We start from the raw sequence: 41,194 nt of genomic DNA, 5'->3' as shown, positions 1-41,194 counted from the left end.
TTTTGCCTGTTGCAACGCTTCTTTGACCTGCGGACTCCATCATTCCAATGACCTTTCCTCGTCAAGACAAGACAACTTTCCATCTGGCACGTTCAAGATCAAGCAAGAACCGAGCCAATCTGGCGACAGCCGCTCGCAAAGGCTTGGTGAGGCCGGGCTTGCGGGGCATCGACCGTGGACTTATTCGCGTGAGCCAAGGGTCGAAGAGCCCCCGCGTTTGCCCAGGCGCGGCGCAATGCCCGGCAAGCCTGGCGAGCTTGGCAATGGGCCGGTAGCGGTCGTTGCCGGGCGTGCTTTTTCAAATCCGCTCAACACGTTGGCGCCCTACCCTCACTATCCGGTTCAGCCGTAATGCTTGTCCGGCACCACAACCAGTTTGCCGACGAAAGCCTTGGCCATGAAGTCGGATTGGGCTTTGTGAAAGTCCGAAAGGCGATAGATGCCGGCAACGAGCGGCCTGATTTTGCCCTCCTCAATATAGCGTACGATCCGGCGGAAATCACCGCGCGTTCCTTGCGAGGACCCATGCAGGGCGAGCTGTTTCAGATACATCGTGCGCAAATCAAGCTTGACCACCGGGCCGGCAATCGCGCCGGCCGTGGTATAGCGCCCCTCGGCGCGCAGGATGCGCAACAGGTCGTTGAAGATCGCGCCGCCCACGAGATCGGCGACGACGTCGATCGGCTGGCCGCCCGTTGCTGCGTTGACCGCCGCGACTAGGTCCGGCACGCCGCGGGTGATCACCGCCGCAGCGCCGATGTCAAGCAGCGCCCTTTCCTTGCCCGGCCCAACCAGCGCGTAGGGGATGGCCCCGCGGGCCCGGGCAAGCTGGATGATGCCGGAACCGACACCGCCCGACGCTCCGGTTACGAGAATGCGCTCGCCGGCTTTGAGACCTGCCCTTTCCAGCATCTGTTCGCCGGTCAGGTAGGCGCAGCAGAACGTGGCAAGTTCAACGTCACGCATGTCAGTGTGAACGACGTGCGCATTTTCGGCCGGCACCGTCACATACTCCGCATAGCCGCCATCGCGGCCGTGGCCGATATAGTCGATGTCGGCAAGGCTGTCGTCGTCGCGGTTATATATGGAAAAGTCCACCATCACGCGCTGGCCGATGCGCTGAGCGGACACGCCTTCACCCACGGCGGCGATATTTCCGACAATGTCGGTTCCCTGAATACGCGGAAAGGTCAGCGTCGGCGCCTGGCGTCGCCAGGTCGATACGGCGCCCGCATCCTCCTCGGTCCCGTAGGCGCCTTCACGCACCCAGACATCCGTATTGTTCATGCCGCAGGCTGTGATCGCTATCAGCACCTCACCGCGAGCGGGAACAGGCACTGGAACATCGTTGTTGTAGACCAGCATGTCGAGGCCGCCATGGCCAATGAGCTGCACAGCGGCCATGGTCTTTGGGGGCAATCCATCCATCATCATCTTTTGCCTCAAAGCGTGCTGGCAACTGATGCGACCGCTGCGCCAGCCGCTTTGACAACGCTGTCGGCTTCACCGCGCGTCAGACATAGGGGTGGTGCAAAGCCGAGGATGTCGCCCTGCGGCATGGCCCGGCCAATGACACCACGCTCGGCCAGCGCGGCGGCGATTCGAGGCCCGACTTTCAGGGCGGGATCGAAGAATTTACGGTCGTCCTTGTCGGCGACGAATTCAACGGCGGCCAACATGCCATCGCCGCGGACCTCGCCGACGATCGGATGGTCAGAAAGTGCCTGTGTCAGCTGCGCGCGGAAATAGGCACCGGTCTCGCCGGCATTGTTGACAAGGTCGAGCTTGTCGATGAGTTCAAGGTTGGCAATACCGGCTGCAGCGCAAATCGGGTGCGCCGAATAGGTCCAGCCATGGCCAAGCGCGCCGAGCATGTCCGAGCCCTTGACCAGCACCTGCCAGATTTTTTCCGACACGATGACGCCTGACAGCGGCGCGTAGGCGGAGGTAAGCCCCTTGGCGATGGTGATGAGGTCCGGCTTGATGCCATAATGATCGGAGCCGAACATGGTGCCGAGCCGGCCGAACCCTGTGACGACTTCATCGGCAATCAGAAGAATGTCGTACTTGTTCAAGACCGCCGCGATCTTTTGCCAGTATTGCGCCGGTGGTGGAACAATGCCGCCGGTGCCAAGGATCGGCTCGCCGATGAACGCGGCAATTGTTTCGGGACCTTCGGCCAGAATCATCGCTTCAAGCTTGTCGGCGCACTCCTGGGAAAATTGCTCTTCGCTCAGCGAACGATCCTCGCGGCGAAAATAATAGGGCGCTTGCGTGTGAAGAATGGGGGCACGCGGCAGGTCGAAAGCATTGTGGAAGAGTTCAAGGCCGGTCAGGCTGCCCGTCATTACCCCTGATCCGTGATAACCGCGCCAACGCGAGATGATCTTCTTCTTCTCGGGGCGTCCGAGCACGTTGTTATAGTACCAGACGAGTTTGATATTGGTCTCGTTGGCATCAGAACCGGACAGTCCGAAATAGACGCGGCTCATGGTCTGCGGCGCGCGGTCAATGATCATCTTGGCCAGCGTGATCGAGGCTTGCGTGCTGTGTCCGACATAGGCGTGGTAGTAGGCAAGCTCCTTTGCCTGGGCAGCAATGGCGTCGGCAATCTCCTGGCGGCCATAACCGACATTGACACAATATAGGCCGGCAAAGGCATCGATGCTGGTTCGCCCGGTGCTATCGGTGATGTAAACGCCCTCGCCGCCTTTGATGATCCGCGTTGCCGATTCGCCGCGCGCATGCGTTCCCATGTGGGTTGAAGGGTGGAAAAAATGATCGCGGTCCCAGGCGCTGAGTTCGTTCGAGTGGTCAAGCATGATGATGTCCTTGTTCTCAATCGGAATTATTGCGTATCGATGCACAGATATTTGAGTTCGGTGAACGCCTCGATCCCGTGGCGCGCCCCCTCCCGGCCAAGACCGGATTGCTTGACCCCGCCGAACGGAACCGGAGCGCCTGTAATCTTGACGCGGTTGATCGCAACCATGCCGTATTCAAGTTTGCGGCCAAGGCGCAGCATGCGGCCACCATCTCTGGTGACGACATAGGCGACGAGGCCATAGTCTGTCGCATTGGCGCGCGCTATGACCTCGTCTTCGCTATCAAACGGCGTTATCGCCGCCACGGGGCCGAATGTTTCCTCGCGCATGATGAGGGCGTCATCAGCAACGTTGGTCAAAAGGGTCGGCGCATAGAACAGGCGTCCGGCCGCATGACGCGTGCCGCCGACAATAAGGCGTGCGCCGCGCGCCAGGGCGTCCTGAACCTGGTCCTCGACCTTCGCCACCGCGCGTTCATGCATCAAGGGGCCGATGTCGGCAGCAGGGCTTAGGCCCGGTCCGACATTGAGGGCTCGGATGCGTTTGGCGAAAGCCGCGGTAAAGTCGTCCTGGATGGGCCGCTCGACATAGATGCGGTTGGCAGCAAGACAATCCTGTCCCGAGGTTGCGAATTTGGCGTTGACGGCAATATCGACGGCCCGATCTATCTCTGCGTCGGCAAAGACAATCAGGGGCGCATGGCCTCCGAGCTCCATGACGAGATGTTTCATCGTCGGCGCGCACTGGGCTGCGATCAGCCGGCCGATCTCGGTCGAACCGGTAAAACTCAGCGCACGAACACGCTCGTCTTCGCAAAGGCGCCCGACAATGGACGCTGCCTCGCCGGTGGCAATGTTGAAGACGCCTGCCGGCATTCCGGCCCGATCGGCAAGCTCGGCCAGAGCGAGGGCCGAGAGCGGCGTTTGCGAGGATGGATGAGCGACTATGGTGCAGCCTGCCGCCAGGGCGGCGGCTGCCTTGCGCGTCAGCATCGCTGATGGGAAATTCCAGGGCGTGACGATACCAACAACGCCGATCGCTTCGCGCCGGACGATCATCTCGGCGTGAAGAAGATGACTTGTGATGGTTTCCGTGTTGAGCCGCTTGGCCTCATGTGCATACCATTCGACAAAGGAGGCCGCGTAGTCGATTTCTGCGCGCGATTCTGTGAGCGGTTTACCCTGTTCCAGTGTCATGATCAGGGCGAGATCTTCCCTGGCTTCGATGATCAGCTGATGCCAGTTTGACAACCGCGCCGCGCGCTCCTGCGCCAGTTGATCGCGCCATGAAGGGAAGGCTCTGGCAGCAGCGTCGATGGCAACGCCGGTCTGCCAGGCGTTGAGCTTCGACACCCATGCGAGCGCTTTACCCGATGCCGGATCATTGACCTCGAACGTCTGGCCCGCATCACCCGCGGTCCAGTGACCATCCACATAGGCAAGTTCGCGCAGCATCCGGCGGTCTTTGAGGCGGTCAAGCGCCGGGTGGCGGTCTGGTCGTGCGAAATGGGCGGACATGCGGCTCTCCCGAAAATATTCGGTTAAAGGCTCGCACGCATGCACAGGAGAAAGAGACCGTTTACCCCTGCCCTAAAAGAGAGATTGTCTTCATCCGCACGGATATCAGGAGAGATCGACTAGAACGGTCAGGCTGTCGTTACGAGGTCGCAAACCGGCAGCACCGCGTCATCCTTGACCGTTTTGGTGACGACATAGGTGAAATAGCGATCGATGCCGATTTCGCGCTGCAAAAGTCCGTCCACTAGACGCTGATAGGCGTCGACGTCGCGCGCCATCACCTTCAGCACATAGTCAACCCCGCCCCCGACCGACCAGCATGCGACGATTTCTGGGATGGTTCTGACCGCGCGTTCGAACCGGTCGAAATCCGCCTGGCGGTGGGCTCCGAGCGTGACTTGCATGAGGACGGTCGTAATCGGCGTCACCAGGCGCAGTGCGAGCCTCGCATGGTAGCCGGTAATGATGCCGGCCTTTTCCAGCCGCCTGAGGCGGGTCCAGCAGGGCGTGGGCGAAATCCCCACGCGCTCGGCGAGCGCGAGTTTGGTAATGCGACCTTCGCGCTGGATCGCGTCAAGGATACGGATATCGATCGGATCGAGCTTTGCGGATGTCATCTCATGTCCAGTCTGGTGATTCATAATCATGACGTTGTGATTTTTCGATTGTCAATTGCACTGACTTGGATCACTTATTAATCATGACATCATGGCGCCCAGATCCGACGATGCTCCGACGCCCGGCCTATCTGTCCCTGGCCGAACAGATTGCACGTGCAATCGGCGATGGCAAACTTGAAAACGGGACCCGTCTTAAGACCCACCGGCAGATGGCGGATGACCTCGGTCTTTCGGTCCAGACCGTCAGCCGCGCCTATGAGGAACTCATTCGCCGCAATCTGATTTCGGGCGAGACCGGGCGCGGTACCTTTGTGCGTTCGCTGCGACGCGAACCGGATCCGCCCTACCTGCCGGAACGGCTTGGCGAAGTCATCGACCTTTCCATCCTGAAGCCGATTTGCGAGCCCATGCACCTTGAGCGCATGAAGAAGGCGCTTTCCTGGCTTGCAGAAAACCTGCCGGCAAGTTCGGCGCTTTCCTTCCGGCCCAATGTCGTCTTCCCGCGTCATCGCGCCGTTGCAGTGGAATGGCTGCGCCATTGTGGTCTCAACGTACCTGCATCGAATATCAACCTGACCAATGGCGCGACAGCGGCAATGACGGTTGCGCTGATGAGCGTCGCCCCTCCCGGATCGAAAGTCGCAACCGAAGGGATCGGGCACCACACGCTCACACCGCTTGCCTCCTATCTCGGCCTGACACTTGAGGGACTGGCGATCGACGATGAGGGCATTGACCCACAAGCGCTCGATCAATGCTGCCGCGAGCATGCCATTCGCGCGGTCTTCGTGCAGCCATCGGTCATCAATCCGACCGCAACGCTGATGGGCCTTGAACGGCGAGCGGCGCTGGTCGAAGTCGCGCGGCGGCACGACATCGCCATTATCGAAAGCGATATCCTCGGGCCGCTGGTCGAGGATCGCCCGCCGCCGATTGCAGCGCTTGCGCCGGAACGAACCTTGTACTTCACCAGCTTCACCAAGATCGTGGTGCCGGGGCTGCGCATTGGCTATCTGGTGTCGCCGGATCGTTATGTGGCCGCGGTGGCAAATCGCCATCTCGTTTCCAACTGGATGGCAACACCGATCGTCGCCGAGATTGCCACGCGCTGGGTTTCCGACGGCACGGCACAGGAGCTCGTCAACTGGCAGCGAGATGCGCTGCGCCAAAGGCATGCGGCAGCGGCCGAGGTTCTCAGCGGCATTCCGTTTCTGTCGCATCCGCAAAGTTTGCATATCTGGCTGCCTCTGACCGGCGAGCGCAGCGAGGAAGAGTTCGTTGCCCATGCGCGTTTGCAGGGCGTTGCCATCGCGCCGGGTGCATCGTTCCGGATCTCGCAGGAACAATGGCATCCCGCGGTGCGTATTTCGCTGGGGTCGACAACCGAATCCGAATTGCGTTCGGGACTGGGCGTTGTCGCAAATCTTTTGCGCGGCGACCCGGAACATCTATTGCTCGCGATTTAGCCCGTGGGCCCGATTTTTCATCACGATAATTAATATTGTCATGATTTGATTTTTATAATTGACATGATTTGATAAGTTTCCCATCGTTGCGTACATGAGGCTGTCTCAACGAGAGGAGACACGCATGCCCGCATTGAACAGCCGACCGATCATCGAGATCAACGGCATCAGCAAGAGCTTCGGCGCGTTCAAGGTCCTGAACGATCTGTCGTTCAGCGTCGCGCCCGGCGAGAAGCTTGCACTGATCGGTCCCTCAGGATCGGGCAAGACCACGATCCTTCGCATTTTGATGACTCTTGAAGGCATTGATGGCGGCGATATCAAGGTCGAGGGCGAAAATCTTTACCAGATGCAGCGCAACGGCCAATGGCAAGCGGCAGACGAAGCCCATCTGCACAGGATGCGCGAAAAGATCGGCATGGTGTTCCAGCTGTTCAACCTTTTTCCGCACAAATGCGTGCTCGACAACATTACCCTTGCCCCGATGCTCACCAAAGGCGTTGCGCGCAAGGATGCCGAGCGCCATGCGATCGAGCTTCTCGAAATGGTCGGACTTGCCGACAAGGCGAAATCGATGCCATCGCAATTGTCCGGCGGCCAGAAGCAGCGTGTCGCCATTGCAAGGGCGCTCGCACTCAAGCCGAAAATCATGTTGTTTGACGAAGTGACCTCGGCACTTGATCCCGAACTGGTCGAGGAAGTGCTCAATGTGCTCTGGACGCTTTGCCGCGAGACGGACATGACGATGCTCCTTGTCACCCACGAAATGGGCTTTGCCCATGATTTCGCCGACCGCGTCCTGTTCTTCGATCGCGGCCGCATCGTTGAGGATGGCAAACCCGACGAAATATTCAGACATCCCAAACAGGAACGCACGCAGGCCTTCCTGAAAAAGATCATCGCCGCCGGACACCGCGTGTGACGCCGCAAGACCGCGACGATAACCACAGAAAACCAAAGGAGCTGGGAACATGATGCAACGAAAGACAATAGCCGCATTTATGGGGGCAGCGGCGCTTGCCGCATTGGTATCATCCCTGCCGGCCACGGCAGACGAAGCACTCGATAAACTGAAGGCGCAGGGCTTTGCCCGCATCGCCATCGCCAATGAACCGCCCTTCACCGCGGTCAAGCCGGACGGCACGGTTTCGGGGGCTGCACCGGACGTGGCGCGCGCTGTTTTCAAAAAGCTTGGCGTTAATGACGTGGTCGCCTCGATCTCCGAATATGGCGCAATGATCCCGGGCCTCCAGGCCGGTCGCCATGATGTGGTGACGGCAGGTCTGTTCATGAAGCCGGAACGTTGTGCGGCGGTTGCCTATTCTGAACCGATCCTGTGCGATGCCGAAGCGTTTCTGGTCAAGAAGGGCAATCCGAAAGGCTTCAAGAGCTATGCTGACATCGCCAAGGATGCCAAGGCAACGATCGGCGCGCCCGGCGGCGGCACGGAAGAACGACTGGCCCTGCAAGCGGGCGTTCCCCGCGAGCGTGTCATCGTCGTGCCCGACGGCCAGAGCGGCCTGAAGATGCTGCAGGATGGCCGTATCGACACCTACTCGCTACCGGTTCTTTCGATCAATGATCTCGTCAAGAAAGCCAACGATCCGAACCTTGACGTGGTCGCACCCGTTGCCGGCGCGCCGGTCTATTGCGACGGTGCGGCGTTCCGCAAGAGCGATACGGCGCTGCGCGACGAATTCGACAAGGTTCTCGCCGAAATGAAGAAATCGGGCGAGTTTGCCAAGATCATCGAGCCGTATGGCTTTTCGGCTCAGGCCGCCATGTCCACCACCCGTGACAAGCTCTGCGCCGCAAAATAACGGCGCAACAAGCGACCGCTCCGCTTAAAGGCGGAGCGGCCTTTGATCGCAAATGAAAGGCGCAACGTTAATGGGCCAGTGGGCCGGCTATCTTCATCTTATTCTCGAGGGCGCGCTCGTCACCATCCAGTTGACGCTGATAGGGTCGGCGCTCGCGCTGGTCATGGCCTTTCTCGCCGGCCTCGGGCGGTTGTCGCGTCTGGCTCCGCTACGGTGGCTCGCGACCGCCTATATCGAATTTTTCCGCGGCACCTCCATCTTCGTGCAGTTGTTCTGGGCCTATTTCGTCCTGCCGCTCTTCGGTCTTTCGCTGACCCCGTTGCAGGCGGGTGTCCTGGCGCTTGGCCTCAATGTGGGCGCTTATGGAGCCGAGGTCGTGCGCGGTGCGATCCAGTCGATCGGCAAGGAACAGTACGAGGCCTGCACGGCGCTCAACCTTGGCCGCTGGCAGCGGCTTTACCATGTCATCCTGCCCCAGGCGTTCGTCGTGATGCTGCCGACGTTCGGCAATAACGCGATCGAACTTTTGAAAGGATCGGCCGTGGTCTCGCTCATCTCGCTTGCCGACATGACCTTCCAGGCGCAGGTGGTTCGGGCCCAGACCGGCAGTACACTGTTTCCGTTCCTCACCATCCTCGTTATCTATTTTGCCATCGCCTGCGTCATCTCCTTTGCCATCCGCGGCCTTGAACGGCATTTGACGCGCGGCCTCGACGGCATCAGGTCATAGGAGGCGCAGATGGAATGGGACTGGGCCTTTGTCATGGAAATTCTTCCGACCCTGATCGAGGGTGCGAAGATCACAATTCTGGCGACCTTCCTTGGCTCGATCGTGGCTGCCCTGATCGGTCTCCTCATCGCCATTGTGCGGCGATCAAAAAACCGCCTGATCTCGATGCCGATGGGTTTCATCGCAGAATTCATCCGCGGTACGCCGCTGCTCGTTCAGCTTTATTTCATTTTCTATGTGCTCCCCGATTTCGGGATCACGCTTTCGCCGCTCGTGGCCGGCGTCATCGGACTTGGCCTTCACTACGGCACCTATACCGCGGAAGTTTACCGCGCCGGCATCGACAATGTCGCGCGCGGCCAATGGGAGGCCTCCAAAGCCTGCAACCTCAGTCCCGTGCAGACTTTTGCGCACGTCATCCTGCCGCAAGCCCTGCCACCCATGATCCCTGCCCTTGCCAACTACTTCATCGCGATGTTCAAGGAAACACCGCTCTTATCGGCCATCACGGTGCTTGAACTGATGAACCAGGCACGCAGCATTGCCAATTTCAACTACCGTTACATCGAGCCGATTACCCTGGTTGGCGCGTTCTTCCTGGTGATCAGCCTGATTTCAGTGGCAGGCCTGCGCTGGCTTGAGCATCGCTATGGCCGGATAGACTGAGGAGAAAGCTGATGGATAGTGTCCCGACCATCCGGCAAACCGACCTTGCTCTTGAATTTGACACGCGACCTTTAAAAAAGCGTGCCGGCCTCATCATTCTTGCGACCGACCATACGACTGAACCCGACTTTCAGCGGATGGTCGCCAGCGAGAAGATCGGCCTTTATACGGCGCGCATTGCCTTCGCCAACCCGACGACGCCTGATAATCTGCGGCGCATGCAACCCTCGCTCACTGAGGGCGCCCGCCTGATCCTTCCGGACGAGGATCTGGACGTCATCTGTTATTCGTGCACCTCCGCATCCGTCGTCATTGGCGATGACGTGGTGGCATTGGCGATCAACGAAGCCAAACCTTTTACCCCTGTGGTGACGCCGCCTCTGGCCGCGGTTCGGGGATTTGAGGCAATCGGTGCGCGCCGCATCAGCATTCTCACGCCCTATACGATTGAAACCAGCACGCCGATGGCGCACTATTTTTCCGCCCAAGGGTTCGAAATCGCCAGTTTTACCTGTCTTGGCCTTGACGATGACCGCGCGATGGCGCGCATCGCTCCACAATCGCTGATTGAAGCGGCCCGCGAGGCGACCGCGGGCGATGCGGACGCGCTGTTCATTTCCTGCACGGCTGTGCGCGCCGCGGCAGCCGCCCCGGCCATCGAGCGCGCGATTGGCAAACCGCTTGTCAGCAGCAATCTGGCAACAGCCTGGGCAACGCTGCGCATCTGTGATGACACCCGGCCTCGCCCTGAACTCGGCAGCCTGATGGCGCAGCCTATGGGTCATTGGTAAGTGATGACGAAGGCAATGATATCCCTTGCCGACATCGAGAAGGCCAATGGCATGCTCGCCGGCAAGGTCGCGCGCACGCCGACCGTCCCGTCCTATTCACTTTCGCAGCAAATGGGCGTGCCGGTATTCCTAAAGCTTGAACATCGGCAGGTCACAGGTAGCTTCAAACTGCGCGGTGCCACCAATGCGCTTGGTCATCTGAGCGCGGCGCAAAAAGAGCGCGGTGTCGTCGCAGCATCGACCGGCAATCACGGCCGCGCCCTTGCCTATGCGGCGGGCCTTGTCGGCATTCGCGCCGTTGTGTGCATGTCGTCCCTCGTTCCACGCAACAAGGTCGATGAGATCCAGCGTCTCGGCGCCGAGATTCGCATCATCGGCAAATCTCAGGATGAGGCGCAGGAGGAAGCCAATCGGCTGGTTGCCAGCGCCGGGCTCACCATGGTGCCCCCCTTCGACGATGCGGCGATCATCGCCGGCCAGGGAACGCTGGGGCTTGAGATCGTCAAGGACGTTCCCGATGTCGATACCGTGCTTGTTCCCGTCTCGGGCGGTGGGCTCGCATCGGGGGTCGCGGCGGCCGTCAAAGGCATGCGCGCGCCAGCGAAGATCATCGGTGTATCGATGGCAAAGGGCGCTGCGATGCGTGCCAGCCTTGATGCCGGAAAACCGGTCCTTGTGCCGGAATTTGCAAGCCTTGCCGATTCGCTTGGCGGTGGCATCGGGCTCGACAATCGCCTCACCTTTGCGATGGTGCGTGACCTTGTTAACGACGTCATTCTGCTTTGCGAGGCGGACATCGCATCAGGCATAGCGCATGCCTATACGAAGGAGCGGGAAGTCATCGAGGGCGCGGCGGCCGTCGGCATCGGGGCCCTGCTTGCCGGCAAGGTAAAGGCGAATGGTCCGATCGTCATCATTCTTTCCGGCCAAAATGTCGACATGGAACAACACCGCCGCATCATCTGCGCGGCAACCCCGCGTGAAAGGGCCGTGCCATGACCCGCATGACAATCCTTGGCGAAGCTGATCTGCGCAAGATCGTGCCACTTGATCTTGATGCCATTGCCTGCATCGAGGGCGCCTTTAAGGCGCTTGCGACGGGGGCGGTGGCCATGCCACCCATTTTGCGGCTCGATATTCCCGAGCATCGCGGCGAAGTCGATGTGAAGACAGCCTATGTCCCCGGAATCGACGGCTTTGCGATCAAGATCAGCCCGGGCTTTTTCGACAACCCGAAACTCGGCCTTGCAAGTGTCAACGGCATGATGGTTCTTCTCAGCAGCCATACGGGCCTTGTTGAGGCGCTCTTGCTTGACAACGGCTATCTGACCGACGTTCGCACCGCGGCTGCAGGCGCCGTCGCGGCCAGGCACCTGTCGCGTCCGGACGCATGCGTTGCCGCGATCTTCGGCGCGGGCGTGCAGGCGCGGCTGCAGCTTGAGGCCCTGACGCTGGTCCGTCCGATAAAGAGCGCCCGCCTGTGGGCCCGCGACCTCGACAAGGCGCGGACGGCCGCACGCGAACTTGAAGACAAGCTGGCCATTGCCGTCAGCGCGGTGAACGATCCGAGAGCGGCCGTGCGCGACGCGGATATCATCGTCACAACGACGCCTGCTCCGGCGCCGATCCTCGAAAAGGAATGGCTGCAATCGGGCCAGCATATTACGGCAATGGGTTCGGATGCCGAGCACAAGAACGAGCTTGATCCGGCGATCATTGTGGCGGCCGATCTCTACGTTGCCGACAGCCTAAAACAGACACGTCGTCTCGGCGAGCTTCACCACGCCATCGACGCGGGGCTGGTCGACGCTGCGGCAGCATTTCCCGAACTTGGCGCCGTCATTGCCGGATCGGCAAAGGGGCGGCCGTCAAAAGGTGCCATTACCGTTGCCGATCTTACCGGCACCGGCGTGCAGGATACCGCTATTGCCACGCTCGCCCGCGACCGCGCCGCGCGCGCAAATGCCGGGATGCAATTCGAAAGCTAGGACGGGCCTTGCGCCCAAGCATGAGGAAACCCACAATGACCGAGCCAAATCTCAAGTTCACGCCGCAGGAATTTGCCGAAAGATTGCACAAGACCCGTGCGGCCATGCAAGAGCGCGGCATCGATCTCCTCATCTGCAGCGATCCTTCCAATATGGCCTGGCTTACCGGATATGATGGCTGGTCGTTCTATGTTCATCAGGCGGTGCTCGTTCCGCCGGAGGGCGAGCCTTTATGGTATGGCCGCGGGCAGGATGCAAATGGGGCAAAACGCACCGCCTATCTGGCGTATGACAACATCATCGGCTATCCCGACCACTATGTTCAATCGACAGAGCGTCACCCCATGGACCTCTTGTCGAAGATCATTGTCGAGCGCGGCTGGGACAGGCTGACGATCGCCGTGGAGATGGATAATTACTGGTTCTCCGCGCAGGCTTACGCATCCTTGCAAAAACATCTGCCCAATGCGCGTTTCGTTGATGGCACCGCGCTCGTCAACTGGCAGCGCGCGGTGAAAAGTCCGACCGAACTGGACTACATGCGCAAGGCGGCGCGCATCGTCGAGGTCATGCACCAGCGAATTGTCGAGAAGGTTGAGCCCGGAATGCGCAAATGCGACCTCGTGGCTGAGATCTACGATGCGGGCATTCGCGGAACCGATGGCTTTGGCGGCGATTATCCAGCCATCGTCCCGCTTCTCCCATCGGGCGCGGACGCGACGGCACCGCATCTGACCTGGGATGACAGGCCGATGCAGCGCGGCGAAGGCACGTTCTTCGAGATTGCCGGCTGCTACAACCGCTATCACGTGCCACTTTCACGCACCGTGTTTCTCGGCAAACCCACCCAGGCATTTCTAGACGCCGAAAAGGCGACGCTCGAAGGGATGGAGGCTGGCCTTGCGGCTGCAAGGCCCGGCAATGCCTGCGAAGACATCGCCAATGCCTTCTTTGCGGTTTTGAAGAAGTACGGGATCATCAAGGATAACCGCACCGGCTATCCGATCGGCATTTCCTATCCGCCCGATTGGGGTGAACGCACGATGAGCCTGCGTCCGGGTGACAGGACCGAACTCAAGCCGGGCATGACCTTTCATTTCATGACCGGGCTTTGGCTCGAAACGATGGGTCTTGAGATCACGGAAAGCATCCTGATCACCGACACCGGAGTCGAATGCCTGGCCAATGTGCCGCGCAAGCTCTTTGTCAAGAACTGAGGTGATGATGCGGTCGACAACCCTTGCGCCTTCGCCGGTGACGGCGACCATTGATCTTGATAAAGACGGCGTCCAGCACGGATTCTTGCGCCTGCCCTACAGCCGCGATGATTCGGCCTGGGGTTCTGTCATGATCCCGATCACCGTCATCCGCAACGGCAAAGGGCCAACCGCGCTGCTCACCGGAGGCAATCACGGCGATGAGTATGAGGGACCGATCGCGCTTTTCGACCTTGCCCGCACACTTGACGTTGGCAGTGTCACCGGCACGGTGATCATTGTTCCGGCGATGAACTATCCGGCATTTGCCGCCGGCACGCGCACCTCGCCCATCGACAAGGGCAACATGAACCGCAGTTATCCAGGCCAGCCCGACGGCACGGTCACCCAGAAGATCGCGGACTATTTCACCCGTGCGTTGTTGCCGCGTGCCGACATTGTCCTTGATTTTCATTCTGGCGGAAAGACCCTCGACTTCGTGCCGTTTGCCGCAGCCCACATCCTCAAGGACAAGGCGCAGGAGGCCAGGGGCTTTGCCGCGGTGAAGGCATTTTCGGCACCTTGGTCAATGCGCATGCTCGAGATCGACGCGGTCGGCATGTATGACACCACGGCCGAAGACATGGGAAAGGTCTTCGTGACCACCGAACTTGGTGGCGGCGGCACGGCGAGGGCCGAAACGGTGGCCATCGCCAAACGCGGCGCGATGAATGTGCTGCGCCATGCCGGCATCGTGGGCGGTGCGATCGATGCCTTGGAAACGCGCTGGCTCGACATGCCCTCGGGAGACTGTTTTGCTTTTGCGGAAGACGCCGGGATGATCGAGACCATGGTCGATCTTGGCGAAAATGTCACGAAAGGTCAGCTGATCGCGCGCATTCATGCCATTGGTCGCACCGGGGTTGCGCCCGCCGAAGTCCGGGCAAAGCTTGGTGGTCTGCTCGCGGCCCGGCATTTTCCCGGCCTGATCAAGCCGGGAGACTGCGCGGCCGTCATCGGCGTTGAGGTCTAGAAGGCAAGGCCAGAAAATGAAGGGAATGCCCAGACCGCACGATGGCTGGCGCCTCAAGACGGGTTGAGGCCTCCTGTCGCCCCATAGCCCAACGCCATCCTAGCCTGTTGTGTCTACGTTTTCAGAAGAAAAAATCAGCGCACCCATTCCCACCGGTAGCAAAGTGAGCCTGCCATCCTTCTCTTGGTGGTCGATGCGCAAACGACGACATGCTATGAACCTTGTGAATCAGAAATCGGTTACGCTGGGTGTCATGATTTTCCACTGGAAACCTTTGGCGCGCGTGCTTGGGACGCTAACCCTTGCAGCGATGCTGGCGATGAGTGACCATTCGGCCGAGGCATGCACGCGCCTCGTCTATCTTGGTCCGGATGATAATATCATCACGGCACGCTCCATGGACTGGAAGAGTGATGTTGCGACAAACCTTTGGGTTCTGCCGCGCGGCATAGAGCGCAGCGGCCAAGCAGGATCCAATTCCATCGCGTGGACGTCAAAATTTGGCAGCGTCGTTGCCACCGGATATGATGTTTCGACGACCGACGGTGTCAACGAGGCTGGCCTCAACGCAAACCTTCTTTGGCTGGTTGAATCCGAATACCCGAAATTCGACCAGCATTCAAAACCCGGATTGACCATTGCTGCCTGGGCCCAGTATGTCCTTGATAATTTTGCGACGGTCGCCGAGGCCGTCGCGGCCCTGGAAAAAGAGCCATTCACGATTGTCACGGATAATGTCCCCGGTGAAAACCGCCTGACGACGTTGCATCTTTCCATGTCCGACGCGACCGGCGACAGCGCGATTGTCGAATACATCAACGGCAGGCAGGTCATCCATCACAGCCGCGTTTATCAGGTCATGACCAATTCTCCGGTCTTCGACCAGCAATTGGCGCTGAACACCTACTGGAAACAGATCGGTGGAACCGTCATGCTTCCGGGGACAAACCGCGCCGCCGACCGCTTCGCCCGCGCATCCTTTTATGTCAATGCCATTCCGAAGGACAAAAACCCGAACCTTGCATTGGCCAGCGTCTTCAGCGTGATCCGCAATGTCTCGGTGCCATATGGCCTGAATACGCCGCAGGAACCGAACATCTCATCCACACGCTGGCGCACGGTCTTTGATCACAAGCGCAAGCTCTACTTCTTCGAATCGGCCCTTACGCCAAATACCTTCTGGGTTGATCTCAACGCGCTCGATTTGACCAAGGAGAGCGGCAAGGTGATGAAGCTCGACCTCGGCGAAAACCAGGACCACACCTATTCGGGAGACGCCACCTTGAACTTTCGTGTCGCCAGGCCGTTTGAATTCCTCGGGCTGGCGAAGTAGGCTCTTTGCGGATGCCTAGCCGCGTTGGCGCCGCGCGGCCAGAACATGGCGAATCCGTCGCGCAAGCGTTTCCCGTTGATAGGGTTTTGACAACAATTCCACGCCGGGATCCAGTCGGCCGCCATGCACGATGGCATTTTCGGTATATCCCGAGGTAAACAGGACCGCGATCTGCGGTAGGCGCTGGCGCGCCTTGCGGGCAAGTTCGGGGCTGCCGAGGGGGCCGGGCATGACCACGTCGGTAAACAGGACGTCGATGGGCACACCGCTCTCGATGATGGAGAGCGCGCTTGCCGCGTCCTTGGCCTTGAGCACGCGATAGCCAAGATCCCCCAGCATTTCGACGACAGTGGTCCTGACTTCTTCATCGTCCTCGGCGACCAGGATCGTCTCGCTACCGCCGATCGTCGGACCGAGATCGGTCTCGATCAGGACATCCTCGTTCTGCTGGATGCGCGGAAGGTAAAGCTTGACTGTGGTGCCCTCTCCAACTTCGGAATAGATCTTCACGTGGCCGCCGGACTGCCTGACGAAGCCATAGACCATCGACAGGCCAAGACCCGTCCCTCGGCCGACCGATTTGGTGGAAAAGAATGGTTCGAAGGCCTGGGCAAGCACCGTCGGCGTCATTCCGGTTCCGGTATCGGTCACCGCCAACAGGACAAATTGACCGGCTTCAGCTTCAGGATTTTGTCGCGCATAGGCCTCATCGAGCGAGGCATTGCCAACTTCGATCGTCAGCTTGCCGCCGTCTGGCATGGCGTCGCGGGCATTTATCGCGAGATTGAGGAGCGCGTTCTCGATCTGGGTCGGATCGACCAACGTATTCCACAGACCACCGGAGCGGACGATTTCGATCTCGATTGCTTCACCGATCGTCCGTCTGAGCATGTCACCCATATTGGCGATGAACCGGCCGATGTTGACGACCTTGGGTTCGAGCGGCTGCCTGCGTCCAAATGCAAGGAGCTGACTTGCGAGTTTTGAGCCACGGCTGACGCCGGCCAGCGCATTCTCAATCCGCCGCTCGCCGCGCGCATTGCCCGCAATATCTTTGGCGAGAAGCTGAAGATTGCCGGAAATGATCTGCAGGAGATTGTTGAAATCGTGGGCGACGCCCCCGGTAAGCTGGCCGAGCGCTTCCATCTTCTGGGATTGGCGCAACTGTTCCTCGGCCTTCGATCGTTCGGCGATTTCTTCAAGCACGCGCTGCTCGAGGGTGGTGTTGAGGCGTTGCAGAGCCTCTTCTGTCTGGCGCCGCACCGACAATTCGCGCTCCGCTGCCTGGAACAGGCGGGCATTGTCGATTGCTGTCGCCGCCTGGCCGGCTATTCCGACCAGCAGTGTTTCATGATCGGGCAGGAATTTGCCCGTCTCACCATGGCCAAAGAACAGCCCGCCCAGGACCTCGCCGGAGCGCGATGTCACCGGAACCGCCAGATAGCTGCGAACAGGCAAGTGTCCTTCGGGCATTCCCCAGTATGGCCCGTTGTTTCCATAGCGGGGATCATCAAGGATATCATCGGAGCGGACGACGCCCTCGCCCTTGAACGTCGGTTCGAACACGGCCGTATTGCGCGGCATTGGAAACTTGGAAAAGGTATTACGATCAACGCCCGAGAGCGCATAGAGCATATAGCTTTCGCCCTCCTTGCTCAGAACGTTATAGAAAAAGGCACCGAATTGCGCGCCGGTGAGCGCGACGCCGGCATCGGTTACCAACTGGACCACCTTGCCGAGGTCAAGTTCGGCTGCCATGTTGGCGCCGGTGCGGTTCAAAATCTGGAGGAACCGCGTTTCGTTGCGAAGGGCTTCCTCGGCCCTGACCTTCGCAGTCGTCTCCACCACGATCGCCATGACACCGGCCGGCACCCCCATTTCGTTGATCAGGGGCGAATAGTCCAGATTCATCCAGACCCGCTCAGGCTTGCCGGTGCGATAGAGCACGAGCTCCTGATCGGTATAGGCGAGCGTTCCTCCTGCAAGACCCACTTTCATGACATTGTCGTTGAAATCGGCGACTTCCGGCCACCCTTTCCTGACCTCGGTACCGAGCAGTTGCGGGTGGCGGCCGCCTGCAAATACCGAATAGGCGTCATTATAGATCATGATGCCGCGCTCGCCCCAGAGCGTGACGATCGGCACGGGGGAATGGAGAATGAGCGATATTGTCGATTTCAGGCTTTGCGGCCAGGAGGCGATGTCGCCAAGCGGCGTTGATGACCAGTCGTGGCTCGCGATTAGCCGCGCAAGTTCGCCATCAGGACGCAAGAACGGTTGACTGATGCTTGGCGACACCCCATCTTCGGCACTCATAGTGGCTCCCGCAATATCGGGGTTGCAAACGTTTCTTGCGATGAAGAGCGCCGGAACCTTTGTGGCTTCCCTCCCGAGCGGCATAACGCGGACGGCCGAAAACTTGTTCCCGATCGCCTTTTTTTGACCGTCACTTGACGAGCGCCTTGGCGATTTGCGAGGCAAGTTCGGCTTGCGTATAGGGCTTGCCCAGCCTTGGCAGGTCAATTCCCGATCCGGCCGGTAGATCGGCATAGCCGGTGGCAACGAGGATCGGCAGTTGCGGGTGCATCGACAGTGCGCTTTCGGCAAGCTCGGCGCCGGTCATGTGCGGCATGGAATAGTCGGTGATCAAAAGGTCAATCTCCTTGCCGCTTTCAAGGAACTTGAGTGCATCGGCTCCGGAGTTCGCCTCGTAGACCTCGTGGCCAAGGTCTTCCAGCATGTCGACCGTGCTCATGGCGATCAGGGCGTCGTCGTCGACGACCAGAATGCGCGCCCTTGTCCCTGAGCTTGCGGTACGGGCCTCTTCACTGACCGTCTCTGTTGCCTTGAAAGCGCCGGTCACCGGTAGCCAGAGTTCAGCAGTCGTTCCCTTGCCAGGCCGGCTCGTCATGCGCAGCGCACCCTTGAGCTGCAAGGCAAGCCCGTGGATCATCGACAGGCCCAATCCCGTTCCCTTGCCAAGCTCCTTGGTCGAAAAGAAGGGATCAATGGCCCGTTTGAGCGTCTCTGCAGACATTCCAAGGCCGGTGTCGCTGACAGCAAGCACGACGTAGTCCCCGGCGCCCAGATCATCGGCACCCGCCGTGATGTTGGCCTGTCTAAGGCTGACGACAATCTCGCCGCCATCGGCCATGGCGTCGCGTGAGTTGACGACAAGATTGAGAAGCGCGAGCTCGATCTGGTTGGCGTCGGCCAAAACCGCGGGAAGCGCCCTGGGGACTTCGTAGGTGATATGAACGCTGTTGCCGACCGATTTGGCCAATAGGTCATTCAGGCCTCCAACGAGTGCAACAAGATCAGTCGGTTCGAGCCTAAGGTCCTGACGGCGGGCAAATGCGAGCAGGCGCTGTGTCAGGGCTGCGCCGCGTTGCGCCCCTTGGAGCGCGCCTTCAACCAGGCGCACGGCTTTCGGGTTTGTCGAAACCGATTTGCGTAACAGATCGAGATTGCCAAGCACCGCCATCAAGAGATTGTTGAAGTCATGTGCCACGCCGCCGGTCAATTGTCCGATGGCTTCCATCTTCTGCGCCTGGCGCAGCTGTTCCTCGGCCACTTCCCTCTGCCTGATCTCATCAAGCAGCGTCTTGTGCGCCTGCTCAAGTTCCCTTGTCCGCTTTATGACACGCTCTTCAAGGGTCTCATTGAGGCGCACGAGTTCGGCTTCCGCAACCTTTCTGCCGGTAATGTCAGAACACACGCCCACCAGCCGCGACGGATTGCCAAGCCGATCCGACACAATCCGCGCCCGTGCATCGGCCCAATGGGTGCTGCCGTCCGGCCATACCGTTCGATACTCGAGCTGAAGATCGCGACCAGTTGCGTGGGTGGTGGCAACGGCCATGAGGACTTTTTGCCTGTCCTCGGGATGAATGCTGGCGACGAGGTCGTCATAGGTAAGACCCTGATCGCCGGCGCGGCCGAAGATGGCCCTGAACACGTCGGACGTCACAAGTCTGTTGGTTTGAAAGTCGAGCTCCCAGGTGCCAAGGTTTCCGGCAAGAAGTGCGGTCTGAAGGCGCTCCTCGCCCTCGCGCAGCGCCTCAAGCCCGCCCAAGGCCTCGTATTGGCGTCCCCGGGCTTTGAGCGCCGTCTTGGCGACGCTGACGAAGGTGGTCGCATGAAAGGGTCGCTCGAGAAAGGTCACATTGCGCAGGATTTCCGACAATCGTGCCGCCGCGGGGTTTCGTTCGGGTCCACCGCCCCGATGCGTCAGCACAATGAATGGCAGATCCGACCAGCTCGGCTGCTTCTCGATCCACAAGGCAAGCGGCGTCAGGTCGGCGTTGCTTATGGCTTCTTCGGTCACGACCGCAAATGTCGTGCTCTCATCCAGCCAGGAGGCCAGCACCTCAAGGCCGGGGCATACGACAGAACCGATGGCGGCTTCCTTGAGAATGGAGGCCGCGACCGGCGCATCGCGGCCGATGGGCGCGTAGATCAGCGCCCTGGTCTTGCCCTGTTCGCTAATGGGTGTCATCCACGACGCCCAACCCAAGCAGCGGTTCCGCCTTGCCGACGAATGTGGGAACCCCGCGCAAGACACCCTGGAATTCATCGAGAGGCTGGCCAAGGGAGAGGCCCTGCTTCGTGATGCGGAATTCGCGAATGGTGTCCTCGTGATTTCCAGTCCGTTTCTTGATCACCGACACAGCACGGCGCACCTTGCCGCGCGCTTCAAAGTAGCGCAAAAGCACGACCGTATCGGCGAGGTAGGTCACGTCGACCGGCGCTTTCATATCCCCGACCAGACCATGTTGCGCCACGGTCAGAACAGTGGTGGCGCCCTGGCGGTTCAGATATTGCAAAAGCTCGTGCATATGCAGGACGAGAGCGTTCTCCTCGGGCATGGATGCCTGGTAGCCGTTGAGGCTGTCAATGACCACGGTCCGGGCATTGGCTCTGTCGACGCAATCGCGCACGCGATGTGCGAACTCGCCGGGTGAAAGTTCGGCCGCGTCCAGCTGTTCTATATGAAGCTTGCCGTCATCGCGCATTTTCTCAAGATCGATGCCGATAACCCTTGTCCGATCGAACAGGAGGCTGAGTTCCTCGTCGAATACGAAGATGGCGGCCGTTTCGCCGCGCGCGATGGCGGAGGCGACAAACTGCAACGCAAACGTCGTCTTGCCCGTTCCCGCCGGGCCAAGCACCAGACAGCTCGACCCGCGTTCAAGGCCACCGCCGAGGAGGTCGTCGAATTCCCCGATACCGCTCGTGAGCCGGTCACGCCGGAAAGTCTTTCGATGCTCAAGAGCAACCAGACGCGGAAAGGCGACGACCCCGCCGGTCTTGATGACAAAATCGTGGAAACCGCCACGGAACGCCTGTCCCCGGTACTTGACGACACGCAGGCGACGGCGCTCGGAACCATAGTTCGGCGCCAGTTCCTCAAGCTTGATGACGCCGTGGACAACGCTGTGCACGGTCTTGTCGAGGGCGTCCGACGTCAGGTCATCGAGGAGGAGAACGGTCGCGCCCTGTTTGGCAAAATAGTGCTTGAGCGCCAGGATCTGGCGGCGGTAGCGCAGCGATCCTTGCGCGAGCAGGCGTATTTCCGAAAGACTGTCGAGGACAACGCGCTTTGGTCTGACGCGCTCGAACGTTTCGAAAATGGCCTTGGTGGTCTCGCCGAGCTCAAGGTCGGAAGAATAGAGCAGACTTTGCTGCTGCTCGGCGTCGAGAAGACTCTCGGGCGGAACCAATTCGTAGATGTCGATATTCGCGTCAATGTTGAGCCCGTGCGAGCTGGCGCCCTCGCGAAGTTCGTCTTCGGTTTCCGATAAAGTGACATAAAGCCCTTTTTCGCCGACCGCTGCCCCTTCGAGCAGGAAGCGCAGCGCTATGGTTGTCTTGCCAGTGCCGGGATTACCCTCGAGAAGGAAAACCCTTCCCTCGCTGAGGCCACCGGCCAGGATATCATCAAGTCCCGGAACGCCGGTGCGCGCTTTCTTCAAACTCCCGGGTACAACCATGCCTTGCTCCGTTCCCTCGCCGTCCAAACAGTACTGATCCAGGCCCCGCAAAACAGCTGGGCCATTGGATGAAGGGCGGAATAGTGAGTTTCATGCCCCCCCGGCGCTGTCTGAAGGCCAATAACGTCCCATCTCCGCTATCGTTCCCTTCAAGGATCGGAAAATTGTCCGTGCCTCAGAGCAAGGCGCCGACGCTTCAGCTCATTTATCGAAGAAATCGGCGCCATGTGGCGTGAAGCGATCGGTCAGGCTGCCTTTTCCCAAGGCCTTGACACCATGAACGACGGGTACGCGTGCAATCGAACGCGACCTGCATCAGCTCGTCGGTGTGAATACGCGGCGTCGATTGCCTTTCCTCCGTGCCATGACCATGTCACTCTTGCATCACTCAGAAGGGCCTATGATTAATATCCTGGTCGCCACATTGCCCCCCAAAGCCGGCGATCAGCTTTAGGAGGAGCAAGAAACGATAAGGTTCCCCCTTGTATCCGTTTCCCTCCTCCTTTTTTTGACGCTCTTTACCTGACGTCCGGCATTTGTGCGACACAGGCAAAATCGATATTACAACCTCGTATGTTTCCGCAACCTTGACCATTGACAGCTCTGTTGCGGTGCAGCAATGTGGCGGCGTCGAGAGGCCAACACGTCTCGATGTGAGGTCCGGTGTGTCACCTTGAGCGACATGCCGGACCTCACCTTTACATTATCGTGAATTGACGGGGGGCTGCCTGCGGGCGCACGCTAACGGTGTTGCGTCTAGCGATCTGCAACAAAGGGGCTCGGCTCGTCCATTCCTTTCTCCTCGGACCGAGCCCTTACCGTCCAATCGGATTTCTGCTGAAGGTTCTCCCAAAAGGCGTTGATCACCGCACTTCACGCATCCTTCGTGTCAACAAACCCGCCCCGTCGTGCCGCGTGCGGAATGGACCAGCCGAAATAGACTTCGGCCTCGGTTATCTTGCCATCGCGCACGGTCAATATCTCAGTGTTGCGAAACCGGTGACCGTCGGTGCCGTGTCCCTCATAGGTGACAAGGACCTTGTCGCGGTGAGGCACAAGATGAATGAATTCAAAGGCAACGAGACTTTCGCTGTTGGGCCAGCAACGTTGAAAGTAAGTCGCCCGGTCGATGCGGTTGTCGAGCGGGCTGGTGAAGTGAAAATCCTCGGCGAAAAGGCCCTCGATTGCCGCACGATCCTTGGCGACATAGGCTTGATAGCTCGCCCGGGCGATGTCGATGATGTCCTTCGTCATCGCGCGACCCTCCATTGGCTCCATCCGCCAGGCAACGACGCCGGCTACTGCGTCCCGTTCGGATTGTTGGTTTGCGACGGGCCACCGGATCCTGTCTGAGGGGCCGGATTGCTGTCTTGAGGTGCATTGACCACAGGGGCATTTTCTGGCGTCTGTGGCGGTGCGACCGTGCTTTGGTTGTTTTCCCGCGTTGCATCATCGGTGCTTTGCCCGTAGAGCTCCGCGGCGCCCCAGGCAACAATGGCAAGCAGCAGGCCAATGACCAGAATATTGAGGACAGGACGCCCCGGCGGACCCTGTCGTGCCTCGTTGGCGGTCTCCTGGACCGGCGTTTGCGTCGGATTGTTTTTCATGACGGCACCTTTCCATTTTTCAAAAATGGAACCGCCGAAGCCCTGGATGGTTCCAGGATGTCCGGCGGTTTCGCATATTGGCAAGGACGCTCTCTAGAGCGGAAAAACCGAAGAAGCGTCCCTTCTTCACGCTAAAGCGGACGATAGTCGCGAAGACGTTCACGCTCGCGCGCAAGTTCCTCTTCGCTAAGATCAGGGCTGTGCTCGTCAAATCCCTGCCAGCCCTCTTCGCGATACATCGCACGGCGCGCGTTGACATCGACCGGGACGTTGTCGTCGAGGATCGATCTTACGAGGTCCGCCTGGCTCTCTTCGGCTTGAACGGATACGAGCGTACCGCCTCTGCGCACGCCCTCAGCATAGACATGCGCGTCGTCTTCGCTCACACCAGCGCTCGTCATCGAGCCGATAATGCCGCCAGCCGCGCCACCGGCAACGGCGCCGGCCGCAGCGCCGGCCGCCGTGGCAGCGAGCCAGCCAGCCGCCACAACCGGACCGACGCCAGGAATGGCCAACATGCCAAGACCTGCGAGCAGGCCGCCAGTGCCGCCCACCACAGCGCCCAAACCTGCACCTGTTGCGGCACCTTCGCCGGCATAGGAATCGTCATCGTTGCCGCCGCGACGCACAATACTGATCCTTGCTGAGGGTATGCCTGCATCTTCCAGGGCATTTACAGCCGAACGCGCGTCGTCGTAGTTGTCATAAAGTCCGGTTATGGTGGTCATCGGTTTCTCCCAAATGGTCAGATTATTTGGCTGATTGAGTAATGTTGCCCTGAAAGTCGAGCTTCACTTCGACTGACTTGCCGTCCTTCATGGCCGTACCGGTCCAGATTCCATCTTCACCCTTGGTCAGTGCGCTCACATTCAAGTACCCCTCACCCTCGATCCGTTCCTTGGCCTGAGCTTCGGTGAAGCTGTTTTCGCCCGGCACGGGGGCGGCGGGATTCTTGGTGTCGGGCGTTGCAACGGCTGGGGTTTGTGCGTCAGTAGCAGGCTTTGTCGCTTCCTGGGCATGGGCTGCCGAAAGGATAGAAAGTGCGCCAAGCGCAAGTGCGAAACGGTTCATGGTATCTCCTTTTTATGATCGCTGATCACGCAAGGCTAACCCATGGGCTGGCATGAAGTTCCGCCTCTCTTCGCCGTAAGGCGCGAGTTTATTTTTTTGACAGGGCGGAACTTTTTGGCAAATCCCGCTGCACAGCCTGTGTGTCAGATGGCGGGAGACATTCCAAATTTGCGACGGGAATGGCCTTTTGCGGGATCTGTTGGATCGCCGGTTCGCTCGCAACACGCTCATATTGAGGCGTATTAATTTTCCCGGGTCCCAGTGCGTTGGCGCGCTCACCCGGCCTACAAAGACGTGCAACGGAAAAGATCCCGAAAGTGAAAATCCTCCCTGACGTTGCGGGACTATTTTCGGCTGAAAAAGTGCAGCGACACGGTTGCCTCTAACGCGTGGAGTAGCCATGGCCTTCATTTTGCGGCTTAGCTGGAGATTCAGTTACACGAATGTAGCCGCATACTTGCAAAAGCTGATTGGTACGCAGGACCAATTTGCGACCTCATAACAGACGTTTGTTCCGATCGAACAGCGCCGTACCGAGCTCGAGGATCGGCGCAACGATCATGCCGGGATGGGATTTTGAACCTGAAGCGACGGCAAGCAATCCTGAGCGTCTCCTGACGGGCGGCTGTCAGGAAGACTATGTTAAACTGAAATCTTCTTGGCCGCCGAAGAATGAAAGGCCCGTTTGACTGTGACGATATCTGCGTTATTCGATGCTCTCGGGTCAGAAGCTCCGCCAGCCGACCGGACGAAAGATATGGACCTTTATGGGTGGCTAATCGGAAGCTGGGAAATGGACACCATCCGCCATCTCGGCGACGGCAGAACCCAGGGATCGACTGGAGAAATCCATTTCGGCTGGGTGCTGGAAGGTCGGGCTATTCAGGATATCTGGATCAGGCCCAAGCGCCCTGCGCCGTCCACCATGTATGGTACGACTTTACGGATCTTCGATCCAGGCATCAGTGGCTGGCATATCATCTGGAGTGACCCGATCAACCAAGATTACGCGCGCCAGGTCGGACGGGCCGAGGGTAAGGACATCGTCCAGATCGGCGATGACTCCCGTGGCCTGAAAGCTCGATGGCGTTTCACTGAGATAACTGCCGACAGCTTCCATTGGATCGGCGAGGAACGTTCTTCCAACAGCGATCCCTGGCAAATCACTTATGAACATTTTGCCCGCAGAACCAATCCGTGATGCTTTGGGGATTGATGATCGACCAGGGGCCAGGGTCTACTTTCCGATCCCACGCTCCTGCGCTTCCTCCCCAATGAGGCAATTGTAGGGTTTCAGATACTGAACGGTTTCGGCTGGTGGCCCCTTATAGTCGCTCAGTCTGACACCGGTGATCTCGACAACGAGCTTGTTGCGTATTGCATCTTCAAAGTGGCTGACATCGGTTACTTTCAGCAAGAAAGCCCCCTCTCCGCCGATGACGCAAGCCGCGTAGTAGTCATCAAGATCCGGAAGAGCATCGGGATCGGTAGCCGCATTCAACATGATCGGCAGACCATCGACGGTAATCGCATCGGCTATCGCGGCATTTCGCGCAACCGGAACGGGGGCCCCCGCATTGTTGGGGCCATCGCCTGAAACGTCGACGACACGGCGGCTCGATCGCACACGACTGCTGTCAATCAGCTCGCGTGCGAAAGCCAGCGCATTGGAAATCGAGGTGAATGATATGCGTCTTGGTGGCTGCCGGCGCAGTTCCTCGGCAAATCGAGCCGCGGTTACCTGACCGTCAATGATCATCCATGGCACAACCTGAATGGCGAAGCCACCCCACTCGACATAGGTCACTGCCACCTTGCCGAGCGGGCCGCTCGAAAGGGCTCTGACGATTTCGGGGCTTCGAAACGCTGCTACATAGCCCTCCCGTTGAACGCGCTGCTCCTCGATATCCATCGAATAGGAGACATCAACGGCAATGACGAGCTTAAGGTCGACGGCGGCCGGAAGCTGGGAGGACGGGACTGCAGAAAGAACACCAAAACAGACAATAACCGCCCAGTTGAGTTTCAATCTCTTCTCCCCAAATCGCGGCGTTGGCGTCTGCACCTCAGATCCGGCCCGGCGCCAGCCGGTAAAAGCGCTTTGCCTCGCGACGTGAGCTGATGCCAAAATACCGTAAGGAGGCCCGCGCGTCTTTGCGGTACCTGCGATCGGCCACTCATAGTGTGCCATTGCGCCTAGTCAAAGGCGATATGAATATGCGCCATTGCGAGGCCGGCAATCAAAGGCTTTTCGCATCGGCAACCGACCAGGATCCACGATCTGGCGCTGTGTGACACTTGCGTTTCGAGAGGCGTTCGACACGTTGAAATCTGCGCCTTCCTATCGGGCGCAGGCTTTCGCTGATAAACTCCGCAAAGCGCTCGATAATACAGCTCCCGGCAGGAACATTTAGCCCGAGCAAGAGTTGCAATGGAAACCATTGAAAGCTGCCATGAAAACGTCCAGTAGACCGTCTTGCGAATATGGAGATTAGCTGGATGGCGATCCACCGCAATGATCGCCACAAGCCAGATGAGCTTGTCGCGATCGCGTCTGGCATCGTGATTGGTCGCATCTATCGCATTTACGGCGGCCCTCAGCATGGAAATTGGTACTTCAACTTCCAGCTTGGTCGCCAGCCCTTTCGTACGAGCGCCATGAACAGGGTCGTCCCGAAACGCACAACGGCGCAAAAGCGTTTGTTGCACATGTTCTCGGATTTTTTGGCAACGCCATCTGACGAGGGCGGGGGCAAACCAGAGGCTGAGCGGATGAATGCATGAACGCCGAATGATGAAGGCGCCCGGCAGCCACATTTGCCACCATCAAACCCGCCTGGCCTCATCGCATCCGGCGAAAAGGCTGTTGCAAAAGGCTTGCTAATCCGCATTCGACCGGAGCTCGATGTTCGTTGCAATTGTCTGCTGAAAACCATGGTGGTCAGTACTTGGCGGAGTGCTTTAGCCTTGGCCTCGTTGGTATCCCTCGCCATTGTACGACTTGCCGCGCGGCTTCGAATACATGATCGACCCTGGCGCGACTTCAGCAGGCAACCGGATAAGCGAACGGCAGGATGGGTCTCATCAGCGAGGGGGCAACAATTCTGGGTGAGACAGACTTTTCCTCACACGGCCCCGCCGGCGTGATCTTGGCGTCGTCACTCTTGCATCACTCGCATGGTCGTACGGTATCACTGCCACGGCCTTGATACCCGGCGGCCGGTTTTTTGCGAGGAGAACGGCGTGACCGGGTTCCCCGGCGTTTCCCCTTCCTCCTTTCAACGCTATGCTCGCGCCAACCATCCTTTATAGCGGCCATGGCGCTTGTTCAGGATGAGAAGAAGAAGGGCCCCTGACGTCCCAAGGGAGCCAACGGCTCATAAAGTTTTTCGGAGGAATGTCATGGATGATGTCGACACACCGCTCAATGTTCCGGTCTTGTTGAAACGCCGTATCCAGGCTGCAGTCATCGGGCCGATCCACGCTGAGATGGTCGCAGCGTTAGGAAGGGAAAGGGCCCACGCAATTCTCGATGGCGCGATCCGCAAAGCAGCAATCGCCGAGGGCCAAGCTTTTGCCGCCAAGGATGGGCCTACCACCATGGCAAGTTTCATCAAGCTTTATGAACTTTGGACACATGACGGTGCCCTCGAAATCGATATCCTTGAAGCCGGCGATGCCGTGTTCAATTTCAACGTCACCCGCTGCAAATATGCCGAAACCTACAAGGCGATGGGCCTTGGCCACATCGGTCATCTGATGTCGTGCAATCGTGATGGCACCTTCTGTCAAGGCTATGATCCCAACATTGAACTTGTGCGCGAGCATACGATCATGGATGGCTCTGAATGCTGTACCTTCCGGTATTCCTATCGACAAGCAAGCACGGACGCCGCATCGTCCAACGCAGGACGTTTCTCGAAGACAAGCGCCAGTGACATGCTCGATGAGGTAATGCTCGAATCGTCGAGTAAATGAAGCATGAGCTTGCCGAACCCACAGAAGGCGATATCAGGGACATATTGCGAAATGCGAAACAGGTGTTCGGCCAGCAACAAGCGCGGGTCTACGCCCGCATCATCGAACATGGTATCGAGCTAATCTCGGACGACCCAGATCGACCAGGTTCCATCGACCGCGCCGAGGCGCCTTTGCGCGCCTGCTCGAGATGACTGCTGTTTGCAAGTGCGATCCCATTTGTTGCTCCGCTGCTCACAACGGCGCTTGGCTGCCCCACGAATGCCGGCTCCTCCACTCGCGCGGCAAGCGAAACGGGCGTAGGATTGATAAGACGCAAAACCCCCTGTGTTTTCCGTCAACCAAAGGGCCTGGTAACAAGGTTCCCCCTTGTTGGAGAGGGTACCATGGGAGTGGATCATGCCGAGCGGCGACTCGTTGCAATTCTCGCCGTCGACATTGTGGGCTATTCCAGACTTGTTGAAGCGGACGAAGCCGGTACGCTCACAGCAATCAGACAGTTGCGATCAAAAGTCACTGACCCATTGCTGGTCGAATATCATGGACGCATCGTCAAACTTATGGGCGACGGCGCCATCATGGAGTTCGGCTCCGTCGTCGACGCCGTCGCTTGTGCCGTCGCCTTGCAAAGGGGTGTCGCGGCTCATCAGACTGACGTAGCCGCAGAAAAGCGTATCGTCTTCCGCATGGGCGTCAATCTTGGAGACGTCGTCGTCGACGGCGATGATATCCTCGGTGATGGTGTCAACGTGGCTGCAAGGCTCGAGCAGCTGTGCGAGCCGGGGGGACTTTTCGTTTCCGGTACGGCCTATGACCAGCTGCCAGGGCGGCTCGAACTTCCCTTAGAGTTCGTGGGCGAGCGCCACATGAAAAACATCGCCCGTCCGGTCCGCACCTATCGCGTCAGGCTTGAGGGAACCGACGGGGACAAAGCAACCAAAGCAAGACGCGTGCATCGCTTTGGTGCTGTTGCAGCGCTTGTCTTGTTGCTTGCCGCCTCATCAGCCGGTTCGGCATTCTGGTTATGGCCACGCCAACCGATCGCCGAAACAGCAATGATGGCTCGCATGAAGTATCCGCTTCCTGACAAGCCTTCGATTGCAGTCCTGCCGCTCAACGATGTCAGCCCCAGCCCCTCACCCTCCTATTTCGCTGACGGGATAACAGACGATTTGATCAGGGGACTTTCGAAACTCCCCGGCCTTTTCGTGGTGGCGCGCCATTCTGTGTTTACCTACAAGGGCCGGCCAACAAAGGTGCAGGACATCGCGGAGGTCATGGGCGTGCGCTATGTCCTTGAGGGCAATTTGCGGCGTGATGGCGACTTTGTCCGCATTGAGGCGCAACTGACAGATGCAATACGCAATGAGAGCGTATGGGACAAGCATTACGACGGGAGGATGGCGCAGATTTTTGCGCTTCAGAGCAAGCTCATTGGCGAAGTTGCCTCTGCCCTGCAGGTCGATTTGACCCCAACCTACGCTGGCGAAGCGGAACTGGCGGAAACCACTCCGGAAGCCTATGACGCCCTGCTTGAGGGCTGGGGCCATTTGCGTGTCAACACCGACGTCGAGCTTTTGAAGTCGATCACCTTTTTTAACAGGGCCCTTAGTCTTGATCCCTATTATAGTCGTGCTCATGCTGCGCTCGCCGACGCAAATTGGCAGATAGCGGTCGGCTGCTGGACCTCTGGCAATCTTGCCTTTCGACAGGCCATGCGCAGCGTCGATCAGAGTCTGCCCATGGCTATGCTTTACCAAAATGCCCTTGCCTATGCGATTTCATCGGAAGTGCTTGCCGCATATGGCGGCTATGACCAGGCTATTATTGCCATCAACCGGGCGCTTACGCTCGATCCCAATGATCCGGAAAGCCACATCCGCAAGGCTCGGTATCTCAATGCGGCGGGCCACGCTCCGGAGGCGGAGGGGGAAATCCGCCTCGCCATGCGGCTTGATCCCAAATACCCGCCGGAATATCTGAGGGCCCTGGCGATCTCGTTGTTCCATCAGGAGAAATATGAGGATGCGGTCGATGCCTTGAAATACCTGATTGCATTGCAATGGGATGTCGCCGACGACTATGCCACGCTGATATCCGGGCTCGGTCACCTTGGCCGCTTGAGCGGCATTCAGCTCAACATGGCCAAGTATAACGGAATCGCCGTACCTGTTGGCCGCGGGCCGCTCACGGTGCAGGCCATTTCCTGGCAGTGGTATGTTGATATGTTCGACTATGATCCGGCCTATCGCGACAGGCTGCTGGAAGGATTGCGCAAGGCCGGCGTGCCGGAAGGAGCAGGAACAGACATTGCCTATGATACCTATGCCGGCGCCGTCAGCAGGGCAAATGGCGCTTTCACCGTCAAAGGCGCGCCCAAAATAGCCGCAGCCGCGGCCAAGCGGCTGATTGACGAAGGCGCCAAACTGATTGATGTGCGCACTGCCAGAATGTTCAATCATTCGCACATCCCCGGATCGATCAACCTGCCGGCGGGAAGCGTCCTTTCAAATGCCACGCTTTCGGGGATGGTCGGAGAAAATGACGCCATCATCTTTGCTTGCCAGGCCAGAAACTGTGTGGACGCGGCCTTCGCGTCGGCCAAGGCCCTGGCATGGGGATATCAAAAGGTCTCCTATTTCGCCGATGGCATTTCGGCGTGGCAGGATGCAAATTACCCGACCGAAACCACGCTGGCGAAATGACCAGGTCGAGCCAGATTCAGGATTGGTTCTTGAACGGGCGCAGCCGCAGCTTGCGCGGTGTCCCGCTGACCACGACTTGCACGAGGGACAAACGCCCTTGAAATAGATTTTCTGCCATCCCCCCGGAATTGATGACGCCATTCTGGTTGGTGATAATGGTGCCGTCGCCGCTGCCAACGATGCCGCTATCGTTCGACCCGTTGTTGTCCAGCGTCTTGGTAAAGCCGGCGACGCCGTTCAAAAACCGCACCGAATTCGTGCTTCCCCTGAGGGCACCATCGTTGGTGGAGGTGCTGTCGCCTGATACGGCAATTTCGATTCCTGATCCTGCAACCGTGGTTCCGCTCTCCACATTGATGGTGAGCGGCGTGTTGGCGGGAGACTGTGGAGCGGCCAAGCACCTGCTTCATAACAATGCATGCGTTGGCCAGATGCATCAAGTACGCGGGGTCTCGCCTTCAAATCAAGGCCCCGAACCGTCGACGCGTCTTACGCGTTTGGGAACATTTCTCCGCCTCGAAAAGTTTACGCTCCAAGGCGTGCGACGGTCCTCGCAAGGGGCGCTGCCAACTCAAAATGGAAAAAAACGGAAAGGAACGAATATGCCTTCCATCGATGCTTCGCGCATTCTTATCCTGGCCACCCATGGCTATGAGCGCTTGGAACTTCGCGTTCCGTATGATGCGCTGCGAGAGCGCGGGGCCGACGTCAAGATTGCCTCACTCAAAGCGGGCACTATCAAGAGTTGGGACAAGAAGGATTGGGGCGATACGGTGGACGTGGATTTGCTGGCCTGCGATGTGTCCGCCAATGATTTTGACGCCATTGTGCTGCCGGGCGGACAGATCAATCCCGATCTTCTGCGCGTTGATGAAGATGCCATGCGCGTTGTGCGCGACTTCCTTGAAAGTGGAAAGACGGTCGCGGCCATCTGCCATGCGCCTTGGCTCCTTGTTGAAGCCGACGCACTGCGCGGCCGGGACGCGACCTCGTACTGGTCCATCAAGACCGATGTCAAAAATGCCGGCGCCAACTGGAAGGATGAGGCTGTGGTTACCGATGATGGCATCATCACGTCACGAAGTCCCGATGACCTTTCCGCCTTCGTCGCCAAGATCGTCGAGGAGATCGAAGAAGGCGCACACAAACGTCGCGCGGCCTGACGCGATGCCGGCCGTCCCGACGAAAGTTCCGTTGCAGGAGAACTCCTGCCATGACCGAGTTCGGCCCCGATATGGAGGCGAACATTGATAACAGTCTTACCTGTTACCGTATGAGCACCGGTATGGCGATGAACCATTGTCTCGACATGGGCGGGGCATTCGCAACCGCTCCATGTCAAACTCATGCTGATCGGATCGCAGTACCACACGCATCTTTGCCGTGAATGCCCCGAGATCTGCCTTGAATGCGCAAAGGCGTGGAAGCGCATTGGCGAGATGAGCGGCTGTGCTACCGTCTGTCGGACCTTTTGCCGAAACCTGCAGTCGCATGGCCGCATAATGCTGGCGCGGCAGGGTATCAAAATGCGCACGCGGCGATCGTTGCGCAAACAAAGGCAAGCATCGCAAAGACAGCGCGGACGATATGTGAGGCTTCCCATCGGTCGCGCAAAGACCGCCAGTTCCGCTCTTCCACCGCCTTGCTTGGGCCAAGAAATGGTTTGCCCAATCCCTCTAATTGCTCGGTCTTCAGCCAGAAATTATTTACCGGCTGGGTCACCATCCAGAAGATGGCGTGAACGATCGCTAGACAACACAAGGCAGCGAGCGACAGCCAGAACACGCCTTTATGATCGTCAACGAGAAATGTCTGCAGGGCAAAACCCAGGATCGCCATCGGTTCGGCAATCCCCGCCATCGTGAACCCCGGATAATAAACGGTCTGCGTCGCAAGGTAGCTGGTCTTGTCAAGCCGCATCTTCCCCGGGTACTCGAGTGCATGCGCAAGCGTCGTCGAAACGACAATCGCGCAAAGAAGAAGGTTTCCAATCTGGACTGCAATAAGCATCCTGACCTCCACCACAAGTGACCGGTTCATGATGCTAACGATAAGGGCCTGAACGGGTTCCCTGGTGAGTCAGTCCACACCCTGGCGCCTTGCGAATTCCGACAAAATGGCGCGCTGGCCCTTGAGAATCTTGCGCATCGCTAACGGCAAAGTGAACCAGCCTGCCCGATCCACCTCCGGAAATGCTTGCATCAGTCCGGATCGTGGCGGCCATTCCAGTTCGAACGTGTTGCTGACCAGGGCTTCGACACGCAGCTCCGGATCGGCTTCGACTGACCAGGCTATGACGATCTTGCCGCTTGGCTGCTTGAATTCTCCGAGTGGGTCAAATGCTCCATGGATCTCGACGCCAAGCTCTTCCCTTGCCTCGCGCCGCGCCGCCGCAAGTTCATCCTCGCGATCGTCGATGAGGCCTTTGGGTATCGACCAGGCACCCTCATCCTTGCGGGCCCAGTACGGCCCGCCAGGGTGAACGAGCAGGACTTCCGGGATCGCCCCGCCATGGCGATAGATCAACAGACCAGCGCTGCGCAGCGCCATTTAGGCGGAATACGCTCGTACCGGTAGCTTCCAGCCTGGCCGTATGAAGTGGCAGGTGTATCCGTTGGGGATGCGCTCAAGATAATCCTGGTGCTCCGGTTCGGCTTCGCAGAAATCTCCGGCCGGCGCGACTTCGGTCACGACCTTGCCCGGCCAAAGCCCCGAAGCATCAACGTCCGCGATCGTATCGAGGGCAACGCGCTTTTGCTCTTCATTGGTATAGAAAATCGCCGAGCGATAGCTCAGACCGACGTCGTTGCCCTGGCGGTTGCGCGTGCTCGGATCGTGGATCTGGAAGAAGAATTCAAGAATCTGCCGGTAGCTGATGCGCGCCGGATCAAAAACGATCTCGATGGCTTCCGCATGGGTTCCGTGATTACGGTAGGTCGCGTTCGGCACATCGCCGCCGCTATAGCCGACGCGGGTCGAAATCACCCCGTCATAGCGACGAAACAGGTCCTGCATGCCCCAGAAGCATCCGCCAGCAAGGATTGCACGTTCTTGGCTCATGAATTTTCCTCCGATTGCTTGGCTTGGCCCCAACTGTCATTGGTTGCCGTGCCCTGAATTTCACGATACGCGCCGCGCTTCTCCAGGAGGGGGCCACCGAGTGCGATGATTCCAGCTGCCGGCGAAGGTTCGCGCGAGGTTGCATCATAAACGCAAGGAGATACTAGCACTCCCGCGACGATGAGGCACTTTATAACGAAATGCATGGCGAGCGTTCTCTCTTTATTTATCGTCATAATCTTTCTCATCATAGTTGTAGGCATCCCCATCGTCATATACAAGTAAGATAATCATTTGCATGATAATTATTCAGGAGGCTTCCGATGACTGGAAAGGCACAGCGCCGTAGCCAATCAGCCAAACTGGCGGATTTCATGTGTTTCTCCGTCTATTCCGCCAACCTTGCCTATTCGCGGGTCTATCGGCCCGTGCTTGACGAACTTGGTCTCACCTATCCGCAATACATAACGATCATCGCGCTCTGGGAGGAGGATCGGCAAACGGTCAAAAGCCTGAGCGAGAAGCTGTTTCTGGAACCAAGCACGATGACTCCGATGCTGAAACGACTGGAAGCGATGGGCTATCTCGCCCGCGCCAGGGATAAGGAGGACGAGCGCAACGTTCGGGTCACGCTGACCGCGGCGGGACGCCGGCTTCGCGAGAAAGGGTTTGGCTTTGGCGAGGTGACGATGAAAGCCTCGGGCCTGACGCCCGAGGAATTTCCAATCCTGCAGAAGGCCATTGCGACGCTGCGCGATAACCTGGTGAAGGCAAGTCGGGGCGAACTCTGACATAATCAGCCCGCCTGCCGTGTTGCGGCTGGACCGGACGCGGACCTGGCATCCGGAATGACCGGATGATTGGCTGCCTGTTCGCTCCTTGCTTCGGCAATAAGGTCCTCAATTACCTTTTCGGACGTCTCATAGTCACCCTCGCCGAAATGATGGTACCGGATCTGGCCCTTGGCATCGATGAAATAATGGGCCGGCCAGTAGCTGTTCTGAAACGCCTGCCAGATTTTGTAGTTGTTATCGACCGCCACGGGATAGCCGATGCCAAACTCGTTGATTGCCTTCTTGACGTTGTCGATCTTCTTCTCAAAGGCATATTCCGGGGCATGGACGCCAATGACCACCAGACCCTGATCCTTGTACTTCTCCGACCAGGCCCGGACATGGGGGACCGTATGGATGCAATTGATACAGGAATAGGTCCAGAAATCGACCAGCACAACCTTGCCGCGCAGCTGATCAGCCGTCAGCGGCGCCGAGTTCAGCCACTCGACGGCACCATCAAGCGAGGGAAACTGCCCTTCAACGGGCAGATTGCTGCGAAATGTCGGAACAGCGCCAGCCACCAGTACCCTATCATTGGTTGTAGCCGCCTGCGCGGTAAGGCGCGGCTTGAGGGCGTCAAGAAGCGCCTGCTCGGCCCCGGCTGTCGCCGGCCCCGATAGCCGTGCAAGAAAACCGGTATCGGCACCGAGCCCGATTGCCGCAACACCGGCAAGGACGGCCATGCCAAGGCCACGGCGCAGAAATTCGCTGGCTGCGAGCGAGCCCTTCATGGCCGAGAAGACCTTACCGCCGACAAGGATGGCGAGCGCAAGCGAGGTCGCGGCACCCGTCGAATAGGCAAGGAGAAGCAAGCTGGTCTCAACATTCGCACCCTTTAGCGAGGCACCTGTGAGCACGAGGCCGAGGATCGGTCCGGCGCAGGGCGCCCAGAGCAGGCCTGTGGCAAAGCCGAGTACGAGCGCGCGCAAGGCCGTTGGAACGGACCGGGAGCCGCCGTTCGCGCGCAGCACCTGATTGGCAAAGGCAACGACCGGTCTGGTGGCGATTGTCGCAAGCCGCGGCGAAAGCAGCGTCACACCGAAGAAAGCAAGCAGGAAAAGCGCAGCGTAGCGACCATATTCATTGGCATTGACCGCCCAGTTCCCGCCAACGGCAGCGAGCGAGGCCACAAGAGCAAAGGTCATTGCCATGCCGGCAAGCATTGGCAGTGTGCTCTTGACGAAGGGTTGCCCTGCGCGGGCAAAGACAAAAGGAAGCACAGGCAGGATGCAGGGGCTGAGGATTGTTAAGGCGCCCGCAAGGTAGGCAATAAACAGAAGCGTCATCATCATCTCCTTCGCAGCAATGTGAGGCACCCGAGGGGGTGCCATGACCGCAAGCGCAGCCATGGCCCGCATCAGCTATTGGCGACGTATCCTGGATGTGTCGGATATTGCCCAAAGTGTAACGGATTGTACGACAAAGACAGCACGCTACATTGCGATACGAACAAGCGCGGCAAGCGGCGTCAGCGAATGGTAATTTCGGCCGAAAGTCCGCCGCCATTACGATTACGCAATTGAAGGGAAGCGCCAATGGCAAGCGCAAGCTGGTGGGCGATGGCAAGTCCAAGCCCGGTTCCGCCGGTTCCGCGATTGCGCGACTGCTCTAGTCGGAAGAACGGCTGAAGCACGGCCTCCAACTGATCTTCCGGAATGCCGGGACCGCGATCCATGATCTTAACGGTCACCATGCCCCTTGCATCGCTTTCAAACATGACTTCGGCACTGCCGCCAAATTTGAGCGCATTGTCGATGAGGTTGGTAAAGATGCGCCGCAATGCATGGGGACGCGTTTCAACGACAGTACTGACCTTGCCCTTTATCGTGACGGCCTTGCCGGTGTCCTGATAGTCATAAACGAGGCTTTCCATGAAGGCGGTGATGTCTATTTTTGAGGATTTCTCAGCATCCCCATGGGCGCTACGGGCATAGGCCACGCCTTCGTGAACGAGGCGCTCGATCTCGGTCAGATCCTGGATCAGCTTGTCCTTTTCCACCGAGTCCTCGCCAAACTCGGCGCGAAGCTTCATCCGGGTAATCGGTGTTTGCAGATCGTGGGAGATCGCAGCAAGGATCTGCACCCGTTCTTCAAGATAGTGCGCGATCCGATCCTGCATTGCATTGAAGGCCGTCGCTGCATAGGCAACTTCGCTTGGGCCCGTCTCGCTGAGCCGGGGCGCCTTCCTCTTCGGGTCGAGCGCGTCGGCCGCATGGGCAAGATCAACCAGCGGACGTATGGCAAGACGCACCGCGAACCAGGTTGACAGAACGAGCAGGACCAGCTGGGTGAGGAGAACATAGGGCAACCAATCTGCCAGCGGCATCCCTGCAGGTCGCACATCGATGGTCAGTGGCGTGCCGTCGGTCAATGTCAGGTGGGCCTGAAGGCGCTTGCCATCACCCGGTATGGATTGGACATGGATTGGAAAGCGCTGGCCACCTGCCTCCTCGATTTTTTGGGCGATCTCGGCGCCTCGCCTGCTCATGTCCGGCACGCCGGGCAAGCCTGGCCCGAGTTCGAACCGATATGTCCCCCGATCGAGGCGGTCGAGCCAGTCCGCCCGTTCGTGGGCCGGCAGGCGATCAAGAATGGCAATCGAGGTCGCGACGTCATTTTCCAGCGTATTTAGCATGACACTCCTGGTTGCCATGTAGCGTTCGAGGAACAAGGCGCCAAAGGAGAGCCCATGGGCAAGGGTCAGGCCGGCAAGGAGGATCAGGAACAGCCGCGCTCCGAGGGTGCGGGGCCACCGCCAGTCACGGCGCCTCCCGCCAACTTTCATTGGCGTAGCTCGGCGATCTCGACAGGCATCGCGAAGACGTAGCCTTCGCTGCGCACGGTCTTGATATAGCCAGGTTCACGCGCGTCGTCACACAGACGCTGTCTGAGCCGGCTGACGAGAAGGTCGATGGAACGATCGAACAATTCGGCGTCGCGCCCCTGGGTAAGGTTGAGCAGCTGATCACGATTGAGGACCCGTTGCGGGTGGTCGACAAAGACGCGAAGCAGGCGATATTCCGCTCCGCTGAGGGCCACGGCGGTACCGTTCTGATCAACGAGATACCGGCCGACCGTGTCGAGTTCCCATGCGCCAAAACGCAGGCGCTGGCCGGCTTCAGTGATCTGGAGATTTGGCGGAAGCATGCGCGTTCGGCGCAGCACGGCCTTGATCCGCGCCAAAAGTTCGCGTGCAGCGAACGGCTTTGCCAGATAGTCATCGGCGCCCATCTCGAGCCCGACAATGCGATCGGTCTCGTCGTTTCGAGCCGTCAACATGAGGATTGGTGTCGCCTTGTGCTTGCCGGCGCGCAGCTCGCGGCACAGGACGAGGCCGTCATCACCAGGCATCATGACATCGAGAACAATGAGATCGACCGTGTCGGATTCGAGGAATGCGCGCATGTGCCGGCCGTCTGCGGCAACACTGACGCGCAAGCCATTCTTTTTCAGATAGGCCGCGACGAGCTCGCGGATTTCGCGGTCGTCGTCGACGATCAAAACATGGTCAATGTGATCCATCCGACTTCACGCTCCGTTGCTGCCGGCATTACGCACGCTTATCTGCATTACATATCACAATAATGATTATCGTACAAACTTCCTTCCCTTTGCTCCCGCGCGACGCCTGTGCCGCGTCGAGGCTCAAAAGGCGCCCGCGTCAATGACGGCCTGGGCGAAGGCCTGTGGCGCTTCCTGCGGCAGATTATGGCCAATACCGCCAGTGATCGTGCGATGCAGATACTTACCGGAGAACTTCTGGCGATAGGACGATGGCTCGGGATGCGGCGCACCATTGGCATCCCCTTCAAGCGTGATCGTCGGCACACCGATCACCGGCCCTGCGGCGAGCTTCCTTTCCAGGTCATCATACTGCGACTCACCCTCGGCAAGGCTCAGCCGCCAACGGTAATTGTGAATGACGATCGCAACGTGGTCCGGGTTGTTGAAAGCGTCGGCGGATCGCTCGAAGGTGGCGTCATCAAAGTTCCACTTTGGCGAAGCCAGCTGCCAGATCAGCTTTGCAAAGTCATGCCGATTGTGTTCGTAGCCTTGCCGTCCGCGCTCGGTGGCAAAATAGAACTGATACCACCAGGCAAGCTCTGCCTTTGGCGGCAGCGGCTTGCTGTTGGCCTCCTGACTGCCGATCAGGTAGCCGCTGACGGAAACCATCGCCCTGCACCGTTCCGGCCACAGCGCCGCCATGATATTCGCGGTCCGCGCGCCCCAATCGTAGCCTGCAACAATCGCAGTTTGAATCCGCAGTGCGTCCATGAGGGCAACAATGTCCACGGCAATCGCCGCTTGCTGGCCGTTGCGGATGGTCCCGCTCGAACGAAACCGGGTCGTGCCGTAGCCGCGAAGATAAGGCACGATCACACGGTAGCCTGCCGAAGCAAGCAGCGGGGCGACATCGATAAAGCTATAGATATCATATGGCCAGCCGTGCAGAAGAATGACCACGGGACCGTCTGTGGGCCCGGCCTGCGCGTATCCGGTGTTGAGAACGCCCGCATCGATCTGCGCCAGGGGACCGAAGGACGTATGCGTTCCGGGCTTGATCGCTGGAAGGGCCGGAGCCTCTTGCGTCTGGGCTCTCGCCCTGCCCATCACCGAAAGTTCGGCAGCCGCCATAGTGACCGCAGCAATGCCAAGAAAATTGCGGCGACGATGATTGATTTCTTCCGACATCCTGAACTCTCTGATTGAACCCGATAACATCGCAGACATGGACTGCGAACGTATATGCTCTATGTCGGATAGACCGAAATTTGAATGCAATTGTAAATATCGGTGCGCCGGATACGCTTTGTTACAAACCGGCTCCGGCTCATCTCCAAACCGATCCACTTTGCCGGCGACCTTGAACTTGCTGGCGGGCCTTGCGGGCGATCGGGCCGATCATGGCGCGTCGTTGCTACTGAATGAGTAGCAATCCCCGCTTCTTATCGCCATCGAATGTGTCCATGGCCGAAAACAGTCGTTCGCGTTCCACAAGCCAGGGTCGATAGTCCTCATTGACATCGAGGACGAAAACCATGTCTGCCTCTGCGAGGTAACCGGCAATCGGAGAGAAATGGCCGGCTCCGTCGCCAAAGATGGTATTTCGCGTGAAGTTGATGATGTAACGCCGATCCGGATCATTGGAATGGCGCATGTGGTCGAAGAATTCCTCGGCCGATATGCCGCGTATGACCGTGACGTTCCTATCCGTATGCTGCCTTGCCACACCGGCCAGTTCATCGAGTGTCAGTCCCATGATGCAAAATCCGGTCCAGCATCTGCCGGTTCCCTCAAGGACCGCAGCCTCGGTCATTCCTTTTTCACCTACAGAACGAAATACGTTGGCAACGCTGGCCGGACCACATGTTGACGGGTTGGATTGAAAGATTACTTCAGTTTTGAATGTCCTGGCCACGGGAAGCTGCCAGGCACGTGCCAAGAGATCAGGTGATCGGGTGACGGCGTTGGCTATCGCTTCGGCCGGGACCCCGGTCTGGCCGGTCACAAGGACGGCGGTCCCCATCGAAAGGAAAACCAACAGTGCCGCGGCGGCTACCAGAACCCGTCTCATTTTCTGCGACCCTCAAGGACGGCTTTATTCTACTTGATCGGACGGGTTTCGACTATAAAGGCTCAACGCGCACCGCCGCAATTGTCCTGGCGAGCTAGTTGAGCTTCGGGGCATAACTTGCCGGATCAATCTGCGCTGGACGGCCGGCAAGCAGGAGATCGCTCTTTCGAGCGGGTGTCCTTGCTATGACTTTTCCGCCCTTTATGACTGCAAGACGCGTTGCTTTCAGACGAATTGCCTCGATCGTGTCGCGCGCCTGCAAAAGCACCATGTCGCCCTTGCATCCGACATCAAGACCATAGCCCTCCAGATTGAGGATCTTCGCCGGCTCGCTCGTCACCGCGGCAAAGCATTGACGCATTGCACTGCGGCTCGTCATCTGCG

General features: G+C 58.8%; 41 protein-coding genes and 2 pseudogenes. 20 read left to right on the top strand and 23 right to left on the bottom strand.

Annotation, left to right across the window (positions count from 1 at the left end; genetic code table 11):
• The coding region (locus AAAB35_RS02135) for a hypothetical protein (RefSeq protein ID WP_340666592.1) at window positions 1-352 on the top strand (352 nt) is incomplete at its 5' end.
• On the opposite strand, the gene AAAB35_RS02130 is transcribed toward AAAB35_RS02135, so the two are convergent.
• The 4 genes from AAAB35_RS02130 to AAAB35_RS02115 form a co-directional block, all read right to left on the bottom strand.
• Window positions 343-1,428, bottom strand: coding sequence for an alcohol dehydrogenase family protein (locus AAAB35_RS02130; RefSeq protein ID WP_340666596.1), 1,086 nt, complete (start codon window positions 1,426-1,428; stop codon window positions 343-345). The two genes, AAAB35_RS02135 and AAAB35_RS02130, sit on opposite strands and share 10 nt — an antisense overlap.
• Before the next feature lie 14 nt (window positions 1,429-1,442).
• Window positions 1,443-2,822 carry an aspartate aminotransferase family protein gene (locus tag AAAB35_RS02125; protein WP_340666591.1) on the bottom strand — a complete coding sequence of 460 codons (1,380 nt, stop codon included), beginning with the start codon at window positions 2,820-2,822 and terminating at the stop codon, window positions 1,443-1,445.
• A gap of 26 nt (window positions 2,823-2,848) precedes the next feature.
• Window positions 2,849-4,342, bottom strand: a complete 1,494-nt coding sequence (locus AAAB35_RS02120; RefSeq protein WP_340666590.1) for an NAD-dependent succinate-semialdehyde dehydrogenase — start codon at window positions 4,340-4,342, stop codon at window positions 2,849-2,851.
• A 128-nt stretch (window positions 4,343-4,470) separates the two neighbouring features.
• The gene (locus AAAB35_RS02115) at window positions 4,471-4,959 is read right to left on the bottom strand and encodes an Lrp/AsnC family transcriptional regulator (protein ID WP_340666589.1); all 489 of its coding nucleotides are present in this window, start codon (window positions 4,957-4,959) and stop codon (window positions 4,471-4,473) included.
• Between the two features lie 83 nt (window positions 4,960-5,042).
• Here AAAB35_RS02115 and AAAB35_RS02110 point away from each other — a divergent pair, with 83 nt between their 5' ends.
• The 11 genes from AAAB35_RS02110 (at window position 5,043) to AAAB35_RS02060 (ending at window position 15,985) form a co-directional block, all read left to right on the top strand.
• On the top strand, window positions 5,043-6,428 hold the full coding sequence (locus AAAB35_RS02110; RefSeq protein ID WP_340666588.1) for a PLP-dependent aminotransferase family protein: 1,386 nt from the start codon (window positions 5,043-5,045) through the stop codon (window positions 6,426-6,428).
• 124 nt (window positions 6,429-6,552) lie between these two features.
• The gene (gene ehuA, locus AAAB35_RS02105; protein WP_340666587.1) at window positions 6,553-7,350 is read left to right on the top strand and encodes an ectoine/hydroxyectoine ABC transporter ATP-binding protein EhuA; all 798 of its coding nucleotides are present in this window, start codon (window positions 6,553-6,555) and stop codon (window positions 7,348-7,350) included.
• 79 nt (window positions 7,351-7,429) lie between these two features.
• Window positions 7,430-8,248: an ectoine/hydroxyectoine ABC transporter substrate-binding protein EhuB gene (ehuB, locus tag AAAB35_RS02100; RefSeq protein WP_340666595.1), complete on the top strand. Its 819-nt coding sequence runs from the start codon at window positions 7,430-7,432 to the stop codon at window positions 8,246-8,248.
• 70 nt (window positions 8,249-8,318) lie between these two features.
• Window positions 8,319-8,978 carry an ectoine/hydroxyectoine ABC transporter permease subunit EhuC gene (ehuC, locus tag AAAB35_RS02095; protein ID WP_340666586.1) on the top strand — a complete coding sequence of 220 codons (660 nt, stop codon included), beginning with the start codon at window positions 8,319-8,321 and terminating at the stop codon, window positions 8,976-8,978.
• A 9-nt stretch (window positions 8,979-8,987) separates the two neighbouring features.
• Window positions 8,988-9,644 carry an ectoine/hydroxyectoine ABC transporter permease subunit EhuD gene (gene ehuD, locus AAAB35_RS02090; protein WP_340666585.1) on the top strand — a complete coding sequence of 219 codons (657 nt, stop codon included), beginning with the start codon at window positions 8,988-8,990 and terminating at the stop codon, window positions 9,642-9,644.
• Window positions 9,645-9,655: 11 nt separating this feature from the next.
• Window positions 9,656-10,435 (top strand): ectoine utilization protein EutA, encoded by a 780-nt coding sequence (gene eutA, locus AAAB35_RS02085; protein ID WP_340666584.1) that lies wholly within the window; start codon window positions 9,656-9,658, stop codon window positions 10,433-10,435.
• A 3-nt stretch (window positions 10,436-10,438) separates the two neighbouring features.
• Window positions 10,439-11,434, top strand: coding sequence for a hydroxyectoine utilization dehydratase EutB (eutB, locus tag AAAB35_RS02080; RefSeq protein WP_340666583.1), 996 nt, complete (start codon window positions 10,439-10,441; stop codon window positions 11,432-11,434).
• On the top strand, window positions 11,431-12,423 hold the full coding sequence (gene eutC / locus AAAB35_RS02075) for an ectoine utilization protein EutC (protein WP_340666582.1): 993 nt from the start codon (window positions 11,431-11,433) through the stop codon (window positions 12,421-12,423). The genes eutB and eutC overlap by 4 nt, the downstream gene beginning before the upstream one ends.
• Before the next feature lie 35 nt (window positions 12,424-12,458).
• Window positions 12,459-13,640 carry an ectoine hydrolase DoeA gene (doeA, locus tag AAAB35_RS02070; RefSeq protein ID WP_340666581.1) on the top strand — a complete coding sequence of 394 codons (1,182 nt, stop codon included), beginning with the start codon at window positions 12,459-12,461 and terminating at the stop codon, window positions 13,638-13,640.
• 7 nt (window positions 13,641-13,647) lie between these two features.
• Window positions 13,648-14,652, top strand: coding sequence for a N(2)-acetyl-L-2,4-diaminobutanoate deacetylase DoeB (gene doeB, locus AAAB35_RS02065; protein WP_340666594.1), 1,005 nt, complete (start codon window positions 13,648-13,650; stop codon window positions 14,650-14,652).
• A 310-nt stretch (window positions 14,653-14,962) separates the two neighbouring features.
• A complete protein-coding gene (locus AAAB35_RS02060) occupies window positions 14,963-15,985 on the top strand; it encodes a linear amide C-N hydrolase (protein WP_340666593.1) in 1,023 nt (340 codons plus the stop codon).
• Between the two features lie 15 nt (window positions 15,986-16,000).
• Here AAAB35_RS02060 and AAAB35_RS02055 read toward each other — a convergent pair whose 3' ends face one another.
• The 7 genes from AAAB35_RS02055 to AAAB35_RS02025 all read right to left on the bottom strand — a co-directional run bounded on the left by AAAB35_RS02055 (window position 16,001) and on the right by AAAB35_RS02025 (window position 24,656).
• A complete protein-coding gene (locus AAAB35_RS02055; protein ID WP_340666580.1) occupies window positions 16,001-18,301 on the bottom strand; it encodes an ATP-binding protein in 2,301 nt (766 codons plus the stop codon).
• 130 nt (window positions 18,302-18,431) lie between these two features.
• Window positions 18,432-20,483 (bottom strand): ATP-binding protein, encoded by a 2,052-nt coding sequence (locus AAAB35_RS02050; protein WP_340666579.1) that lies wholly within the window; start codon window positions 20,481-20,483, stop codon window positions 18,432-18,434.
• On the bottom strand, window positions 20,470-21,978 hold the full coding sequence (locus tag AAAB35_RS02045; RefSeq protein WP_340666578.1) for an ATPase domain-containing protein: 1,509 nt from the start codon (window positions 21,976-21,978) through the stop codon (window positions 20,470-20,472). Before AAAB35_RS02045 ends, AAAB35_RS02050 begins: the two co-directional genes overlap by 14 nt.
• An 873-nt stretch (window positions 21,979-22,851) precedes the next feature.
• On the bottom strand, window positions 22,852-23,232 hold the full coding sequence (locus AAAB35_RS02040) for a nuclear transport factor 2 family protein (RefSeq protein WP_340666577.1): 381 nt from the start codon (window positions 23,230-23,232) through the stop codon (window positions 22,852-22,854).
• Between the two features lie 44 nt (window positions 23,233-23,276).
• Window positions 23,277-23,585 carry a hypothetical protein gene (locus AAAB35_RS02035; protein WP_340666576.1) on the bottom strand — a complete coding sequence of 103 codons (309 nt, stop codon included), beginning with the start codon at window positions 23,583-23,585 and terminating at the stop codon, window positions 23,277-23,279.
• 131 nt (window positions 23,586-23,716) lie between these two features.
• A complete protein-coding gene (locus tag AAAB35_RS02030; protein ID WP_340666575.1) occupies window positions 23,717-24,313 on the bottom strand; it encodes a general stress protein in 597 nt (198 codons plus the stop codon).
• A 22-nt stretch (window positions 24,314-24,335) separates the two neighbouring features.
• A complete protein-coding gene (locus AAAB35_RS02025; protein ID WP_340666574.1) occupies window positions 24,336-24,656 on the bottom strand; it encodes a PepSY domain-containing protein in 321 nt (106 codons plus the stop codon).
• Window positions 24,657-25,449: 793 nt separating this feature from the next.
• Between AAAB35_RS02025 and AAAB35_RS02020 the strand changes: the two genes are divergently transcribed.
• Window positions 25,450-25,857 (top strand): hypothetical protein, encoded by a 408-nt coding sequence (locus AAAB35_RS02020; protein ID WP_340666573.1) that lies wholly within the window; start codon window positions 25,450-25,452, stop codon window positions 25,855-25,857.
• A 36-nt stretch (window positions 25,858-25,893) separates the two neighbouring features.
• Here AAAB35_RS02020 and AAAB35_RS02015 read toward each other — a convergent pair whose 3' ends face one another.
• Window positions 25,894-26,685: a DUF1194 domain-containing protein gene (locus AAAB35_RS02015; protein ID WP_340666572.1), complete on the bottom strand. Its 792-nt coding sequence runs from the start codon at window positions 26,683-26,685 to the stop codon at window positions 25,894-25,896.
• 167 nt (window positions 26,686-26,852) lie between these two features.
• Window positions 26,853-27,473, bottom strand: a complete 621-nt coding sequence (locus AAAB35_RS02010; RefSeq protein ID WP_340666571.1) for a hypothetical protein — start codon at window positions 27,471-27,473, stop codon at window positions 26,853-26,855.
• 585 nt (window positions 27,474-28,058) lie between these two features.
• On the opposite strand from AAAB35_RS02010, the gene AAAB35_RS02005 reads away from it, so the two are divergent.
• From AAAB35_RS02005 to AAAB35_RS01995, 3 genes are all read left to right on the top strand, one after another.
• Entirely contained in the window at window positions 28,059-28,634 is a 576-nt protein-coding gene (locus AAAB35_RS02005) for an L-2-amino-thiazoline-4-carboxylic acid hydrolase (protein WP_340666570.1), read from the top strand.
• On the top strand, window positions 28,631-28,828 hold the full coding sequence (locus AAAB35_RS02000; RefSeq protein WP_340666569.1) for a hypothetical protein: 198 nt from the start codon (window positions 28,631-28,633) through the stop codon (window positions 28,826-28,828). The genes AAAB35_RS02005 and AAAB35_RS02000 overlap by 4 nt, the downstream gene beginning before the upstream one ends.
• Window positions 28,829-29,020: 192 nt before the next feature.
• Window positions 29,021-31,339, top strand: coding sequence for a rhodanese-like domain-containing protein (locus AAAB35_RS01995; RefSeq protein ID WP_340666568.1), 2,319 nt, complete (start codon window positions 29,021-29,023; stop codon window positions 31,337-31,339).
• Window positions 31,340-31,355: 16 nt separating this feature from the next.
• Here AAAB35_RS01995 and AAAB35_RS01990 read toward each other — a convergent pair whose 3' ends face one another.
• On the bottom strand, window positions 31,356-31,736 hold the full coding sequence (locus tag AAAB35_RS01990; RefSeq protein ID WP_340666567.1) for a hypothetical protein: 381 nt from the start codon (window positions 31,734-31,736) through the stop codon (window positions 31,356-31,358).
• 205 nt (window positions 31,737-31,941) lie between these two features.
• On the opposite strand from AAAB35_RS01990, the gene AAAB35_RS01985 reads away from it, so the two are divergent.
• Window positions 31,942-32,502, top strand: a complete 561-nt coding sequence (locus AAAB35_RS01985) for a type 1 glutamine amidotransferase domain-containing protein (protein WP_340666566.1) — start codon at window positions 31,942-31,944, stop codon at window positions 32,500-32,502.
• Between the two features lie 50 nt (window positions 32,503-32,552).
• A pseudogene (locus tag AAAB35_RS01980) lies at window positions 32,553-32,781 on the top strand (four-helix bundle copper-binding protein); the annotation flags it as partial.
• A gap of 79 nt (window positions 32,782-32,860) precedes the next feature.
• On the opposite strand, the gene AAAB35_RS01975 reads toward AAAB35_RS01980, so the two are convergent.
• The 3 genes from AAAB35_RS01975 to msrA all read right to left on the bottom strand — a co-directional run bounded on the left by AAAB35_RS01975 (window position 32,861) and on the right by msrA (window position 34,399).
• Window positions 32,861-33,349: a DUF1772 domain-containing protein gene (locus AAAB35_RS01975; RefSeq protein WP_340666565.1), complete on the bottom strand. Its 489-nt coding sequence runs from the start codon at window positions 33,347-33,349 to the stop codon at window positions 32,861-32,863.
• A 69-nt stretch (window positions 33,350-33,418) separates the two neighbouring features.
• Window positions 33,419-33,889 carry an NUDIX domain-containing protein gene (locus tag AAAB35_RS01970; protein ID WP_340666564.1) on the bottom strand — a complete coding sequence of 157 codons (471 nt, stop codon included), beginning with the start codon at window positions 33,887-33,889 and terminating at the stop codon, window positions 33,419-33,421.
• On the bottom strand, window positions 33,890-34,399 hold the full coding sequence (msrA, locus tag AAAB35_RS01965) for a peptide-methionine (S)-S-oxide reductase MsrA (protein WP_340666563.1): 510 nt from the start codon (window positions 34,397-34,399) through the stop codon (window positions 33,890-33,892). It abuts the gene before it with no gap.
• Window positions 34,400-34,722: 323 nt separating this feature from the next.
• Here msrA and AAAB35_RS01960 point away from each other — a divergent pair, with 323 nt between their 5' ends.
• The gene (locus AAAB35_RS01960; RefSeq protein WP_340666562.1) at window positions 34,723-35,190 is read left to right on the top strand and encodes a MarR family transcriptional regulator; all 468 of its coding nucleotides are present in this window, start codon (window positions 34,723-34,725) and stop codon (window positions 35,188-35,190) included.
• A gap of 44 nt (window positions 35,191-35,234) precedes the next feature.
• Here AAAB35_RS01960 and AAAB35_RS01955 read toward each other — a convergent pair.
• A pseudogene (locus AAAB35_RS01955) lies at window positions 35,235-36,521 on the bottom strand (cytochrome c biogenesis protein DipZ); the annotation flags it as partial.
• Between the two features lie 43 nt (window positions 36,522-36,564).
• On the opposite strand from AAAB35_RS01955, the gene AAAB35_RS01950 reads away from it, so the two are divergent.
• Window positions 36,565-36,717: a hypothetical protein gene (locus AAAB35_RS01950; RefSeq protein ID WP_340666561.1), complete on the top strand. Its 153-nt coding sequence runs from the start codon at window positions 36,565-36,567 to the stop codon at window positions 36,715-36,717.
• On the opposite strand, the gene AAAB35_RS01945 is transcribed toward AAAB35_RS01950, so the two are convergent.
• The 5 genes from AAAB35_RS01945 to AAAB35_RS01925 all read right to left on the bottom strand — a co-directional run.
• Complete coding sequence (locus AAAB35_RS01945; protein ID WP_340666560.1) at window positions 36,704-38,020, bottom strand: HAMP domain-containing sensor histidine kinase; 1,317 nt, start codon at window positions 38,018-38,020, stop codon at window positions 36,704-36,706. The two genes, AAAB35_RS01950 and AAAB35_RS01945, sit on opposite strands and share 14 nt — an antisense overlap.
• Window positions 38,017-38,757 (bottom strand): response regulator, encoded by a 741-nt coding sequence (locus AAAB35_RS01940; RefSeq protein ID WP_340666559.1) that lies wholly within the window; start codon window positions 38,755-38,757, stop codon window positions 38,017-38,019. Before AAAB35_RS01940 ends, AAAB35_RS01945 begins: the two co-directional genes overlap by 4 nt.
• 123 nt (window positions 38,758-38,880) lie before the next feature.
• Window positions 38,881-39,927, bottom strand: coding sequence for an alpha/beta hydrolase (locus AAAB35_RS01935; protein ID WP_340666558.1), 1,047 nt, complete (start codon window positions 39,925-39,927; stop codon window positions 38,881-38,883).
• 226 nt (window positions 39,928-40,153) lie between these two features.
• Entirely contained in the window at window positions 40,154-40,810 is a 657-nt protein-coding gene (locus tag AAAB35_RS01930) for a phytochelatin synthase family protein (protein ID WP_340666557.1), read from the bottom strand.
• A 94-nt stretch (window positions 40,811-40,904) separates the two neighbouring features.
• The coding region (locus AAAB35_RS01925; protein ID WP_340666556.1) for an amidohydrolase family protein at window positions 40,905-41,194 on the bottom strand (290 nt) is incomplete at its 5' end.

Origin of the sequence: Phyllobacterium sp., from assembly GCF_037994425.1 — a bacterium.
Classification (GTDB): Bacteria; Pseudomonadota; Alphaproteobacteria; order Rhizobiales; family Rhizobiaceae; genus Phyllobacterium.
Note: the sequence above shows the minus strand (reverse complement) of the source record. Positions and strands in the feature narration are given on the sequence as shown.

Bases quoted from the DNA above. Each gene is read 5' to 3' on its own strand.
- AAAB35_RS02130 (WP_340666596.1), bottom strand. From the start codon at position 1,428: ATGGATGGATTGCCCCCAAAGACCATGGCCGCTGTGCAGCTCATTGGC.
- AAAB35_RS02125 (WP_340666591.1), bottom strand. From the start codon at position 2,822: ATGCTTGACCACTCGAACGAACTCAGCGCCTGGGACCGCGATCATTTT.
- AAAB35_RS02120 (WP_340666590.1), bottom strand. From the start codon at position 4,342: ATGTCCGCCCATTTCGCACGACCAGACCGCCACCCGGCGCTTGACCGC.
- AAAB35_RS02115 (WP_340666589.1), bottom strand. From the start codon at position 4,959: ATGACATCCGCAAAGCTCGATCCGATCGATATCCGTATCCTTGACGCG.
- AAAB35_RS02110 (WP_340666588.1), top strand. From the start codon at position 5,043: ATGACATCATGGCGCCCAGATCCGACGATGCTCCGACGCCCGGCCTAT.
- ehuA (WP_340666587.1), top strand. From the start codon at position 6,553: ATGCCCGCATTGAACAGCCGACCGATCATCGAGATCAACGGCATCAGC.
- ehuB (WP_340666595.1), top strand. From the start codon at position 7,430: ATGGGGGCAGCGGCGCTTGCCGCATTGGTATCATCCCTGCCGGCCACG.
- ehuC (WP_340666586.1), top strand. From the start codon at position 8,319: ATGGGCCAGTGGGCCGGCTATCTTCATCTTATTCTCGAGGGCGCGCTC.
- ehuD (WP_340666585.1), top strand. From the start codon at position 8,988: ATGGAATGGGACTGGGCCTTTGTCATGGAAATTCTTCCGACCCTGATC.
- eutA (WP_340666584.1), top strand. From the start codon at position 9,656: ATGGATAGTGTCCCGACCATCCGGCAAACCGACCTTGCTCTTGAATTT.
- eutB (WP_340666583.1), top strand. From the start codon at position 10,439: ATGACGAAGGCAATGATATCCCTTGCCGACATCGAGAAGGCCAATGGC.
- eutC (WP_340666582.1), top strand. From the start codon at position 11,431: ATGACCCGCATGACAATCCTTGGCGAAGCTGATCTGCGCAAGATCGTG.
- doeA (WP_340666581.1), top strand. From the start codon at position 12,459: ATGACCGAGCCAAATCTCAAGTTCACGCCGCAGGAATTTGCCGAAAGA.
- doeB (WP_340666594.1), top strand. From the start codon at position 13,648: ATGCGGTCGACAACCCTTGCGCCTTCGCCGGTGACGGCGACCATTGAT.
- AAAB35_RS02060 (WP_340666593.1), top strand. From the start codon at position 14,963: ATGCTGGCGATGAGTGACCATTCGGCCGAGGCATGCACGCGCCTCGTC.
- AAAB35_RS02055 (WP_340666580.1), bottom strand. From the start codon at position 18,301: ATGAGTGCCGAAGATGGGGTGTCGCCAAGCATCAGTCAACCGTTCTTG.
- AAAB35_RS02050 (WP_340666579.1), bottom strand. From the start codon at position 20,483: ATGACACCCATTAGCGAACAGGGCAAGACCAGGGCGCTGATCTACGCG.
- AAAB35_RS02045 (WP_340666578.1), bottom strand. From the start codon at position 21,978: ATGGTTGTACCCGGGAGTTTGAAGAAAGCGCGCACCGGCGTTCCGGGA.
- AAAB35_RS02040 (WP_340666577.1), bottom strand. From the start codon at position 23,232: ATGACGAAGGACATCATCGACATCGCCCGGGCGAGCTATCAAGCCTAT.
- AAAB35_RS02035 (WP_340666576.1), bottom strand. From the start codon at position 23,585: ATGAAAAACAATCCGACGCAAACGCCGGTCCAGGAGACCGCCAACGAG.
- AAAB35_RS02030 (WP_340666575.1), bottom strand. From the start codon at position 24,313: ATGACCACCATAACCGGACTTTATGACAACTACGACGACGCGCGTTCG.
- AAAB35_RS02025 (WP_340666574.1), bottom strand. From the start codon at position 24,656: ATGAACCGTTTCGCACTTGCGCTTGGCGCACTTTCTATCCTTTCGGCA.
- AAAB35_RS02020 (WP_340666573.1), top strand. From the start codon at position 25,450: ATGGACACCATCCGCCATCTCGGCGACGGCAGAACCCAGGGATCGACT.
- AAAB35_RS02010 (WP_340666571.1), bottom strand. From the start codon at position 27,473: ATGTGGCTGCCGGGCGCCTTCATCATTCGGCGTTCATGCATTCATCCG.
- AAAB35_RS02005 (WP_340666570.1), top strand. From the start codon at position 28,059: ATGGATGATGTCGACACACCGCTCAATGTTCCGGTCTTGTTGAAACGC.
- AAAB35_RS02000 (WP_340666569.1), top strand. From the start codon at position 28,631: ATGAAGCATGAGCTTGCCGAACCCACAGAAGGCGATATCAGGGACATA.
- AAAB35_RS01995 (WP_340666568.1), top strand. From the start codon at position 29,021: ATGGGAGTGGATCATGCCGAGCGGCGACTCGTTGCAATTCTCGCCGTC.
- AAAB35_RS01985 (WP_340666566.1), top strand. From the start codon at position 31,942: ATGCCTTCCATCGATGCTTCGCGCATTCTTATCCTGGCCACCCATGGC.
- AAAB35_RS01975 (WP_340666565.1), bottom strand. From the start codon at position 33,349: ATGCTTATTGCAGTCCAGATTGGAAACCTTCTTCTTTGCGCGATTGTC.
- AAAB35_RS01970 (WP_340666564.1), bottom strand. From the start codon at position 33,889: ATGGCGCTGCGCAGCGCTGGTCTGTTGATCTATCGCCATGGCGGGGCG.
- msrA (WP_340666563.1), bottom strand. From the start codon at position 34,399: ATGAGCCAAGAACGTGCAATCCTTGCTGGCGGATGCTTCTGGGGCATG.
- AAAB35_RS01960 (WP_340666562.1), top strand. From the start codon at position 34,723: ATGACTGGAAAGGCACAGCGCCGTAGCCAATCAGCCAAACTGGCGGAT.
- AAAB35_RS01950 (WP_340666561.1), top strand. From the start codon at position 36,565: ATGACCGCAAGCGCAGCCATGGCCCGCATCAGCTATTGGCGACGTATC.
- AAAB35_RS01945 (WP_340666560.1), bottom strand. From the start codon at position 38,020: ATGAAAGTTGGCGGGAGGCGCCGTGACTGGCGGTGGCCCCGCACCCTC.
- AAAB35_RS01940 (WP_340666559.1), bottom strand. From the start codon at position 38,757: ATGGATCACATTGACCATGTTTTGATCGTCGACGACGACCGCGAAATC.
- AAAB35_RS01935 (WP_340666558.1), bottom strand. From the start codon at position 39,927: ATGTCGGAAGAAATCAATCATCGTCGCCGCAATTTTCTTGGCATTGCT.
- AAAB35_RS01930 (WP_340666557.1), bottom strand. From the start codon at position 40,810: ATGAGACGGGTTCTGGTAGCCGCCGCGGCACTGTTGGTTTTCCTTTCG.